We start from the raw sequence: 55,586 nt of genomic DNA, 5'->3' as shown, positions 1-55,586 counted from the left end.
CACTTTCCGCTTCCGCAAAGCTGATCTGCCGCTTCATCGTCGATCGTCCGTCCCGTGAATTTCTTCTACAACGCCCTCGACCACATCTGCGATGACGGTCGCACCAAATAAATCAGTGTTTCCTTAGGCCTCGACTGTCCAGGAACCGATGGGGTAAAACCTTCGTCAACTTCAGTCCAGCGATGAGTGCCAAGGCGGGGAAAGCAATTCGTCAAGAGGTCAGGAATTGGAATCTGCAAAATCGCAGTGACAAGTCCCTGTTCGACTTGGCGCATATGTTCAACGCCAAAATCAGAGGGTGGGTCAATTATTACGGTGCGTTCTACAAGTCCGAACTGTACCCCACGCTCAGGCAGATCGATCGCAAACTCGTGTTGTGGCTGACTCGCAAACATAAGCGTCTTCACGGGCATCGCCGACGAGCCAGTCACTGGCTCGCACGCGTTGCACGGAAGGAAACGCATCTGTTCGCGCATTGGTCGCTGTTATGGGGACAGGCTTCAATGGGAAGAGCCGGATGAGCGGAGACGTTCACGTCCGGTTCCGTGAGCGCCTCGGGGGGAAGTTCCCCGGGGCGACTCGACTTATTGTGACCGGTATGTCGAAAGAAGTGCTCGAATTCGAGGTGTTTCCGGCGCTCAGGCAGTTTATGGCCGCTCAAGATCTGGAGCGCTCGGAAGAGAAGACCCGGATCACGAACATTGCAGACGGTTTCGATTTTCTTGGCCAGAACGTGCGCAAGTACGACGGCTACTGGCCCAGCGCCTGCCCGCGTTGCCCGCTCAAGGAACGATGTCACCCAGCGACTACCGGCGCATTCGACGATGGGAACATGAGCATATAGTTGAGGCCATGCAGCGTCGGCTAGAGCGCAAGCCTGACGCGATGACCATCCGCAGAAGCACTGTCGAACATGTCTTCGGCACGCTGAAGCACCGGATTGGGGGCCACACTTCCTGACCCGAACGCTCGGACGGGTCAGCACCGAAATGAGTCTACAGGTGTTGGCCTACAACCTGAAGCGCGTCGTGAAGATACTTGGGGTTGCCAAAACAATAGAGGTAGTGAGGATGGCTGGCACCTAGAGCCCGGAGGGCTTTTTTTTTGCACTTGAAACGTTACGCTAACGCAGCCATGACTTACCAAACCAGATTAATCGGACCGATAGGCTCGGATGTGACGATCTGAAAACAGTTTCCATACGTCCTTGGCCAGTTCAAGACGGACATTTTGTCGCCCGACACGGAAGCGCTTCTTGTGCCAAATATCCCGCTGCGCCGGGCGGGCACGCCCGAAGCGGTCGCAAAGATAGATCATCTTCGTCCTATGCTCGGATGCGGCGAGTTATCTCACGGGCACCGAGGCAGCAATCAATGATGGACGACACCTGTAATCGGCTACACCCGGAGTAGACAAATCGCAGTTGATTTGAGCGACATCAATAGAACTCGCGTTCCTAACGGAATCCACGCAGCGAAATCGCAAAAGCAGAAAATAAGTACATCAAGGCACTACAGTTTCACCGTCCTTCCATGAAAGGGCATTATCTTTTGAAGTCAGCCCGTGAAATTGGGCGCTAGATCGAGGATAATATGCAACACAATGCCCGCAAATCCGAACAAGGTGACGGGGAGCACGGTCCCCACAACGGGGACGTCGTCATGCTGCATATCGCTTCCGTACGCGAAAGGCCTAGCTCAAAGTCCGAGACGGACCACGCGGTCCCTATCGTGCAGTGGCACGAGAGCGTGCTTACCGGCATCTTCGAAATATCGAAGGTACTGACCGCCCCCTACCGGCTCGAAGTCACGTTGGCCAACGTCATCGATCTCCTGCAATCGTTTGTTCAGATGCGGCTCGGTATCGTCTCTCTCTTCGACGATGATGGCGTACCGGACATTACCGTTGGCGCGGACTGGAGCGAAGGCAGCGATGAGCACTACCGGATGCGCCTGCCGCAGAAGGCAATTGACCAGATCATGGCGACGGACAGGCCGCTCGTCGCCGAGAACATAGCGGTGCATTCGGGCTTCAGTGCCGCCGACATGGGCGTGCTCGGTGCCTCCGACAACGCGCGAGTGTCGTTCATTGGCGTCCCTATTCGCATCGACGCGAAAGTCGTAGGCACGCTGACCATCGACCGCATCCTGGACTATGGGTCGAACTTCCGGCTCGATTACGACGTGCGGCTGCTTACCATGGTCGCCAACCTGGTGGGGCAGACGGTGAAGCTGCATCGCTTTTTCAAGAGCGACCGCGAGCGACTGATGGCGGGGAAGGACGGGCTGCAAAAGCCATTGTCCGAGCTCAAGCACCCTGCAGGTGAGCGTAAGAAGTTTCAGATCGAGGGGATCATTGGCGACAGCCCGGCGCTGCGCGGGCTGCTCGCGAAGATCGCGGTGGTAGCCGAATCGAACAGCACAGTTCTGTTGCGCGGCGAATCCGGTACCGGGAAGGAGCTGGTCGCCAAGGCCGTTCACGAGCTGTCGCCGCGCGCCAAGCGGCCCTTCATCAAGCTCAATTGCGCGGCGCTCCATGAGACGGTGCTGGAATCCGAATTGTTCGGTCATGAGAAGGGTGCCTTTACCAGCGCCTTCAATTCGCGCAAGGGGCGCTTCGAGCTCGCCGACAAGGGGACGCTGTTTCTGGACGAGATCGGCGAGATCTCGGCCTCGTTCCAGGCAAAGCTGCTGCGCGTCCTGCAGGAGCAAGAATTCGAGCGCGTCGGCAGCAACCAGACCATTAAGGTCGATGTTCGCGTGATTGCCGCCACGAATAAAAACCTGGAAGAGGCGGTGACAAGGAACGAGTTCCGCGCCGACCTTTATTATCGCCTCTGCGTGGTTCCCTTGCTGTTGCCGCCGTTGCGTGAAAGGCGCAGCGATATTCCGCTCCTCGCCGTTGAGTTTCTCGAGAATTTCAACAGCGAGAACGGCCGTACGCTGACCTTCGATGCGAGTGCGATTGAAGTATTGATGAACTGCGGTTTTCCCGGCAATGTCCGCGAGCTCGAGAATTGCGTGCAGCGGAGCGCGACCCTGGCGCCGGGACCAGCGATCGTGAGAAACGACTTTGCCTGCTGCCACGGCCAGTGCCTGTCCGCGATGCTGTGGAAGAGCCGATCGGACGAAATCGCGCCGCAGCCCGGGCGAATCGTACCAGTGCCCGTGAAGCCGGCTACGCCGCGGGCTGAGGCTGCTACGTCGGGCGCAGTTGCTGCGGTCCAGCCTGTCGGCAGCGAGCGGGCTCCGTTAGCGGCTGGCGGCGCAGTCCTCGGAAGTGATGCGAAGATGACCAACCGCGAGCGTCTCATCGCCGCCATGGAAAGATCCGGCTGGGTGCAGGCGAAGGCGGCGCGGCTGCTTGGACTGACGCCGCGCCAGATTGGCTACGCGCTGAGGAAATACGGTGTCGAGATCAAGCGTCTCTGAAAGGACTGTCGGACTTGCGGCGTGTCGGGGCCGCGACATCGCGACTGAGGCGAATGGCTCGGAGAAGTCAAATCTGGATTTGGCGCGGACCTTGGCACGATCACGATGGGAAGTGGCCCCCGTGTCGGTGCTATTTCGGTAAGCGTCGAGAACAGCACGTTCGACCTTAGGGGGCGGTCCGTATCTCGACTAAGGTGGTGCGAACGCGGCGCTGTCATCGCCGGTTCGTTGGCCATGTCGCGCTCAGCGCACGGTCGACTGCTGCCACGCCGCCGGCTGCCAGATTGTCGTCGGCCAACGATGCGATGGCGGGCTGTTTGGACATCGTGTGTCTCCTCAGACGGCCCGTTGCAGCAACGCTTCCACTACGGGCCGAGGCAGCCCGAATACGTGATCGCGACGGTATCGGGCGCCTGGCGTTTCTGCTGTTCCGCCCAGAAGGCCTTCAGCAGCGCGGTCGAGCCCTTGCCGCCCGGCGCCCCGCGGATGCGGCGGCGGCCGGTTCTCGGCGCAAGCAAACACATGTCGTTCTGGTCTGGCAATGACGATGTTCCTCAACCGAACTTGAACAGGATGCCGTGACCACCGCGCGGGTAGTCCCACTCGATATTCTGGTGGTCGGTACAGAGGATGCGGCAACTGCCGCATTCGAGGCAGCCGTCGGTGATCAGCGTCACCGCGCCGTTGCCTTCGGCCTTGTAGCACGAGGCCGGGCAGACGAAGGTGCAACTCTTCGCGCTGCATTCGCTCTGGCAGACGTCGGCATCCTTGATGTGGACGTGCGGCCGTCCCGCATCGACGCGATAACGGTTCTGGAACAGCTTTTCCTCTACGTTGACGGGTAGGGTGCTCATCGGAAGGCCCTCAGGAGTTTGTAGGCGTCGCCCACGATGCCGGAAAGCGAACGGGCTGTGCGGAAGCTCGAAAAAATCTCGCGCTCCTTGCTTTTCTTGTCCTTACCGTCGACCGTGATCATCGTGCGCGCGGCGCGCGCCATGAGGTCGGGGTAGGTCGTGAAGAACTGCGGATTCTGGTGCAGCACGGCCGGCATGTCGCGGTACTTGTGCAGGTCTTTCATCACGAAGCTCTGATCGAGCGCGGCCTTGTAGGCCTTGAGCGTGCCGGCGCGGTAGCCGTGGCCCGCGGCTTTCGCGTGGATCACCGTTTCGGCGGCGAGGCGTCCCGTGGTCATCGCAAGATTCGATCCTTCTCGGTGCGCGGCGTTCACGAAACCGCCTGAATCGCCAACGATCATCCAGCCGTTGCCGTAGACCTGCGGGATTGCGTGAAAACCGCCTTCGGGAATCAGATGCGCGCAATACTCCTTCATCTCGCCGCCCGCAATCAGCGGCGCGATCGACGGGTGCTGCTTCATCTTTTCGAGGAGCACGTAGGGGCTCGTGCGGTTGGGGTTTTTCTTGAAGTCGCTCAGCATGCAGCCCACGCCTATGGTGAGCGATTCCTTGTTGGTATAGAGGAAGCCAGTGCCCATCATGCCGTCGGTGATCCTGCCGACCATCTCGATCACGACGCCGTCGTCCTCGCCGACGTTGAAGCGCTGGCGGATCGTCTCCTCCGGCATGAAGAGAATCTCCTTGACGGCGAGCGCAACGTTGCCGGCCCCGATCTCTCCATGAAAGCCCGCCTTGCGCGCGAGCGTCGAATTCACGCCGTCGGCGAGCACCACCACGTCGGCATAGACATCGCCGTGCTCGCGGTCGCACTGCACGCCGACCACCACGTCGCCGTCCATGATCAGTTCCTTCACCGTGGTCTCGCAGAGCAGCAGTGCGCCGGCTTCGCGCACTTTCGATGAAAACCACTTGTCGAACTGCGCGCGGATGATCGTGTAGCGGTTATAGGGCGGCTTGTTGTAATCCTCGCTGCGCACATGTGTACCGACAAACGACGTATCGTCGAGCATCCACATCCGCTGCTCGATGATGTGGCGCTCCAGCGGCGCATCGTCGCGGAAGTCCGGGATGATCTCTTCGAGCGCCTTCGCGTACAGGATCGCACCCTGAACGTTTTTGCTGCCCGGATATTCGCCGCGCTCGATCTGCAGCACCTCCAGACCTGCCTTGGCCATCGTGTAAGCGGCAGCGTTGCCGGACGGACCGGCGCCGACCACAATCACATCGAACTGTGAAGGTTTTCTCATCGTGATTCTCCTCAGGCAGCCTGCTTGCGGCGCCGGGTCAAATGCTCCACAAAAGCCTGCTTCAGCGCGGGCAACACTTGCAACGCATTGCCGACAATCCCGTAGTGTGCGAAATCGAAGATGGGTGCGTTCGGGTCGGTGTTGATCGCCACGATCACGTCTGCGCTTTCCATGCCCACGCGGTGCTGGATCGCGCCGGATATGCCGGCGGCGATGTAGAGCTTGGGCCGCACCGTCTTGCCGGTCTGTCCCACCTGGCGCTCCCCCTCGACCCAGCCGGCCTGCACGCATGGCCGGGTCGCACCCACTTCGCCGCCGAGCACGTTCGCCAGATCGAACGCCAGCTGGAAGTTCTCCGGGCTCTTCAACCCCTTGCCGCCGCTCACAATCACATCGGCATAGGACAGGTTGATCCGGTTGCTGCTCGCATCCGGGATAAAGTCGAGCAGCCTCGTGACGATGTCCGTCTCGATCATCCCCAGCGTTCCATGGACGATGTTGCCGGTGCGTTCGGCGTCGCGCAGCGGCATCGGCATCGGCATCACGCGCGGGCGCACCGTCGCCATCTGCGGACGGTACGCGAGCGTCATGATCGTGCACAACAGCGAGCCGCCGAAGGTGGGGCGCGTCGCCGCCAGCGCACGCGACGCGGGATCGATGTTGAGTTCGGTGCAATCGGCGGTCAGCCCGGTCAGCAGGGTCGTCGCTACGGAGCCGGCGAGGTCGCGGCCCATCGACGTCGCGCCCAGCAGCAGGATCTCGGGCTGATGCCGGTTGACGAGGTCGGTCAGCCCTTTCGTGAACGGCTCGTTGCGATAGCCTTGCAAGACCGGGTCGTGGACGATGTACGCATCGTCCGCGCCGTAAGTGAAGGCTTCTGCGGCGAACTGTTCGAGCGGTTCATTTGCGCCACCGAGCACCGCGATGCCCACTCGGCTGCCGAGCGTGTCGGCCAATTTGCGCGCTTCACCGAGCAGTTCCCACGAGACGCTGTGCACGTGTCCACGGTCGTGCTCGATAAAGACCCAGACGCCTTTGTAGGCCTTCAGGTGTTTCGGCAGTTCGAGATTGCGTCCTGCGCGGCCGGCGGGTTTCTTCGCGGGGGCGGCGGGTGTGTTCATGAACCCTCCTTCATCAGCAGGTCAGCTTCCAGGGTAGGATGGCGCGCGAAGATCTTTTGCAGCAGGTTCACCGACACGTCGCAAAGACTCGATGCGTCGAGGTCGAGCATCTCCGCTTTCTCGCTGCGCGGCGTCGGTCCAAAGACTTTGCTGACCACTGTCGGCGAGCCCTTCAGGCCGATCTTGCTGAGATCTTCGATGCCGGCCTGTTCGCAGTTCCATTTGTGCACCGGATAGCCGGCCGCATGAATCATCGCGGGCAGCGTCGCAAAGCGCAGTTCGTTGGTGTTCTCCAGCATTGTGATCAGGCACGGCAGCGCAGTCCTGAGCACGTGCACGCCGCCCTCGGCGCGGCGCTCGACGGTGATCGTGCGCGCATCGAGAGCGGTCTCGACGATGCGCGACACGTAGGTCAGCAGTTGCAGCCCGAGGCGTTTGGCGATACCGGGGCCGACTTGCGCGGTGTCGCCGTCGATCGTCTGCTTGCCAGTGAACACGATGTCCACCGCCTGCTCCTTCGCGATCTGCTGGATACCCGCTGCCAGCGCGTACGACGTAGCGAGCGTATCCGCGCCGGCGAATGCACGGTCGGTGAGCAGCACGGCGTCGTCCGCGCCGAAGCTGATGCACTTGCGCAGCGCTTCCTCGGCCTGCGGCGGGCCCATGCAAAGCAACGTGACCTTGCCGCCGAAGCGGTCCTTCAGTCGCAGCGCCTCTTCGAGTGAAAACAGGTCATACGGGTTGACGATCGCCGGAACACCCTGGCGCATGATCGTGTTGGTGACCGGATGAACGCGGATCTGCGTCGAGTCCGGGACCTGCTTGATGCAGACGACAATGTGCATGGTCTTAACGATGTGCATGGTCTTGCTCCACCTGTCAGGCAAGGGTGCGCGCGGGCAGCGACGCGCGCAGACTGTCGAGTGAAACGTGCTGCCGCCCATTTGTGTCCCGGAACACCTTGAACACTTTTTCCTGCGCCGGCGTGGAGGTGACGAAGTCGCCGTAAGCCTTCAGCAGCAGCGCGTGATATGACGCGAACAGGGCGGGTTCGTCGCCTTCCGGCAGCGCGTCGTGTTGCTGGATGTACTGAAAGAAGCGCTTGAGGATGTGCAGTCGACTCACGTTGACGACCTTCTGGTCGAACGGAATGCCGAAGAACTGCAGGAAGTCCTCGGCTGAGGACAGCGCCTTGAGTTGCTGGACAAAGCTTTCCATCGCGTTTACTCCTTGCAAGCGGATGAGGATCGGTGTGGACAGAACGTCGGCTCGGCGAACTACTTGTCGCAGGCGCCGCTGGTGGCGCACGGCGCCGTCGTGCCCGACTGTTCGGGTTTCGCGACGCACCTCGTGAAGCCGACCACAACGCCGCTCATGACAATTCTCCGACGGTGTGGCGCAACTCGATCAGGAAGCGATACAGGTCGGCGGCGCTGGGCGTTTGCTTGTGCTGGGCGGCATGGTGGCGGATACGGGTCAGCAGCAGCACGAGCAGCTTTTCACTGACGGCCAGGCCGAGCGCGTCATAAGCCCGGCGCACGCTTTGCGAACCCGAATGCTTGCCGAGCACGACCGAGCGTTCGCGACCGAGTTCGGCGGGATCGAAGCTTTCGTAGGTCGATGCATTCTTCGCGAGCCCGTCTGTGTGGATGCCGGACTCGTGCGTGAATACGCTGGCGCCGACAATGCTTTTGTTAAGCGCGACCGGGCGTCCTGAAGCCCGTTCGACAAGCCGCGAGATGCTCAATAGCGCGGTCGTGTCGACGCCGGTGTTGCGACCCATGATATGGCGCACGCCCATCACGATCTCCTCCAGCGCGGCATTTCCGGCGCGTTCGCCGAGACCATTGACAGTGGTGTTGGCGTGGGTTGCGCCGGCGCGCAGTGCGGCAAGGGTGTTCGCGGTCGCGAGCCCGAGGTCGTTGTGCGCGTGGATTTCGATTTCCAGATCGACCGCGTCGTGCAATCGCGCAATCGCTTCATAGGTCGAAAAAGGATCGAGGACGCCGAGCGTGTCCGCAAAGCGGATGCGTTGCGCACCGCACTGTTGCGCGTGCCGCGCCACGTCGGCAAGGAACGAGGGGTCCGCGCGCGAGGCATCCTCCGCGCCCAGCGAAACCTTGCGGCCGCTTTTGACGGCGGCGCTGATCACGCGATTCACCTGCGCGAGCACCCACGAGCGCGGCTGGCGCAATTTGTGTTGAAGTTGGATATCGGACACGGGAATCGACAGGTGAATGATGTCGGGATTGCAGCACAAGGCCGACGCCAGGTCCGCGTCGGTGAGACGGCCCCAGACCATTAGATCGGCGTCGAGATTCAGCGCGACGATGGTCTGCATGCAATCGATTTCCTCGGCACCCATCGCGGGGATACCGATTTCCAGTTCGGGTACGCCGGCGCTTGAGAGCGCCTCGGCAATCGCGCATTTTTCGGCAACCGTGAATGCGACGCCAGCGGTCTGTTCGCCGTCGCGCAGTGTGGTGTCGTTGATGATCGGATTCGACACGGGAAGTTGTCCTTTAGGCATTTGAACATACGGTTTGCAAGTACTGCGCCATGCACGCTTAGTGCGAATAGCCGCTTGCCGCGGGGCTTTCCGGTGTTCGCTGGCGCTGTGATGAAGCGGTTCCAACGAAGACCTGTCGCGAATGTCCTGTTTCGAACAGCCAGGTGTAGCGATGAACACGGTGCTGCAGAAAGCGATGCGCGATGCGATGGGCGTGGTCAGCCAGGACGTGCGGACGCGGCGATGACCGCTATGGCGCTTGAAGAGGCCGCACAGCGCTAAGGACGCATGCCCTCAATGCTCACGCGCGAGCTCGCGCGTATGTGGCGGCAGTTCGATCGTCAGGTCGGCGTCGCGCAGCTTTACGCAGCACGCGAGACGCGATTGCACGTCAAGGCCCCACGCATTGTCGAACTGGTTGTTCTCCTCGTCTTCGGGAGGCGCCAGTCAGTGAGATTTTCCTGATTGCCTCACACGGAAAACGAACTGCCGCAGCCACAGGTGCTCTGCGAATTGGGGTTGTGAATGACGAAGCGCGAACCTTCCAGGCTGTCTTCGTAGTCGACGCGCGCGCCGGGCAGGTATTGCTGGCTCATCGAATCGACCAGCAGCGTGACGCCGTCCGTGACGGTCTGCATGTCGTCGTCCGCCACCTGGTCGTCGAACGCGAAGCCGTACTGCAAGCCCGAACAGCCGCCGCCGGACACGTACAGCCGCAGCTTCAGGTTGGGATTGCCTTCTTCCTCGATCAGCGAGGCCACTTTCGCAGCGGCCTGAGGCGTGAATTCGAGTAGGCCGGGCATGACGCCGGGTGTGGCGGAAGCCGGTTGGGTGAGCGTTTCCATGGAGGTTCCTCTCAGGCTTGAATGGACTCACTTCGGGTTAGACGAGCAGGTCGGTTGCTCGGCGAGTTACAGGTCGTCGGCTGCTGCGCCTCGAATCGTCTGGCGCGAGCGAAAGTCAGACACGACCGCCTTGATCGCGTCCTCGGCGCGAGAATCGAGCAGTGGATCTCGACCGGCGGCAATGGCAGTTCCTCGACGATCTGATGCGTGCACAACGTCCCCGAGCGCATGCCGCGCTCGTGGACGCCGCCGTGCATTTGGCGCGCGATCCGCATGCGCGGCCGGAGCTCCACGAGGTCCAGACAATCTCGTGCGGGTCCCCGTTGACGAGCGAGCTGACCTGCTCGCGGGCCAGTTCCACCGCTTCTTCGCCGACCCAGCCGTAGGCATGCGAACGGCTGGCGGGATTGCCGTACATCTCGGTCAGGTAAGGCAGCATGCGTCTGATCACGCGCGGATCGACCGGCGTGGTGGCGGCATGACCCACATGCACCGGGTTGGCGCCGCGCGGATGGAGGCCGGTACCGACGCGTTGGAAATCCGACATTGCAGGCTCCTGAAAGCGGGGTAATGCGACCTTCAGGGCAACTTCCATGCCAATGGATTTTCACGCTCTAGTGGCCTCTTTCATCTGGGCCCCTGTTGTTTCGCTGTTGTTTTTGTGTCGATGCGCCCGACGAGTGAGGATTGCCGCCGTTCTTTTTGTCGGATTTGTCGTTACGCGCGCTGGATTGACATGCGCGATGGCTGAATCGTCAGGCGTAGAAATGCGCTTACTTCAAACGCTGTGCTTTGGGTCGATCGTGCGCCTTGAGCTGGTACATCGAAAGCGCGCAGCGCACGAAGGGGAAGTCAACGGTGAACATTCAGGCAAGCGTTGGACGGCGTCTACGAGGTGAGCAAGACGCTGGTTTCGTCGCTCGATGTGGCGAAAGCCTTGCGCGAGTCCCTGAACTATCTTGTGCAGACGATGGAGTGGCGGCGCGCCTTTGTGGTGCTGGCCGAACCGGACGGGCAACTGCGCGGCCTGAGCGCTACGGGTCTTTCGCGTGACGAGCAGCAGCGGACGACCGCACGTTCGCGACATCGCAAGCCGGGGAAGCCGGAGGGTGAACGCGAACGATTGATCTGGTTTGTGCGGGTCCATCTCGCTGGTTCGGAACATGCTGTCCGGGTCGTGTGAGATTTGTCGCAACACCGACACGACGCAACGAAATTGTAGGGATACGTCGCGCGCCGGGATCAAACAGAACTGCGAAATATATCCTAACCCGTTGATTCCTGGCGTTCTTGTCGAGTGGCATGGATCTGGCTCTATGGCTTTCGCGCGGCCGCCGTTGGTTGCGAGGAGATATGCATGCAAGCGAGTTCAAATGCGAGCGACTTGCCCGCAGCGGCCTATATCAGCATCGGGCAGATTAAACCGCTCGGCGTGAAGATCGAAGACCCGTCCACCGGTGGCGGCTGCGGCACGCACGGTGGCGAGGGTAAGGCCAGCTGCGGAGCGTCGGGTAGTCTCGACGACATGCCGCCGGACATCTGGGAGAAGGTCAAGAATCACCCATGCTACTCGGAAGAAGCCCATCATCACTATGCGCGCATGCATGTGGCGGTGGCGCCGGCTTGCAACGTCCAGTGCAACTACTGCAACCGCAAATACGACTGCGCGAACGAGTCGCGTCCCGGCGTGGTCTCTCAGAAGCTAACGCCGCAACAGGCAGTGAAGAAGGTCGTGGCGGTCGCAAGCGAGATTCCCCAGATGACGGTGCTTGGCATCGCCGGTCCCGGTGATTCGCTGGCGAGCCCGAAGAAGACCTTCGAGACGTTCCGGATGCTGCAGGAACAGGCGCCGGACATCAAGCTGTGCCTGTCGACCAATGGCTTGGCGTTGCCCGACCTCGTGGACGAAATCTGCAAGTACAACATCGACCACGTGACAATCACCATCAACATGGTCGACCCGGCGGTGGGCGAGAAAATCTATCCGTGGATTTTCTGGAAGCACAAGCGCGTGACCGGTTACGAAGCAGCCCGCATCCTTCATGACCGGCAGATGCAGGGTCTCGAGATGCTCACCGCACGCGGCGTGCTGACCAAGATCAACTCGGTGCTGATTCCCGGCATCAACGAGGAGCACCTGATCGAGGTCAACCGCGACGTCAAGAAACGCGGCGCGTTCCTGCATAACATCATGCCGCTGATCTCGGAGCCCGAGCACGGCACTCACTTTGGCCTGAACGGCCAGCGCGGACCGACTGCGCAGGAACTCAAGGCCGTGCAGGACGCCTGCATGGGCGGCGCCAACCTGATGCGTCATTGCCGCCAGTGCCGCGCGGATGCGGTTGGCCTGCTGGGCGAGGACCGCAGCGAGGATTTCACGCTCGACAAGATCGAGCGGATGGAAGTGGTCTACGACCTCGACCGCCGCCGTGAATACCAGCAGCGCGTCGAAGCCGAGCGTCAGGCGCAGCACGACGCGAAGCAGGAAGCGCTGGCTGTCTCTCGCGAGATCGAGGTCGCCGACGACATGAAGGTGCTGGTCGCGGTCGCAACGAAGGGCGGCGGCCGGATCAACGAGCACTTCGGCCACGTCACGGAGTTTCAGATCTTCGATGTCTCGGCAGCCGAAGCGCTGTTCGTCGGCCATCGCCGGGTGGACCTGTATTGCCTGGGCGGTTACGGCGACGACGAGCAACTACCGTCGGTCGTGCGCGCGCTCGACGACTGCCACGCGGTGCTGGTCGCGAAGATCGGCGCCTGCCCGAAAGACGAACTGGCGCAAGCGGGCATCGAGCCGGTCGATCAGTACGTCGGCGAATTTATCGAAAAAGCGGTGCTTGCCTGGTTCAACGACTACCGCAGTCGCATCGCCAGCGGCGCCATCGTGCACCGGGACCGCGGCGATGCTTCGATCCGCCAGGGTGCTTACACCTCGTCAGCCTCAGCGGCGTGACACCCCACACCCTTCCAGACAGGACAACAGGAGAGCCTCCATGCCTCTGAAGATTATCGCGTCCACCTGTACGGGATGCTCGGCCTGCGAACCGGAATGCCCCAATGTCGCGATCAGCGACAAAGGCGGCGTGTTCGCGATCGACCCCAAGAAATGTACCGAATGCGAAGGCCACTTCGACGACCCGCAGTGCGTCGCCGTCTGTCCCGTGGACGGCTGCATCGTTCAGGTTTGAGTCTGGCTCGCGGCCGGGCCGGCCATTCATCCATCAGGAGACTACGCATCATGCTGTCCAACGTAACCGTTACGAGCGCCGCCGAGAAGTTCATGCGTCGTATCGTGCGCTTTTCGGGCCTGCCGGCTGGGGCCGGCTTTCGTCTGGTGGTGAGCGCCGGCGGCTGTTCCGGCTATACCGCGGAATTCACCGCCGAGCCGGCGCTGCAACCAGGCGAACAGGAACTCGACATCAACGGCCTGCGCGTATTCCTGCCGGCTGAGAGCCGGCTGATGCTCGAAGGCATAACGATCGATTTCGCCGACACGCCAACCCAGTCCGGCTTGACCTTCTTCAATCCGAACCAGGCCGCTTGTGGTTGCAGCAGCAGTGCGGAATCGGCGCCGCCGGGCGTGGCGACCATCGATATCAGCGCGATTGGCCGCGGGCGGCCGCCGCTGCCGCGTCAGATCTCCTGAAGAGGAGCGATGGCGATGGAGTCCGGCGACCGTGCCCTCGACGACGCAATGACCGCGTTTGCGCAGAGCGCGATTGGCGGCGGCTTGCCGTCGGGCGTCAATGCATTGATCGCCGAGGCGGGTCGGTTGCGCGAGCGCCCCGACGAGGCGCTCGCGCTGTTGCAACGCGCCCGCGCCGCCGCGCCGCGCCATCCGGTGCCGTTGATCGCGCTGTACCGCTTTTACTTCTACGGCCATCAATTGGCGCAGGCGCGTGCGATCGGCGAAGACGCGCTGGCGGTCGCCCGCACCGCGCTGGGCTCAGATCTCGGCGACGAACCGCTTGCGGCCGCGATCGTGACCACGCGTTATGACGCGGCCGCGCGTTTTTATCTGTTCACGCTGAAGGGCCTCGCGTACCTCAACATGCGTCTCGGCGACTTTGAAGAAGCGCGCATGCGACTGCGCGAATTGCGCCGGCTCGATCCCGAAGACCGGGTGGGAGGCGCGCTGCTTTCGCAGGTCTTGGATCGTCATGAGACTGGCGTCGGGTCCGACGATGCAATGGATGCGCTGAGTGCGTATCCGACGCGCGGCTGGACGGGGACGCAACCATGAGCGTACAAAACGTGCGCGTACCAGGCGGCGACATTGCATTGCGCCACTGCCAGGGCGGCCCGCTCGACTGCGCCGGCTGCGGCTACGTGCGGTTCCGCGAGTTGCCGGCGGAGCACGGTTGCGGGCCAGGTCACGCGTGCATGCAGGATGCGTGCGCGCGCCGCATCGAGCGCTTCTTTCACTGGCATCCTGAACTGGCCAACGAGCAGCTTGCGCATGTCTGCCCGCGACGCTGCTATCGCGCCTCGCGTTCGATCCCGATTGGCGAGTGCGCTGGCAAGTCGCGCGGCGCGCCGCTGGCGAAATCGTGGCGTCGCTGCTGGATGACGCGGACGAAGAGGTGCGCGCGCTCGCGCGGCAGCGCCGGGCAGTCGGGCGAGGTCGCTAACCTGATGACCACCGGACAGACGCAACGATCAGCAGGAGTGAAGCATGGCTGACATCAACCGCGACGACGACCTGCTCGAGGTCGCGTTTCCCCCGCGCTTCAACTACGGCGAGCGCGTGATCGCACGCGCGGTGATCCGCAACGACGGCACCTACAACGGCAAGGACATCGGCGAAGTGCTGGTGAACAAGGGCGAGGTTGGCTACGTCACCAGCATCGACACCTTCCTTCAGCAGTTCTATATCTACGCGGTGTATTTCGTCGAGAGCGGCCACCGTGTCGGCATGCGCGCGAAAGAGCTATGCACGCTCGACAACCTGCCGGACGACGTGCTGCAAGGCTTGGGCGAGCGGGCCGAAGCGCTGCACAAGATCGGCACGCGGGTCCAGCCGGAAACGTCGCAACCGCAGGAGCCGCCAGCATGAGTATCGAACCGGTTCAGCCTGCTTATCAGTGGGGCATGCGCGTGATCGCGCTGGATGACCTGTGCAACGACGGCAGCTTTCCGGAGCGCGGCCAGGACGATTGTCTGGCCGAGGCGGGTACGGTCGGCGAAATCGTCAACGTCGGGCAGGTGGTTGAGAGCGGCGAGCCGGTCTATCTGGTGGAGTTCGGCAACTGTGTCGTCGGATGCACGGAGAATGAAATTGCGCCCGCACCCGCCGGCCTGCTACCCGAAGAAGGAGCCAAGTCATGACGGTTCAGGCGAGCGCGCCAGAAGCGGCGCTGCCGCGCGACGGTTTGCGCGCGGGCCGCCCGTTCGACCTGACCCAGCGCCAGATCGAGCAAGCGTTGCGCGAGCGTACCCGCTACCGCTATGTGCTGCCGCGCGTGCTGCGCGATGGGCAGGGGTTCCGTGTCGAGAGCCCGTGCTGCTCCCGCAATGTCGACGCGAATGGCGGGCTGATCGACATAGCCTGGCTCACGCGCGATGAAGACGGTATGTGGCACCTGAGCGCGCGCGATCATGCGTCGCACCGATGGATGCCCCAGCATGAGAGCACCGACCTGGCCGAGCTGCTGGACACGCTGTGCATCGATCGCGAATGCGTGTTCTGGCCGTGAAGCAAACTAACGGAGCCGGGCGACGATCTATCCCGACCACAACGCGACCATGCCGCCAGCCTCCGCCGTGGCAGGCGATGCTGTCCATCCTGACGGATGTGTGGGGCAACGCGTCGTCGCAGCATGCCGTCGGGCAGCAGGCGAAGGGCACGCTCGCTGCGGCCCGCGCGACGATCGCGCGAGCGCTCGGTTGCAAGCCCGCAGAGTTGATCTTCGCCAGCGGCGCCACCGAAGCCAATCACCTGGCCGTGTGCGGGCTGCACGCGGCGGCGCCGGAGGGCCGGCACTGTGGCGTATTCAGCGCGATCGAACATGCGGCGCACCTGAAGCTGGCGCGTGCGCTGGCTGCACACTGCTGGAGGAAGCAGCGCATCCCGCTTGAACCTGGTTTGAACCTGTCATCGATCTCCGGAGTCCGCAACCATGAAAGTCATGATCCGCAAGGACAGCAAGGGCGCGCTGAGCGCCTACGTGCCAAAGAAGGACCTGGAAGAGCCCATTGTCGCGATCGCGCAGCCCGGGATGTGGGGCGGTCTCGTCACGCTCGCGAACGGCTGGCAACTCGAATTGCCCGCGATGGCCGACGATACGCCACTGCCCATCACGGTCGAAGCGCGGCGCATTGCTGGCGTGGAGGAGTGAGATGAGCCTGAACGCCGAGCAATTGGACTTCGCGGCGGACCTGCTCCGCACGGCACCGACGCTACGCGACGCTGCCGCGCAATGGCACGAACGTTATCCCGAGGTGCGCACAATGCATGTCAGCGCAACGGTGATGCGCGACGAGACAGCAGCGCTCCGGTTCGGTGTGCGCAGTATCTATTTCGCGATATCGGCCGGGTATTACAGGACCATCACGCAGCGGCCTGAAGAGGCCGATGCGTTGATCCTGACCGAGGACAAGGCGCATGGAAATCGATGAGATCGCGTTGAGCGAACCGGCTTGCGCGGCGCGCGAGATCGATCTCGTCAACGCGGTGCTGCAATCCTCGCGTTGGAGCGACGGGCCGATGCTTGATTCGTTCGAGCGCGCGTTTGCGGGCTGGGTTGGCCGGGAGTATGCGGTCGCGGTCGCGAGCGGCACGCTCGCCACCTGGATTGCGTTGCGCGCGACGGGGATCGGCGCGGGAGACGAGGTGGTCTGCGCGTCGCACACCTGGCATCAGGTGGCGCAGGCAATCACGCTGGCGGGAGCCGTGCCGGTGTTCGCCGACATCGACTACTGGAGCGGTTGTCTGAGCGCCGAAAAAGCCGCGCAGAAGATCGGCCCTCGCACGCGCGCGATCCTCGCCGGCAATACCAACGGCCACCCGGCCGCGTGGGCGCTGCTGCGCGAACTGGCCGACGCGCAGCGCTTGCGGCTGATCGAAGACAGTACTGAGGCGTTGGGCTCGCGCTACCGGGGCCGCAACGTCGGCTGTTTCGGCGACGTATCAGTGTTCGACTTCTCCAGCCCGTCCGCGCTGTGCACAGGAGCGGGCGGCATGCTCGTCACCGACGATGACGAACTCGTCCATGAACTGCGCTATCTGCGCGAGCGGCGCGTCACGGACCGCGCGTCCGTCTCGGTCGGCTCGCGGGTGCCGCTGCAGGCGGGCATCAGTGATCTGACCGCCGCGCTCGGTCTCGCGCAACTGGCCGAACTCGACACGCGCCTCGCGCAGCGAAAGCAGGTCGAGACCTGGTATCACGAAGAGATGCAAAGCTTCGAAGGGATCAAGCCGGCCTACGTGGCCGAGGACGTCGAAGAAGTGCACTGGATGCTCTATGTTGTGCATTTGGGCAAGCGTTTTACGCAGAGCGCGCGCGCCCAGATGATCGACGACATGAAATCTTGCGGCATTGAGACGGTGGCCTACAGCCATCCGCTGCATCAGCAGTTCCACTACATGAACGCGGGCGATGCGATCGGCCGCAAGAGCGGCCTGTTGCCCGACACCGAGCGCATCGGCGATCGCGCGCTGGCGCTGCCGCTGCACACGCTACTCGACACCGACCAGGTCAAGTACATCGTCAAGACGCTGAAAGACACCGCGACCAACGTGGGCGCCGGCGCTGCCATTTATCTGTGAGGCGCACTGCATGACCGTTTCAGTCCAGACCATCGCCGAACGCCTGTGTGCGGGCGGGGTCATTCCGTACCTGGGACCGGCGCTGCTCGCGCTGTGCCCCGATACGGCCGTCCCTGCCACGCCGCTCGCGCTCGCCGAAATCATCACGGCCAAGGTCAGCGTGCTGCACAAGATCCGCACCCGGCTGACCCAGGCGGCGCAGTTCATCGAAAACTTCAAGCATCGCAAGTCGCTGGTGAGCGTCATGAATGAGGCCTTCGCCGTGACGCCGACGCCGTCGGCACTGCATTGCGCGCTGGCGGGCGATCGGCGCCGGGCTGGTTGTCGACAGCTGGTCCGACGACACCTTCGCCTGCGCGCTGGCGCAGGCGCGGCCGCAGGGCGGCTGGGCGCAGTTGCAGGGGCTGTCGCAGGCCGAGCATTTCGGCCATTGGTTCGCGGCCTATAGCGCAGACGGCGCGTTGCTGGATCACGTGCCGGCCTCGGGCGCGCTGCTCTACAAGCCGGCAGGACGTTTCCGTCATGGTCATCGAAGCGCGCGAGCGCGAGGGCGGCCGTGCTGACGCAATGTTGCGAAGCCACGCGTCGAGATACGGGCAGATGCCCTTCGCGCGTTCCAGCAGGCTGTCGGCGGTGGCCCGATCCAGCGTGCCGGCCATGAAGACGGTGAGACTGAGTGCCATCCCGTAGGCGTCCTCGAGGTTCATCTACATCGACAGCGCGATTCCCCGTTGGGCTCAGCGCAGCAGCTTGCGGCGCTCGGCCGGCGAATAGTTGCTGAGGTGCCCTTCGCGCGCCGCCTGACGCCGCGCGCGGGAGATGATCGCGCGGCTCTTGCCGGGCGAGGCCGGCGCGCTGACCTGCTTGTCCAGCGCGGTGCCGCCGCATTGCGGGCAGACGGGCGTGTGGCCGGCGCGCACCAGCGTTTCGAATGCGTGGCCGCAGGCCGCGCAGCGGTAGTCGTACAGGGGCATAGTGACCAGATCTCCGTTTCAGGTGGATGGGGCGCAGCGGATCGCCCGTTGGTGCGAGCTGTGGTCTGTCATTGCGCGCTCGCTAGAACTTCATCCCGACGCCTATTCCCAGTACCAGTGGGTCGATGTCCAGCCGGCCCAACGAACTATCGGCGACCGAGGCGTCCGTGTGCATCCAGATCTTTTTGATATCCGCGTTGAGAAAGACGGTCTTCGTGATCTGCACGTCGACGCCAGCCTGCACCGCCGGACCGAAGCTGCTGCGTGACACCTGGATGCCTACGGGGCCCGCGCTCAGGCCGTCGTTGTAGAAGTACGTGTAGTTGACCCCCGCGCCGACATACGGTCGGATCATGCCAGCATGGTTGAAGTGATATTGCAGCAGCAGCGTCGGTGGCAGCACGTTCACGCCACCGAGATCGCCGAGGTCGGACGTCACGTGGTGCCGCGAGGTGGCGAGAATCAGCTCGATGCCGATCGCGTCGCGGATCATATAGGTCAGGTCCAACTCCGGCACGAGTGCGTTATTGACACCCACGCCGAGCGACGACAACGTGCCGCTGGTGTGTACTTCGGGCTGGATCGAGATGGCACGCAGACGCACGAGCACGTCACCGGCGTGGATCCCATCCGCCGGCACCTCGCCTGCCATCGTGCTTCCGTTCGCGCTTACGTCATCCGCGTATGCCAGCACTTCGAACAAACCGGTAGTGCACAGGCTTGCCACGATCATGACGGCCTTAATCATGTGCTTCATCGCTTTCCCCTTGTTGACGTATGCGGGGAATTGTCGACGCGCAAATCAGGGCTGCCCTTGCGCAGGATCAACCGGTCCCGACCCCGAAGTCAAGATGCGACACCGGGTCACGCGTAGGAATGTCGAGATAGCGGGAGCCTTGAGGCCGGACTATTGGCCTTCAACCGCATTGACTGGTACCCAAGATGTTTCTCGCACCCGGAGACACCGATTTCGCAGCCATTGCCGGACTGGCTGCAGCCGCCGAACGGCACGCAGATCACTCTGCTACTTCTGCGCATGCAACAAGGTCATTACGCAAGCTTCGGCGTACAGGACTTTGCTACCAACGTTCAGCAGGCTGTCAATCGCATCCAGCCACTCGATGTGGTGGAACGCGCACTCAGCGGCGCACTGCGTCAGTGCACCGCACCCCGCCGCTTTGTTCGTCCTTGATCGACATCAATCACAAAGCTGGCCGGTTGTCGGACCATGACACTGCGAGTGTGATGCCGCATGCGTCAAGCCAGCTTGAGGTCAAAAGTGCCACAACCCGGACTTAACCACTATGACAGACAGAAAAGCCTTAAGGAAACGGTCGATAGCCATCGTCACGACATTGAGCGCCTGTCTATCGGGATGTGGTCTGACTGTGCTTGATCCAAAAGGGAGCGTCGGCGCGGCCGAGAAGTCGCTGATCGCCACCGCCACGTGGGCGATGCTGATCGTCGTGATCCCGGTGATCCTGCTGACGCTGTTCTTCGCGTGGCGCTACCGTGCGTCGAACCGTCACGCGGTCTATGCACCCAAATGGGCGCACTCGACGGCGATCGAGATCGTCGTCTGGACGATCCCCGCCCTGATCATCCTGTACCTCGGTATCCTGACGTGGCGCACCACGCATGAGCTCGACCCGTACCGGCCGCTGCAGTCGAGCGTGAAGCCGATCGACGTCGAGGTGGTCGCGCTCGACTGGAAGTGGCTCTTCATCTACCCGGACCTCGGCATTGCGTCGGTGAACCAGCTCGCCGTGCCAGTCGATACGCCGGTGAATTTCCGGATCACGTCGGACTCGGTGATGAACTCATTCTTCATCCCGCAACTCGGCACCCAGGTGTATGCAATGGTCGGCATGCAGACCCGTCTGCACCTGATCGCGGATGCACCGGGAAATTTCGAAGGCATGTCCGCCAACTTCAGCGGCAAGGGATTCGCCGACATGAAGTTCCGCACGCTCGCGACGAGCGCCACCGACTTCGACGCATGGGTGCGGAAGGTCAAGGCTTCGCCGGACCGCCTGAGCATGGACGAATACGCCGAAGTCGCAAAGCCGAGCGAGAAGCAGTCGGTACGCTACTTCTCATCGATCGACCAGTACCTGTTCCGCAACATCGTTGCCCGATACAACAACGGCAACGTCACGGCCTTCCGCGACGCCGCCTGTCGCACGCAGACCACGGAGTAAGCCATGTTTGGAAAACTCACGCCCGGCGCGATTCCGTTCGATCAGCCGATCATCATGGGCGCGGCCGCGTTCATGGCGCTCATCGCGCTGGCGGTCATCGTCACGCTCACGAAGCTCGGCCGCTGGAAGTGGCTCTGGACCGAGTGGCTGACAAGCGTCGATCACAAGAAGATCGGCATCATGTACATCATCGTCGCGGTGCTGATGCTCGTGCGCGGTTTTGTCGACGCCGTAATGATGCGGCTTCAGCTCGCGGTCGCGTTTCACGGCCCCGGTTACCTGCCGCCGCACCACTACGACCAGATATTCACCGCGCACGGTGTCATCATGATCTTCTTCATGGCGATGGCGCTGATGGTCGGCCTCTTCAATCTTGTCGTGCCGCTGCAGATCGGCGCGCGCGACGTCGCCTTCCCGTTCCTGAATTCGCTGAGCTTCTGGATGACGGCGATCAGCGCGATCCTGATCAATCTGTCGCTCGTGATCGGCGAGTTCGCGCAGGTCGGCTGGCTCGCGTATCCACCGCTGTCGGAGCTGCAGTTCAGTCCCGGCGTCGGGGTCGACTACTACATCTGGAGTCTGCAGCTCTCCGGCGTCGGTACGCTGATTACCGCGATCAACTTCTTCGTGACGATCGTCAAGCTGCGCGCGCCCGGCATGACGCTGATGAAGATGCCGGTGTTCACGTGGACCGCGCTGTGCTCGAACGTGCTGATCATGGCAACGTTCCCGATCCTAACCGTGACGCTCGCACTGCTCGGCCTCGACCGCTACGCAGGCATGCACTTTTTCACCAATGAGCTCGGCGGCAACGCAATGCTGTACCTGAACCTGATCTGGGCGTGGGGCCACCCGGAGGTGTACATCCTCGTGCTGCCCGCGTTCGGCATCTACTCGGAAGTGATCGCGACCTTCGCGAAGAAACCGCTGTTTGGCTACAGAACGATGGTCTACGCGTCGTGCGCGATCACGGTGCTCGCATTCCTCGTGTGGGCGCACCACTTCTTCACGATGGGTTCCGGCGCGGACGTCAACGCGTTCTTCGGCATTATGACGATGGTCATCGCGATCCCCACGGGCGTGAAAATCTTCAACTGGCTGTTCACGATGTACCGCGGTCGCATCGAGTTCACCACACCCGTGCTGTGGACGATCGGCTTCATGGTCACGTTCACGATCGGCGGCATGACGGGCGTGATGATGGCGATCCCGGGCGTGGACTTCGTGTTGCACAACAGCCTGTTCCTGATCGCGCACTTTCACAACGCGATCATAGGCGGCGTCGTGTTCGGCTATCTCGCAGGCTTCCATTACTGGTTCCCGAAGGCGTTCGGCTTCAAGCTTGACGAGAAGCTCGGCAAGCGGGCGTTCTGGTGCTGGTTCGTCGGCTTCTACGTGTCGTTCGTGCCGCTCTACGTGCTCGGCTTCATGGGCATGACCCGGCGCCTGAATCACTACGACAACCCGACCTGGCATCCCTGGCTGTTCGTCGCCGCATGCGGCGTGGTGCTGATCGCACTCGGTGTCGTGCACCAGATCGCCCAGGTCGTCGTGAGCGTGATCCATCGCAACGAGCCGGAATACGGCGACCTGACGGGCGACCCGTGGAACGGCCGCACGCTCGAATGGGCCACCGCGTCGCCGCCCGCTGTCTACAACTTCGCGCGCATACCGGTCGTCCACCAGATCGACGCGTTCGCGCACATGAAGGAAAGCGGCGCAGCAAATGCCGCACTGGCGCATTACGAGGACATCCACCTACCGTCGAACACCGCGGACGGGTTCCTGATCGGCGCATTCAGCCTCGTGCTCGGCTTCGCCGGCGTCTGGCACATCACGTGGCTCGCCGTGCTGGCCTTCGTCGCGATCGTCGCCGCGCTGATCGCGCGTAGCTTCCGCGACGACCATGGCTACGTGATTCCGGCCTCGCGCGTGCGCGAAATCGAAGCACGTCGCGGCGGCGCACGCACCCCGGCCGCCCTTGAACTACCCGAATCCGCGGAGACCTGATCCATGTCGCAATCTGCATTACTCGTCCATCACGGCAGGTCGAGCGCTGACCACGGCCCAACGCCCACCGTATTCGGCTTCTGGCTGTACCTGATGACCGACTGCATGCTGTTCGCGTCGCTGTTCGCCGTGTTCGCCGTAATGGCGCACGAGTTCGCGGGCGGCGCGTCCGGACGGGACCTGTTCGACATCCCGGGTGTCGCACTTCAAACCGGCGTGCTGCTGCTGAGCAGCGCCACCTACGGCTTCGCGATGCTCGGCGCGCAGCGCCAGGGGCGTGGTGCCGTGATCGGCTGGCTCCTCGTGACGTTCGTGCTTGGCGCGCTGTTCCTCGCGTTAGAGCTGCGCGAGTTCTCGCACCTGGTCGCCAATGGTGCTGGGCCCAGTCGCAGCGCCTTCCTGTCGTCGTTCTTCACGCTGGTCGGCACCCACGGCCTGCACGTAACAGCCGGCCTCGTCTGGATGGCCGTGCTCGTCGTGCATGTCGTCCGCTCGCCTGAACTGTCCGGTCGCGACCTCACGAGTCTGACATGCCTGAGCCTCTTCTGGCACTTCCTCGACATCGTGTGGATCTGCGTGTTTTCGTTTGTCTATCTCGGGAGCATGCTCTAAATGGTCCATTCACACTCGACGTCCACGACCGCCTCGCGTGGTGACGTCGCCGGTTATATCACCGGTTTCGTGCTTGCCGTGGCGCTGACTGCTGGCTCATTCTCGATCGTCACGCAACGGTTGCTGCCGTCCGGCTCCGCGATTATGGCGCTCGCGTTGCTGGCGTTCGTGCAGATTGTCGTGCATCTGGTGACGTTCCTGCATCTCGACCTGTCGCGCGGCCAGCGCTGGAACGTGCTGGCGCTATGCTACACCGCGCTCGCCGCGCTGTTCCTGATCTTCGGCACGATCTGGGTAATGCACAATGTCAGCATGAACATGATGTCGCGCTGACTCGCCACCAGCGCGAAACTGTCTGGTCACATCATCGCGGACACGGCATGCAGCCGTCGGCCGCGTGCGTAGTGTTGTGCTGCACCGCTCTACCGGTCTTCTTCATGAACAGTCCGAATCACCCCGTTCCCGCCAATGAGCCATTGCCCCATCGCAAGGTCATCCGCTCGTGGCTGACACCGTTCGCCGAACGCCGCACCGCCTACGCGCTTCTGCTGCTCGTGTTCGACTACGTTTTGCTATTGTGTGCGCTCGCCGCGAGCGTGTTCGCGCACGGGTTCGTGCTGAAGACCGTATTCGGATGCATGGCGGGCTTTGTCATCGGACGGCTCTTCGTCATCGGTCACGACGCATGTCATGAGAGCCTGACCCGGCACCGCACGCTCAACCGCTGGCTGGGCCGGATCGCCTTCCTGCCGTCGCTCACGCCGTACAGCCTGTGGCAAGTGGGTCACAACGTGGTGCATCACGGCTACACGAACCTGAAAGGCGTCGATTTCGTGTGGGCACCGCTGACGATCCAGGAATATCGCGCCTTGAGTGGGCCACGGCGCGCACTGGAACGTATCTATCGCAGCGGCTGGGCGCCCGGTCTCTACTACATGATCGAAATTTGGTGGACGAAGATGCTTTTCCCGTCGCGGGCCGCAATGCCGACGCGGCGCCCCATGTTCTTCCGTGACTGCACGCTGATATCGGTGTTCGCACTGCTTTGGATCGGCGCGCTCGCGTGGATCGCTCGCGCGACGCAGCGGGGGGTGGTCCCGTCAATCGCATGCGGGTTCGCGGTGCCGTTCCTGTTCTGGTGCGCGATGGTGGGTTTCGTCGTGTACGCGCACCACACGCATCCGCAAATCCGCTGGTACGACGATCGCGCGAAATGGGGGCGTTCAGATCCGTTCGTATCCACGACGGTGCACTTGACCTTTCGCTGGCGTGTTGGCGCGCTGTTTCATCACATCATGGAGCACACCGCGCATCACGTCGACATGAGTCTGCCTCTATACGGGCTCGTCGGTGCTCAGCGAACCCTCGAAGCGATGCTTCCGGAACGGATCGTCGTGCAGCGGTTTTCGTGGCGTTGGTACTTCGACACCGCACGAGGCTGCAAACTATACGATTTTTCGGCTGATCAGTGGACCGACTTCGCTGGTCGCGCGACGCACGTCCCTCTTAGTAATTGAATCGGTCGTAAGAAAAAATGTCACACCGTACGGCAAAATTCGCCCTATTAGCCTTCTGGCTTTGCAGGGAATCAGTGCAAGCCGTAACGCATAAAAAAGCCTGCAGGCCAGCACTACCATAAGCCGGGAAGACGATTAATACGAACACTGCGGTTCGCTCGGGGGCCTTCATCTAATCCCGCAACTCGGGGTTCCGTGCTTTCGCTCGGCGTTCGTTACGTGCGGCCACTTCAGGTCGCGTTCAATGCAATTTGAATTCAATAACGAGGGTAAAAATGCCGGATATCAGCGGAAATGCGACAGCAATTGGCGAGGCAAACACTCAGCAAATGTGTGCTGCCCTGACCGTTCAAACCTATGTAAATAGCGTTCTCGAACAGCCCCAGGTGGATTTTTCTGGCATCGACGGTCTGTCGCAATACCAGACACAAATCAACGACGGGCTCACCACCGCGAGAGGCCATGCGATCTATTATCTGGACACGCTGCAGCCCAGCCTGATCGAAAACATGGCAAACATCGACAACTACTACCAGCTCAACAAAGCACTACCGGCGACGCTGCCGGCAAGCTCGACTGTTGCTGAGTGGACAGCCGCCCTCACGGCGGTGCAGCAGGAGTCGGTGAAATACCAAGGCGCCGCGAACCAGATTGTCACCAACCTCCAGACGCTTGGCGCGAATCTAACGACGGACTCAGCGGACTTCACAACCACCGTTACCAATATGAATAGTGCGGTTGGCGGAGCAGACGGGATTCTCGCCACCATCAAAGGGGAACTCAGCAAATTTCAGGCAGAAATCGACGGCGCAATCGCCGGAATCGTTCTGAGCGGGCTGGCTGTCGTAGGCGGCGTATTTGTCATCTGCGTAGGGGCGATCGCTGATTTTGTCACCGCTGGCGCGTCTACCGGTGCAGTCATCGGCGGCGTTGGCATTGTCTTGGTGGGAGTCACCGGCGAAGCCGGCTCGGCAGCCGGGCTCGTCGCAGCGAATAAGGCGAAGGCGTCGCTGCTCACCGAACAAGCGGACCTGAAGGAAGAGGTAAAGCTCGCTACGGCGATTAGTGGCGGCTACACATCACTTTCTACGTAGGTCAATGGTGCCATTACTGCAGCATCGGCGATGGCAGACGCGTGGGAAAGCATCACATCTGATCTGGGCGACATCATCGCCGATTTGAACAACGGGATTTCGAATGCGGACGAGATCCGCACCCTGTTCATAAACGCGGCAAACGGCGAAATCGGGACGCTCCTGGCGGACATCCAGACGGTCAAGGGCCAAATGGCTGGCGTAACCGTGCAATCGGCCGCCGCGCAACAGACCGTAAGCGATCTCATCGCGAAGGTCGCCAATCTGCCCGCCTAAGCAGAAGTGGCGTAACGCGATCCGCTAGCCCGTGCGGCCTCCGTCGGGATTGATTCCAACGGAGGCGGGCCCGTCATACCACAACGAAGGAAAGAGACAACATGGGTCCTTTTTCACAGACTTTGGCCGCCCTGAACAGTAGTGTCTCCAAATTGCGGTCCATCCAAGGATTGCCCGGCGACGCGGTGCCAATTCAGAACTCCGTCTGCAATTCTCTTATCGGCATTCTGAAGGACGCCGCTCCTTTTCAGACGGCCCTGCTCGGCTATACCGGTTCGGCAATCACCGCGCTGAATGGTGCGCTCGCTGACCTTAAAAAAGGTGCAAGTCCGGGCTCGATAGCCAAAACTGTCTCGGACGTCGCTGCCACCATCAGTACGTACCAACAAAGCGCGACATCACTACTCACCCAATCGAACGCTGCCGCGGCTCTCATGTCGTCGTCGTTTACGCAGCTAGCCCACGTCGAAGGCTCTATCCAGAGTCAGATGACGACTTTGCAGGCACAGGAAGGCGCGGCACGGGGCCAATTGGCTGCCGCACAAAAGCGTTACTACTATCTCCTTGCACTGGGGCCATTCGGTCTACCGGGCCTTGCGGCTGCGCTTGGTCTTTATCTCAAATGGAAAAGCGATGCTGCCGCGATTCAGAATCGCATCAACTCGCTATCGAGTCAGATCGGCGTGCTGCAGGGTTTGGTCACGGCGTGAAAGACATTGGCCACCGCCGAGGCCTCCAGCCTTAGCGACCTGACAAATCTGAAGACCGCGATCGATGACACTGCCGCAGACTTCACCGTGATTATTAACGATCTCAATCAGGACCCGTCTCCCTCCGTCGTTGAGCTTCGTTTAACCACTTGTATCGCAATGCTCGGCGTTCTACAGGCCGACGCTTCCTGATAGTTCGAAGCTTTCGCGCTGCTCAATCGGTGGCGGAAGCCACCGATGAGTGGCAACCAGCGTGCCATACTGAACGCATCTCAAGACGTGCCACCGGGGCTCGGGGTGAACATACCGTGTTTACGCCGACCGAAAATTCAGCCACATGTAGGGATCGCGCCGACTGAAAATTGAGCCGGGCAATCAACCTATCCTGCTAGTTTTTCTGGCAGGGTGTTTGGGGATGATCCCGATGACGATGATTGGCAAGGTGCGGCAGATGTTCCACCGCCAGAACAAGTCGGTACGCGAGATAGCACGTCTCACAAGCCTGTCGCGCAACACGATTAGTAAATATCTGAACATGGATGTTCAGGAGGAGCCGAAGTATCAGCGGCGCTCCCAGCCGACCCGGTTGACGCCGTTTCATGAGGTGGTGGTGCGGGCGCTCAGCGTCGACGCGCGGCGACCGAAGAAGGAGCGGCGCACCGCCTGGATGCTGTTTCAGGAGATCAAGGCGGGCGGCTACGACGGCTGTTACTCGCGGGTGACCGATTTCATCCGGGGCTGGCGGCAAGGCGAAGGCAAGGCGGTTTCGAAATCGGTGTTTGTGCCGTTGCGATTCGAGCTGGGCGAGGCATTCCAGTTTGACCGGTCCGAGGAAGGACTGGTTGTCGGCGGCATTTACCGCAAGCTGCAGGTGTCGCACATGAAGCTATGTGCGTCGCGGGCGTTCTGGCTGGTTGCCTATCCGAGCCAGGGGCACGAGATGCTGTTCGATGCCCATACGCGCTCGTTCGCGGCCTTCAGCGGGGTGGCCCGCCGGGGCATCTACGACAATATGAAAACGGCCGTAGACAAGGTTCACAAAGGCAAGGGTCGCACAGTAAATCCGCGTTTCGCAGTGATGTGTTCGCACTACCTGTTCGATCCGGACTTCTGCAACGTCGCCAGTGGCTGGGAGAAAGGCGTCGTCGAGAAGAACGTGCAGGACAGCCGTCTGCGCATCTGGATTGAGGCGCGTGCGCAACGCTTCGGCAGTTTCGCTGATCTGAATGCATGGCTGGCGACCCGGTGCCGGTCGTTGTGGGATCAGGTGAAGCATCCGGACTATCGTGACCTGAGCGTCGCCGACGTGTTCGAGCAGGAGCGCGCCCATCTGATGCCGATGCCGACACCGTTTGACGGTTACTGTAAGACTCGCTAACAAAGCCTGTCATCCGAAAGCAAGCAGCAGTTGCAGCCCGAGGTCGGCTGCCATGTCGAACGCGCTGCGGCCATCCGGTGCGCACAGTTCTGCGTTCGCCCCATGCGCAAGCAGCATCTGCAGGACGTCGAGGCGAGCGCTCGCGGCTGCCTGCATCAGGCATGTGATGTCGTCGTCGTTCACATGGTCGATCGGCGCGCCGGCGTCGATCAGCCGCAGGATGGTCGCGGGGCCGCCGTGCAGGCACGCGAACCAGAGCGCATGGTTGCCGTCGTCATCGAGCGCGTCGGCGCGTGCGCCGAGTGCGAGCAACGCTTCGACCACCGCGTCCTCGCCATGCTGCGCGGCGCGCATCAACGGCGTTTCGCCGTTCACGCAGCGCGAATGCGGAGCAGGGAAGCCGTGGTACGCCAGCCAGGTGGAAAGTGCGGCGGGCACGATCGTTTCGAGTTGTGCATCGGGGTTCCGGACAACGCGCGAGGCCAGGCGTTCGCGGACGACGAAAGCAGTGTCGGTGTGCATGATCATGGTCGCGTTCGGGTGCAAGGGAACATCGGTTGGCGCAGCCGCGCGGGCGGCGGCCGCAGGGACCCGAGCCTCAGACGGGCCGGTTCTCGTTGGGGTTGCGCACCGGCCCCATCAATTCAAGTCCTTCGCTGTAGGTGATCGTGTCGAAGGTCACGTCGAACTTGATGGCCGCGTCCGCTACCGCATCCAGCTTGCCGCCTGAGTCCTTTTTCTTCAATTCGTTCTTCTCGAGGTACAGCAGTTCGAGCATCTCGTTGTAGACGGTGGACTCGAGAATCGGCAGCACATAGAACCTCGCGCCCTTGTACGGCACCTGATATCGCTTGCTCAGGTCGATGTTGTCGCAAAACAGAAAATACTTGCCGTCCGCCGAGAGCGTGTCGCTGAGCACCTCGGCCACGTCCTTCAGATGCTCGAAGCTCAACAGATACCCGGCGAAGAACGGCAAGTGCTTATGGCCGATCGTCGCGCATGCCATCACCTGATCGCAGGTCAGCTCCGGCGGCCGCGCTTCGTCGGCGAGCTTTGGGGCAAACCGCAGCGCAAGTTCGCCGCGGAAGCCGACCCGGCCGAGCCTGTTCGTCAGTCCCTTGAGAACCGGGTTGAGCAGACGGCCTTCATGTTCGAGACGGGCGAACGCGGTGTCGTCGATCTCCTTGTGCGCGAGCGTTTCGGTCATCACAGATCCTTGGGTTAAACAGCGTTGAAGAGGGATTCACGTCTGCGTATTGCGCATCCGGTCGGCGATTTTGAAAAAGGCCTGCATCAGTTCATTGCGTAGCACCGGATCGACACCCGTCTCGTCGAACGCGGCGCGCATGCAAGCTAGCCACGCATCCCGTTCGGCGGTGCCGATCGCGAATGCGGCATGACGCGTGCGCAGCCGTGGTTGGCCGTGCTGTGCCGAGTACCGCTTGTCGGCGCCGAGCCATTCGCACAGATACAGCACCAGCACGGCCTTCGTCGAAGTCAGGTCCGGGCGATGCATCGCGCGAATGCGCTGCGCGTCGGCCCGCGTATCCATGTGTCGATAGAACGCATCGACCAGGCGGATGACGGCGGTCTCGCCGCCTAGACGGTCGAAGTGCGTCTCGCGCGGCACGGGTCGCGAAGCTTGGGTGACTGGTGTGTCCATGGCGCGATCAATGCAATAACCGAACCAGGCCGCAACCCGGCGATTGTCCGGCTGCACGCAGGCCAATGCGACAGAAATCGCACGACAAACGCGCCCGAATGGTTTCATTGGCGACGAAGTTCGCGTGGTTTGTCGCGAAATCGACAAGACAGAAGAGGAGTCCGCAAAAGTCCCGTACCAACCGCCGCAGCGCGGCGGGGCGGACGCGTCGCAGTACCGCTGGTGACGTGGCACAGAAGCTGCGTTTGGAGTCCAGCGCGGACACAGGTCCGGCCGATGCGTGACTCGATATAAGAAGACCCATACAGGCACGACAGGCTGACATGGTCGCGGTTACGCAACCCTGGTTTCAACCCTTCTTCCTGAATGGAGAAATGCAATGTCTAAACTTCGGCAAATCGCTTTCTACGGTAAAGGCGGTATCGGCAAGTCGACCACCTCGCAGAACACCCTGGCAGCCCTGACTGAACTCGGGCAGAAGATCCTGATCGTCGGCTGCGATCCCAAGGCGGACTCTACCCGCCTGATCCTGCATGCAAAGGCGCAGGACACCATCCTGTCGCTAGCGGCCGAAGCCGGCTCGGTGGAGGACCTCGAACTCGAGGACGTGATGAAGATCGGTTACCGCAACATCCGTTGCGTGGAGTCCGGCGGTCCGGAACCGGGCGTCGGCTGCGCGGGCCGTGGCGTCATCACGTCGATCAACTTCCTCGAAGAAAACGGCGCCTATGACGGCGTGGACTACGTGTCGTACGACGTGCTCGGCGACGTGGTGTGCGGCGGTTTCGCAATGCCGATTCGTGAGAACAAGGCGCAGGAAATCTACATTGTGATGTCCGGCGAAATGATGGCCATGTATGCGGCCAACAACATTTCAAAGGGCATTCTGAAGTACGCGAACAGCGGCGGTGTGCGGATCGGCGGGCTCGTGTGCAACGAGCGTCAGACCGACAAGGAACTCGAACTCGCCGAAGCGCTGGCGAAGATGCTCGGTTCGAAGCTGATCCACTTCGTGCCGCGCGATAACATCGTGCAGCACGCCGAGTTGCGCCGCATGACGGTGATCGAGTTCGCGCCCGAATCCAAACAGGCGGAAGAGTATCGCCAGCTCGCCACCAAGGTGCACAACAACGCGGGCAACGGCACGATCCCGACGCCGATCACGATGGATCAACTGGAAGACCTGTTAATGGAGCACGGAATCATGACGTCCATCGACGAATCGCAAGTCGGCAAGCCTGCAGCGGAACTGACCGCCTAAGCGAGCGGCGCTGCGCGCGGCCCGGTGTTCTTCTTCACGCGAAGAACCGGGCCATGCCGGCTAACCGCTGCCAGGCTTGATACTCACCCTATGGAGCATTCCCCCATGAGCGTCACTGTTGAAGAGCGCAAGGCCGCGAACAAGGCCCTGATCGATGAAGTGCTGAAGGCCTATCCGGAGAAGATGGCCAAACGGCGCGCCAAGCATTTGGGCACCTTCGAGGACGGCAAGCCCGACTGTGGCGTGAAATCAAACATCAAGTCATTGCCGGGCGTGATGACGATTCGCGGTTGCGCGTACGCCGGCTCGAAGGGCGTGGTCTGGGGGCCCATCAAGGACATGATCCACATCAGTCATGGTCCGGTCGGTTGCGGCCAGTACTCGTGGGCCGCGCGTCGCAACTACTACATCGGCACTACCGGTATCGACACCTTCGTGACGATGCAGTTCACGTCGGACTTCCAGGAAAAGGACATCGTCTTCGGCGGCGACAAGAAGCTCGACAAGATCATCGACGAGATTCAGGAACTGTTTCCGCTGAACAAGGGCATCTCGATCCAGAGTGAATGCCCGATCGGCCTGATCGGCGACGACATCGAGGCCGTCTCGAAGACGAAGAGTGCGCAGTATGAAGGGCACACCATTTTGCCGGTGCGCTGCGAAGGTTTTCGCGGCGTCAGCCAGTCGCTGGGCCACCATCTGGCTAACGATGCGATTCGAGACTGGATATTCGACAAGGCCGATCCGGACAAGCGGCCCGAATTTGTTTCGACGCCTTATGATGTTGCGATCATCGGCGATTACAACATCGCCGGCGATGCCTGGTCGAGCCGGATTCTGCTCGAAGAGATCGGCCTGCGCGTGATCGCGCAATGGTCGGGCGACGGCTCGATCGCCGAGCTCGAGAATACGCCCAAGGCCAAGCTCAATTTGCTGCATTGCTACCGCTCGATGAACTATATCAGCCGGCACATGGAGGAGAAGTACTGCATTCCGTGGGCGGAATACAACTTCTTCGGCCCGTCGATGATCGAGAAGAGCCTGCGCGAGATCGCCAGCCACTTCGACGACACCATCAAAGCCAACGCGGAGAGGGTGATCGCCAAGTATCGTCCCCTGGTCGATGCGGTGAACGCGAAGTTCAGAGCGCGCCTGCAGGATAAGACCGTGATGCTGTTCGTTGGCGGCCTGCGTCCGCGCCACGTGATCGGCGCCTACGAAGACCTCGGCATGAACGTGGTCGGCACCGGCTACGAATTCGGCCACAACGACGACTATCAGCGCACCACGCACTACGTGAAGGACGGCACGCTGATTTACGACGACGTGACCGGCTACGAGTTCGAGAGGTTCGTCGAACAGGTCCAGCCCGATCTGGTCGGCTCCGGCATCAAGGAAAAGTACGTGTTCCAGAAGATGGGCGTGCCGTTTCGCCAGATGCACAGCTGGGACTATTCCGGTCCATATCACGGCTATGACGGCTACGCCATTTTCGCACGCGACATGGACATGGCCATTTCCAGCCCGGTGTGGGGGCTCGCCAAGGCGCCCTGGAAGAAAAACCCCTAAGCGCCGGCCACCGCGCCGATCACCGGACTGACCACCGGCCGGCAGGCCATTGAATTGAATATCAGGAGCATCCCGTGCCCCAATCCGCAGACCAGATTCTCGACCAGGAATTCCTGTTCCGTGAGCCCGAGTACCAGAAAATTTTCCGCGCGAAAAAGGAAAACTTCGAGTTCAACCATTCAGACGAGCAGGTCAAGCAGATCGTCGAGTGGACCAAGAGCGAAGACTACCGGCAAAAGAACTTTGCACGCGACTCGCTCACCATCAACCCGGCCAAGGCCTGCCAGCCGCTCGGCGCAGTGTACGTGGCCAACGGCTTTCACAAGACGCTCAGTTTTGTGCATGGCTCGCAGGGCTGTGTAGCGTTTTACCGCTCGCACTTCTCGCGTCACTTCAAGGAGCCGACCTCGTGTGTCAGCTCGTCGATGACCGAGGACGCGGCGGTGTTCGGCGGCATGAACAACATGATCGACGGCCTCGCAAATGCGTACAACCTGTACAAGCCCGACATGATCGCAGTCTCCACGACCTGCATGGCGGAAGTGATCGGCGATGACCTCGACGCGCTCATCAAGAGCAGCAAGCAGAAGGGCAGCGTGCCGGAAGACTATGACGTGCCGTTCGCGCACACGCCGGCCTTCGTCGGCAGCCACGTGACCGGCTACGACAACGCGCTCCTCGGCATCCTCAGGCACTTCTGGGACGGCAAGGCCGGCACAGCGACGCCGCTTGAGCGCGTGCCCGACGACAGCGTCAACTTCATCGGCGGCTTCGACGGCTACGTGGTCGGCAACATGAAGGAAATTCGCCGCATCTTCGATCTGTTCGGCGTGACGGTGAACATCATCTGCGACCCATCCGAAACGTGGAATACGCCGACCGACGGCGAGTTCCGGATGTACGAAGGCGGCACGACCAAGGAGGAAGTCGAGCGCGCGTTGAACGCGAAGGCGACCTTCGTGTTCCAGGAATACTGCTGCGAGAAGACCAGCAAGCTCATTGGCGAGCATGGACAGGAAGTGGTGGTGCTGAACTCGCCGGTTGGCGTCGCGGGCACCGATCAGTTCCTGATGGAAATCTCGCGCGTGACCGGCAAGCCGATTCCGGCGCAACTGGAGAAGGAGCGAGGCCAGCTCGTCGATGCGATGGCCGACAGCCAGGCTCACCTGCACGGCAAGCGCTTTGCACTCTACGGCGACCCGGACCAGATGCTGGGCTACACGCAGTTCCTGCTGGAACTCGGCGCCGAGCCGGCTCACGTGCTGGCGACCAACGGCAACGAAACCTGGGCTGCGAAGGTGCAGGCGCTGCTCGACGCGTCGCCCTACGGCGCCGGCTGCAAGGTGTATCCGAAACGCGACCTGTGGCACATGCGTTCACTGCTGTTTACCGAGCCAGTGGATTTCCTGATCGGCAACACCTACGGCAAATATCTCGAGCGCGATACCAAAACGCCGCTGATACGCATGGTGTTCCCGATCTTCGATCGCCACCATTACCATCGCTTCCCGACCTGGGGCTATGAAGGTGCGTTGCGGGTGCTGGTCACGCTGCTGGACGAGTTCTTCGAAGCGCTCGACGCCAACACGATCGACGTGGCGAAGACCGACTACAGCTACGACATCATTCGCTGACGAGGAGAGCGCGGCCATGGCAGACACAGCAGATGCATCGGGCGCGGCAGATGCAGTTCTGGTCAAGATGACGCAGGACGGCCGTAACGTCGAGGTCATCAGCGGCTAGGTTTGCCTGGCCGGTGTGGGCGAGGCCGACCACCTCGTCCCGCTGCTCGAACACCCGAACCGGCAGATGATCGCCCAAGTGCTGCCCGGGGCCCCGCGCATGTGGCCGGCCGGTTGCCATTGACGCACGAGGAGATTGCGATTGCACAGGGTGCGATGTCGGCGGCTCGGTGGCAGTTCGACGCGAGCCCGGCGGGTATCGCGCCGCGGTTACCTCGCGCGGTGTGGGCGAAGATTGCGGCGGAGGATGTCGAGTAGCGGGGCACCGCTGAAAACGAAATTGCTGCGCTGTGTGTAGCTAGCCTGCGTGACGAACCTCAGCGAGGGAGCGGGGCATGATCTATGTAGTCGCGCAGTCTGACTCCGTGCCGCTGCGTGCCTGGTTCGCAACCAGTTGATGGTAGAGATCGCCAAACTGGCTGGCCGGATAGCGTGGATTTGCGACGACGTTGGAACGCCGTGGGATGTTCAGGATCGCAAGCAAGCTGTGACGAAACTGCTCAGTCTGAATATGGGCGGCGAGATCGGCAAGCAGAGTGGAAAGAGACATGGGGCCAACGAAGATCAAAAAGATCCTCATTGGCCGCAGCCCTGCTGGCGTCTAAAAAGACGCCAGCAGGGCTGCGGCCGCGCGAAGCTGGCTTCACGTCAAGTGTTTTTTTAACTTGATTGAGTTCCGGCGCGGCAGACGCGCTTAACTTGGGTGGATCGAGGTGCCGCCGGGTGCCGGATATCGATTGCGCGAAAACCATACCCGTTTTCCGGATCAGTGCCGCAGGCGTCAACGAAGTTGCGCGCGTACAGGCTCATCGGTCGTCAGATGGATCCCATATTCCAGGTTCCGTGTTGCGGGATTATATAAAAAGCATACGTAATTAAACTGCCAAGGTGAAACGCATGACCAGCAAATTAACCAGCCGTCAGCCTTATGCCAGCCCGTTGGAGCGAATACAGAAGCGCGTGAGGAACAAGCGCGCTTCTATTCCGCGGCGAAGCGCAACCTGTCTTGCGGCCCTTGCATATATCGCGGCCATTCCTTCATTGTCTTTCGCGAATTGCACGACATCGAATAACTCGACGACGTGCGACACGAGCGCCCCGTCGCCATGGTCAAGCACGATCGGAACCGGCCCGACCACCGCTTCAGGCTCTACTGTGACAGTAGGAGCAAACGCACAGATCGTGGTGGGCGATGCGACAGCGATCGCGCTTGCCGACAACGCCACCATCGTCGTTCAGTCAGGCGCGCAAGTAAAAAACAGCGCGCTGACGGGTAACGGCACGTACGGCACCGGGGCCGATACGATCGCCTTCCGGAACAACAGCACGCTGACAGTGGAACAGGGCGCGGCCGTCATCTCTGGCGGGACGGAAGGCAACGCCGAAGCCGTCAATCCGGTGGGTACAGGCAATACCATCATCAACAACGGGACGATCCAGGGCGTCCATAGCGCTGCGATCTGGTTCCAGAATACGTCCGGCTCGAATACCGTCATCAACAACGCGACCGGCGTGATCGAGGCGCCGGGAAGCGTGATGGGCGCGTCCGGCAACGGCGCGGTCGACTTCACCAACCGCGGACAGGTGATCGGTAATCTGGTCTTTGCCGGTGGCAACGATACGTTGCGCCTTTACACCGGTTCGTCGGTGAGCGGAACCATCAACGGAGGCGGCGGCAACAACCTGTTGACGCTGAACGGCACCGGAACGGACACGCTGCCGACCGGCATCACGAACTTCCAGACGCTGCAGAAGCAGGACACCGGTACCTGGACAGTCGCGAGCTCGATGGGCGCGATGGGGGTCACGTCGGCCGAGGTGCAGCAGGGAACGCTCGCGCTGACCGGCAACAACACGCAGTACACTGGCACGATGCTGGTCGATCAGGCGGGCATCCTTCAGGGATCGTCGCAGAGCCTGCCAGGCGCGATCACCGATAACGGTCTGGTGCAGTTCGCGCAGGCCGCCAACGGCACTTATGCGGGGCTCATCAGCGGTACCGGCTCGGCGGAGAAAGACGGTGCCGGCACGCTTACGCTTGCGCCCACCGCTGCGGGCGGCAATACGTATACCGGGGGTACCGTACTGAAGCAGGGCGTACTCTCGGTGTCCGCAGATAACGCACTCGGCGGCACGGCAGGCGGCGTGACGTTCGACGGGGGAACGCTGCAGCTCGGCAGCAGTTTCGACCTTGCCAGTACGCGCGCGTTATCGGTTGCCGCGGGCGGCGGCACCATCGATACACAGGGCTTCCAGTCGACGATCGCGCAAAACGTGACGGGTACGGGCTCGTTCTTCAAGACCGGCTCGGGCACGTTGACGATCGACGGCTCGCTCGTCGGCCCGATCGCCGCGGAGGTGCAAGAGGGCACGCTCGTGCTCAACGGCAGCGGCGCACAGCATACGGGCAGCGTGACGGTTGATCTGCCCGGCACGTTGCAGGCGAGCGCCCAAAGCCTGCCGTCGACCGTTACCAACAACGGTCTCGTGCAATTCGAACAGAACGTCGACGGGACATATGCCGGGTTGATCAGCGGGACCGGCGTCGTGGAGAAAGACGGACTTGGCACGTTGACGCTCGCGCCGGGCGCGGTGGGCGGCAATACGTATACCGGCGGCACGGTGCTGAAACAGGGTGCGCTGTCGGTGAGCGCCGACAGCGCGCTGGGCGGCGCGACCGGTGGCGTGGCCTTCGATGGCGGCACGCTGCAGTTCGGCAGCAGCTTCGACCCGGCCAGCACGCGTGCAATCTCGATTGCGGCAGGCGGCGGCACGATCGATACGCAGGCGTTTCAGTCGACCCTCACACAGAACATCACCGGCACCGGTGCCTTGACAAAGGTCGGTGCGGGGACGCTGGTGCTCGATGGGGCGAATACGTGGTCGGGCGGCACGACGGTAAGCGCCGGCACGCTCGCGGTCGGCGATGCGTCGACGTCCGCCGCGTCGATGACCGGCGCGACGAGCGTCGCTGCGGGAGCGACGCTCGGCGGCTACGGCACTGTCAACGGCGACGTGACCAACAACGGCACCGTCGCGGTGGCCAATGCGTTGGCGCAGTTTGCCGGCGGCGCACAGGGCAATTTCACGATCAACGGCAAGTTGACGAACGCGAATCTCGTGCAGATTGGCGGCGGCAAGAGCGCCGGCAATTCACTCGTCGTCAATAGCTACGTCGGAAACAATGGGGCCATTGCATTGAATACCGTTCTCGCGGGTGACAACGCGTCTTCGGACAAGCTCGTTGTGAACGGCGGCACGGCAACCGGTGCGACCACGCTGAAGGTGACGAACGTGGGCGGCCAGGGCGCGGCGATCACGTCGAACGGCATCCAGGTCGTCGCCGCGACGAACGGCGCCACGACTGATGCCGGTGCATTTTCGCTCGCAGGCGGAACGACGAAAGCCGGCGCATACGAGTACTACCTCGTCAAAGGCGGCGTGATGGCCGGCACGTCGCAGAGCTGGTACCTGCGCAACACCGTGCCCGCTGCGCAGAGTGCGCCGGCCGACACGAGCGGCAGCGGCACGACAGCCGTGACCAGCACCCCCGCGCCGGGCACACCCGCACTTCCCGCCGCGAGTGCTGATCCGATTACGCTTTACCGCCCTGAAGCGGCCCTTTACGCGGAGCTTCCTGCCGTTGCCCGGCAGCTCGGCATGATGCAGATCGACAACTTCCATCTGCGCCAGGGCGAGCAGTCGTTGCTGAGCGAGAACGGCAGCCTGCCAGCGGCGTGGGGACGTGTGTGGGGCGGACACAGCACGCTGTCGCAAAGCGGCGACGTCGCGCCCGGGTTTTCCGGCTCGATGACGGGAGCGCAGGTCGGTCAGGACCTGTACGCGAGTACGACGGCGAGCGGTCACCGCGACCACTACGGGTTCTTCCTCGGCTTTGGACGGGCCACGGGTGATGTCAGCGGCTTTGCAGTCGGCGTGCCGGATGCCGCGGCCGGCCATCTTGGAATTAGCGCATACAGCATCGGCGGCTACTGGACCCACATCGGACCGAGCGGGTGGTACACAGATGCGGTGGTTTCGGGCAGCTCACTGGTGATCGATTCGTCGTCGCGCGACGGGGTTAGCGCCACGACGCACGGAAATGCGGCGACCGGTTCGCTTGAAGGCGGTTTGCCGTTCGCGATCGGACACTCGCTCACGCTCGAACCGCAAGCCCAGCTGATCTGGCAACACCAGACGATCAAGGATCTGAACGACGGAATCTCGAACGTCACGTTCAGCAACGGTAATACGATGGTCGGCCGTCTTGGCGTGCGGCTCGCCGGCGTCTACGAGGCGGCACGCGTGACCTGGCAGCCTTATCTGCGGCTCAACCTGTTGCGTTCGTTCGGCAGCACGGACAAAGCGACGTTTGGCGGCGTGACGCCGATCAGCACGTCGGTTGGCCAGACCACCGGGCAGATCGACGCGGGGATGGTGGCGAAGCTGACGAAGCATGGAAGCGCGTTTGCGACTGTCAGCCTCGGCACGAACCTTGGGGGCGAACACCAACGCGTTGTCACTGGAAACGTCGGCGCGCGCTGGACCTGGTAGCACAATTTACCAGGTTCGAGCAATTTGTCTTGCCGCACCTTACGGCAGGAAGCCGGGGACCGGCATCCAAACTGACCGCGCACGCGATCTTCAACTACATCCTGAAACTGTTTTACCTCGGTTGCCAATGGAAGGCGCTGCCGATTGCAATGGATCGGCACGGCAAGCCGGAGATTCACTACACGAGCATCTATCGGGCCTTTCGGCGCTGGCAGGCATGCGAATGTTTCGACGCTGTCTTCCTCGCGTCAGTGGTGCGGCTTAGCCACGACCAGTTGTTGGACACCAGCGTCATCCATGGCGACGGCACCACGACGGCGGCGAAAAAAGGCGGCGACAATATTGGCTTCAGCGGCCACAAGCACATGAAGGGTGACAAGGTAGTGGCCTTCTGTGACCGGAACTGCAATGTGATCGCCCCGTTCGTGTCGGCGCCAGGCAATCGCAACGAATCGCCACTGCTGCGAGACGCGTTGCCGCAGGTGATGCGGATTGCCCGTGAAGCCAGGCTGGACCTGCGTGACACCGTGGTCAGCCTGGACGGCGTCTACGATTGTCGCGCCAACCGCAAGGCGATCTTCAACCGCGGGATGGTGCCCAACATCAATCCGAACCCGCGCGGCAGGAAACGCACAAAGCGAGGTCGCAAGGCGCTGTTCGATCTGGCCATTTTTAAAGAGCGATTCCGAACGATCGAGCGCGTGTTCGCATGGGAAGATAAGTTTCGTCGCCTGCTACTTCGCTTCGATCGTATCAGTCAGTTGCACTACGCATTCAAGATCATGGCCTACACGATGATCAATCTACGACACCATTGCGGTAGTTGATCTGACAGTTGAGGTCCATGCTTCATGTCCGGCGCAGCGCGCCGTGATCCCGTTCGTCCTCATCCTGCGGAAATACATCCATGACAACACAAAACTGCCTCGTCCCCCTCCTCGACGCGGCTGGTCTCGCCCGCTTGCCCATTCCGTTGACCGCCGCCAGATCGCTTCAACCGAAACTCGCAACCAGTTGGTCGAAACATTCGCATGCCTGCCAGCGCCGAAAGGCCCGATAGATGCTCGTGTAGTGAATCTCCGGCTTGCCGTGCCGATCCATTGCAATCGGCAGCGCCTTCCATTGGCAACCGAGGTAAAGCAGTTTCAGGATGTAGTTGAAGATCGCGTGCGCGGTCAGTTTGGATGCCGGTCCCCGGCTTCCTGCCGTAAGGTGCGGCAAGACAAATTGCTCGAACTGTTCGAGGCTTAATTCCGTTGGAATCCGTTGCCATTGCTGGCTTTGCGCCATTATCGACCGCCAAAGATCGGGAATTCTAACGAGGCTCCGCCTCAGACCGACGAGTGGTATTGGTGACTGCGTGGCGCGGGGGGTGTAGGGTGGCTCCGGTCGAGCCGGCTGGGACAAGCCCAGCGATGTACGAGCTCGAAGCTCAATGGGTCCGAAGACCCGTGGACGACCGGAGCCTGTCATGACGTTATCACAGAGTGTGTGCGAAGTTCTGCGCGCTCACGTCGTGCTCGAGAGCGAGTGCATCGACCGGATGTACCTGAACGTGTACGTGCCACAGTTGCAGCGCGTGGGCGGCGTGGTGTGGTACCTGCGCGGGCATCTAGGTCAGCGCTTCGCCTCGACCGCGACCGTGGCGCCCAAGACCGTGGCCTTCGTGGCAAGCATCGAGAAGTTTGTCGCCGAGCAGGGTGTGGATCTGGTGAGCTTCGGCAAGCACGAGCGCAAGGACGACATCACCCAGCAGTATCTGCAGCGGTTCGACGCTGACGAAGGGATTCTGTACGTCGGCCGCGCCCAGGAGAAGGCGCGCGTGGTGCGCACCGAGCGGCGCCGTTCTGCACGCACCGGCATGAGCTATCCGTGGGTGGTCGATGCCAGCGCGATGGTGAACCACTACTACTTCTACTGCGTGGACGACGACTTCGGCCCGTTCTTCCTGAAGTTCTGTTCCTACTTTCCGTACAACGCCAAGCTGTGTATCAACGGCAACGAGTACGCCAAGTGCCAGTTGCGCAAGCGCGGCATCGCCTTCGAGGCGCTGGACAACGGCATCCTCTCGTGCGAAGACCCCAAGGCGCTGCAGCGAATCTGCGATGGGCTCGACGAGCGCAAGATTGATCGGCTGCTGCGCAAGTGGATGGCACGGCTGCCGCATCCGTTCGAGCGTCATGATCGAGCCGCGGGCTACCGCTACGCGCTGTCGATCCTGCAGGCCGAGTTCGCGATGACCCAGGTGCTCGATCGACCGGTGACAGGCCGCATCCTCTTCGAGCAAATCATCCGCGAGAACCTGGACATCGGACGCCCGGGCCAGGTGCAACTGATCTTCGATCGCCGCGTTAATCGGCGCACCCCGGGGCGCTTTCGCACCCGGGTGATCACTGAAGGGGTCACCCCTTCGCTGCATGTGGACTACAAACGTTCACGCATCAAGCAGTACCACAAGGAGGGTCAGGCGCTGCGTACCGAGACCACCATCAACGACACCCGCGACTTCGGCGTGGGACGGCTGCTGTGCAACTTGCCCGAGCTACGCCGCATCGGCTTTGCAGCGAACCGGCGCATGCTCGAAATTGAGCAGATCAGCCACGACTGTGCATTGGGCGAAGACGCGTTTCAGGACCTGCAGCGTCCGCGCCATGTTCACGGGCAGCGCGCACCGGTGCTGCGCTTTGCCGACCCGAACGTCCAGGCGCTGCTGCATGCGCTGGTGATGTTCGTCTTCGTCGCACGCGGCTTTACCAATCAAGACCTGCGGCAAGCCTACGCCGTGCTGCTGGGCCTGCGTCCCGGCGAAATCGGCCCGGGGCGCATGAGCTACGAGCTGCGACGCCTGCGCTTGCATGGCCTGATCGAGCGAGTGCCCAGGACCCACCGCTATCGGCTCACAAACCTTGGGCTGCAAACGGCACTCTTCTACACACGTGTGTACTCGCGCATCTTGCGCCCGGGCCTTGCATTGGTTAGCCCTCAGGCGCCTGCGGAGTCGCCAGCGTCTTTGCAGCGCAGCTTCCGCACCGCCGAGCAGGCCGTCAACATCTGGTGCGATCAGGTCAAAATCGCCGCGTAGAAAACTTGACTCGACTGCTACAAGATCAATTCAGTCAAGGAATCTAGCGGATCCGGCGGAAATCGGCGAAAGTCATACCTTAGCAGCCTTGAGAAACCCGCAACCAGTTGTCGCCTACGACGACTTTGAGCGCGAGGTGGCGGCGTCCGACCCGTTGAGCCTCGCGGAGATCAATGACGAGGTAACGCCGCGCGAACTGCTCGCTCTGGTCGACGACGTTTCCGATGCGAACGGACGGGCAGAGTACCTGTCGATCTGTGCGGTGGGACTACGCGAAAGCTCCACGGATGCGCCACGCGCTGACTGCTTACCTGGCGGTTCGCGACCCCTTGGGGCCGGATGCGTTGCTGGAGGCGCGCGCGAATGCGATCGCACGGTTCCTGCTCCATACGGAACGGCAAGGCAGGCAGTGAACGTGTGTTGTGGTTCTCTGTGTCGCGAACCGTCTGTCGCAGACCGTTCAAACCCGCCATTGCGATGCGCGCGAGCGACTGCTTCAGCGCCAATTGGCACGTTTTCAAGGCGTTTCCCGGTGGTATGGAACTTGCCACTAGAGAAACGTCCATCCATCAGGAGCACGTCATGTCTGCTTCGCTCAATGCCCAAATCGCCGAAGTTTTCGACGAGCCGGGTTGCGACAGGAATCAAGGCAAGAGCGAGAAGGAGCGCAAAAGGGGCTGCACGAAGCAGCTTTCGCCGGGTTCGGCCGCAGGCGGGTGCGCGTTCGACGGCGCGAAGATCGCTTTGCAGCCGGTGGTGGACGTCGCACACCTCGTGCACGGGCCAATTGCCTGTGAAGGTAACTCGTGGGACAACCGGCACGCCGCTTCGTCCGGTTCGCAACTCTATCGCACCGGCTTCACCACCGATATCAACGAACTCGACGTGGTGTACGGCGGCGAGAAGCGCCTGTTCAGGAGCGTGCGCGAAATCATCGAGAAATACGATCCGCCCGCAGTGTTCGTCTACCAGACCTGCGTCACTGCGCTGATCGGCGACGACATCGAGGCAGTCTGCAAGCGCGCCACCGAACAATTTGGCAAGCCGGTGATTCCGGTCATTTCCCCCGGTTTCGCCGGGCCGAAGAATCTGGGCAACAAGCTTGGCGGCGAGGCGATCCTCAACCATGTGATCGGCACGCGCGAGCCCGAGTACACGACGCCGTACGACATCAACGTCATTGGCGAATACAACCTGTCGGGCGAACTCTGGCAGACCAAGCCGCTGCTCGACGCGCTAGGCATCCGTATCCTCTCGTGCATCTCCGGCGACGGGCGCTACAACGAGATCGCAAGTTCGCATCGCGCCAAGGTCAACATGATGGTCTGCTCGAAGTCGATGATCAACATCGCGACAAAGATGCAGCGGCGCTACGGCATCCCTTACTTCGAGGGCTCGTTCTATGGGATCGGCGACATGAGCGACACGCTGCGCCATATCGCCAGCCTGCTCGTGCAGCAGGGCGCGCCGGACGATCTGCTCGAGCGTACCGAGCGCCTGATCGCCGCCGAGGAAGCGCGCGCGTGGGAGCGCATCGCGCACTACAGGGCGCGCCTTACCGGCAAGCGGGTGTTGCTCATCACAGGTGGCGTGAAGTCTTGGTCGGTGGTTTCCGCGCTGCAGGAAGCAGGGCTCGAAATCGTCGGCACCAGCGTCAAGAAGAGCACTAAGGAAGACAAGGACAAGATCAGGGAGATCATGGGCGACGACGCCCACATGATCGACGGCATGACGCCGCGCGAGATGTACGCGATGCTCAGGGACGCGCGGGCCGACATCATGCTGTCGGGTGGCCGCTCACAGTTCGTCGCATTGAAGGCCCGCATACCGTGGCTCGACATCAATCAGGAACGCCACCACCCTTATGGCGGCTACGAGGGGATCGTCGAGCTGGTGCATGAGATCGACCGCGCGATCTACAACCCGGTGTGGCAACAGGTGCGGATCCCTGCTCCGTGGGGCGACGACGGGGGAGCGCTCGGTGTGGTCCAGGCGCAAGCCGCGCGCCCGCTGTCGAGCGCCGCGGGGTGGGGGCGATGAGCCTCGAACCCGGTATACCGACCTGACGCCCCCGAACTCGAGAACATGCCATGGCCGATGTCGTCGAATCTATGAAAGCCTGTGCGGTCAATCCGCTCAAGATGAGCCAGCCGCTGGGCGCGAGCCTCGCGTTCCTTGGGCTCGATGCCTGCATGCCCGTGATGCACGGCTCGCAGGGCTGCACGTCGTTCGGCCTCGTGCTGCTGGTGCGCCACTTCAGGGAGGCGATCCCGCTGCAGACGACAGCCATGGACGAAGTCACCGCGGTGCTCGGCGGCTACGAGAACATCGAGGCCGCGCTGCTCAACATCCGCAAGCGCGCTGCGCCGAAGGTCATCGCGATCTGTTCAACAGGTCTCACCGAGACCGAGGGCGACGACGTGGACGGCTATCTCGTTACCGTGCGCAAGCGCAAGCCCGAACTCAACGACACCGAGATCGTCTATGTGTCGACCCCCGACTATGTCGGCGCATTCGAAGACGGCTACCGGCATGCGATTACCGGCATCGTCAACGCGCTGGTCAAGGCCTTGCCAACGGTGGCCAATCAGGTGACGCTGCTGCCCGGCAGCCATCTGTCGCCTGGCGACATCGACGAACTGCGCGAGATCATCGAAGCGTTCGGCTTCGATGTCATCGTGCTGCCCGACATTTCCGGCTCGCTCGACGGCCATATCGCGCCGGACTGGCGCGGCACCACACTGGGCGGTACCACGCTCGCGGAGATCCGGGCCGCGGGTGCATCGGCATTTACGATCGGCGTGGGCGAGCAGACGCGCGACGGCGCCGAGGCATTGCATGCTATCGCCGGCACACCGTTCGAAGTGTTCGGGCGGCTCACCGGACTGGAACCCAACGATCGTCTGCTGCAATTGCTCGCGCAGCGCTCCGGACGACCCGTTCCCGCGAAATACCGGCGTCAGCGCAGCCAATTGCTCGATGCGATGCTAGACGGCCATTTCTACACCGGAGGCATCAAGGTCGCGATCGGCGCAGAGCCCGATCTGCTGTTCGCGCTCGGCAGCATGCTGCACGAGATGGGCGCGCAGTTGCGCTGCTGCATCAGCACGACGCGATCGCGCGCGCACGCGTTGCTGCCCGCTGATCAGGTCGTGATCGGCGATCTCGAAGACATGGAGCGCGCCGCGGTGGACTGCGACCTGCTGATCACCCATTCGCACGGCAGGCAGATGGCCGAGCACCTGCAAAAGCCGCTCTTCCGGATCGGTTTTCCGGTCTTCGACCGGGTTGGAAACGCACATCGACGCTACGTCGGCTACCGCGGCACGATGAACCTGATCTTTGAGATCGCCAACCTGATGATCGAGCAGATTCCGCATCACGATCCGGGCGACTGGCCGCTGCCGCAGGCCGCTATCGATCTGGCCGCGCGCGATCCGGCGTGCGAAGCGAACATTCCTGTCGTCGCGGCCGGTGCTTGACCCACCTAAAGGAGCACACAGCATGAAGATCGCGTTCGCTACCCAGGACAGGCAGTTCGTCGATGCGCATTTTGGCTGGGCGAGGAGCATCGTCACCTACGACGTCACACCGGACGGCTACCAGTTCGTCGAGGCGTTCGACTTTGGTGACAAGCTCGAAGAGGACGGCGACGAGGACAAGCTCGCGCCCAAGCTCGAAGCCATCAAGGATTGCGCGATCCTGTACGTCGCCGCAATCGGCGGCTCGGCCGCGGCTCGAGTGGTTGCGCTGAAGATTCATCCGATCAAGGTGCCGCGGCCCGAGTCCATCGAGGAGACTCTCGGCAAGTTGCAACAGGTGCTGAAGGGCACGCCGCCGCCGTGGCTGCGCAAGGCGCTGGCGAAGGATGGCGAACGTGTATACGACTTTGAAGACGATGAGGTATCCCATGGCTGAAACATCCGCAATTCCGTCCAAGGCCAGCGACGAAATGCTGCTGGTCGCACCGTTCGTGCAGCAGCTCGTCAGGCAGTTGCGCGCGCAGGACACCCACGGCGTGTGGGACGGAAAGACCGACCTGCAACTGCTCAAGCCGTACATCCACACGCCGGAGGAACGCCGCGCGATTCCGATCATGGGCGACCCCGACCCCGAAACGCTGTGGCGGCTCGAGCTTTTCTATAGCGCGATTGCGGTGGCGATCGAGCGTGAGACCGGCCAAATGGTTTCGCCGATGATGAAGATGAGCCACGAGGGCTTCGGCCGCATGGTGTTGATCGCGGGGCGGCTCGTTGTCGTCAACAAGCAGTTGCGCGACGTACACCGGTTCGGCTTCGCTTCGCTGGAGACGCTCGCCGAGGCGGGCGCAAAGCTTCTCGACGAAGCGGTCGAGGTGATCCGGATGTACCCCGCCGTCGCACAGTACGGCGCCTGAAGGAATCGTGAGGGGACCGAGACGATGAGCACCGATGCCGATGAACTCAAGGCGCACCTGAAGAAACTCAACGCGCAAGCGACCCGGGCGAAGTTGGACCTGCACGACCTCTCAGAGGAACTCCCGACCAACTGGGAGAACATTCTCGCTGTCGCCCAGCGCTGCCATGACGCCCACGCCGCGCTGATGGCAGCCCGCAAGGCTGCCGCTGCGGCAGCGGCCTGAACCAGCGAAGCCATGGAGCCACATCATGAGCGATACCTTCAGCGTTACGCTGCCAAGCGGCGCCACCTGGACGCCGACGTTCGTCAACAGGCTCGACGAAGAAAAATGCATTGGTTGCGGACGTTGTTTCCGTGTCTGTCCGCGTGGCGTGCTGCAACTCGTCGGGCTTAACGAGGACGGCGCGCACGTCGCACTGGACGGCGACGACGAAGACGAAGACGACGACGAGTACGAGAAGAAGGTGATGATTATCGTGCATCGGGAACTGTGCGTCGGCTGCACCGCGTGCGCGAAGATCTGCCCGAAAAAGTGCTACACGCACGCGGCGGCCGTTCTCTGAGCGATGCCGCGATGGACGCCTATGCAACCCTGATGGCGTGTGCGGTGGATGCGGGCGATCCCACCGTGCTGGCACTGGCCGGCGTGCTGTCGAGCGGGTTCGAGCACCACGGCGTCGATGTGCTGCCGATGCCCGGACTGGACGCCGACCAGACGCGCCGGATGCTCGCGCGCTGGTTCCCGGGTGCCGGCTCGGCGCTCGGTCTTACGTGCGTCTTGTCGCCCGCCACGATGCCGCGTGGCGACGAACTGGAAGACCTGGTGGCGTTGCTCAATCACCATGCCGATCCCCGCGCCGGCCCGGCAGACGAGGCGAACTGCGTGGCCCATGCATTGGCCTGCGCGAGCCTCGGGCAAAACCACCTTTGGCAAGACCTGCTTCTGCCGTCGCGGCGCGAGTTGTCCGCATTGATCAGCCACTGGTTTCCGCGGCTGGCCGCGAAGAATACGCATGACATGAAGTGGAAGAAGTTCTTCTACAAGCAACTGTGCGAGCGCGAGGGCCTGTTCATCTGCAAGGCGCCGAGTTGTGGCGTCTGTTCGGACCATGCGCTTTGCTTTAGAGCGGAGTAGGCAGCACGCGTCGGTCACCGCTTCGATTGTGTCGCGTCGCGGGTGGCCGACTTCGTGGTCGAGTCCTGCGGCGGGCTGCTGTATTACGGCGAGCGGCATGCGCATCTGCAGGCGGGCTTTCGGGCCGCCGTTGCTGTTTGACGAAGAGGGCCGCGAACCTTGGCTGATTCAACTTTGGCACGCGTTCGACGACGTCGGTTTCCCGCCCGCGCTGCGCGCCGACTTCTGGGGCAGGGCGAAGTCGCTGTCCGAGCATCGGCTGACGCCGCACGCGCGTCATGCCGGCCGGACGCGCTACACGTACGACACGGTGCGTAGCTGGTTTCTCACTCCGGCAGCGGGCGAACGGCTTGCGGGCCATGCCACGAGGCGCTCGCCATGAGACCCATCCCGCCTGCCGTTGCCGTAACGGTGCGATCCGAAGCGCAGCCCGTCATGAATCAGAACCGCGGCACATGCCTTCCCGACAGCAGTGCGAGCCTGTCGCTGGAGCGCGCGCGGGCGCATGTCGCGAGCCTGCAGCACGAGTTGTTCGCGGTTGAGCAGGCGCTGCTCGACGAGCGCGCATTGACGCGCGCATTGAGCGGGCGTCGATGGGTTTATGTGGGCGGGCGGCCAAGCATCAACGCCGTGCTGCGTGCGCTGGTGGAGGCGGCCGGAGGCGAGTTCGTTCATCACACCGGGACCATCGACGACGATAGCCGTGCCGAAGGCTTCGAGGCTTTGCTGTCAGGCGCCTACCGGGTGCTGTGCCCATTGGATCTGATCGACCCGGACTCGCTGGTCGCGCTGCGGCGATTGTGCGCGCGTCACCGCGCGCCGTGGTCCGCTTTGCGTTCGTCGAGCGTGACGAGCTTCATCGCGGGCGTGTTGCGGGCTCGGCCTGCCCAGCCGCACGGCGTGGTCGCAGCGTCGCGCTTCTGCCTGAGGCATGGCTGACGTCGTCATGACTTTACGTACCGCGAGATGTGGGCGCAAAACTTGCCTTTGACGTGGTCTTTCCACGAGAGGGCCTGCCATGTCGGATTCCGCACAACGCTACGGCCTTTTCCTCAACGTCGAGAACCCCGACGGCGACGCGCGCGATGCGCTGACGCAAACCGTGCGTAATGCGCCGGCCATAGCTGGCATTAAGACATGAGGCGTCGACGTAACAGCGCCACCGACAGAAAGAACGGCAACACCGTGCAAATGCAGAGAGCGCCAATATGCAAGGCAACACTGCCCACCGGGCGTCCGAGCATCGCGGGACGGATCAGGTCGACGGAATGTGCGAGCGGCAAGAAGCGCGCTACGTCGCAAAAAACGGCAGGTAGCTTACTGATCGGGAAGATCACGCCGCTCAGGAGCACCATGGGCGTGAGAACGAGCGTTTGATAGAACACGAAGTAATCGTGACTGGGTGCAAGCGCCGTGAGGATCATCGCCAGACTCGCGAAGGCGAGGCCAGTCAGGGCGATGGCAGGCAATGCATAGAGAATGGATGACCACGCTGCATAACCCAGCACGGTGGCTACCACCATGACGGCGATGCCGGCAAAAAAGGCCCTGGTGGCGGCCCATGCCAGTTCACCGAGAACGATATCGCCGAGCGTGAGCCGTGTGCACAGGATCGCTTCCCACATGCGCTGAACATGCATGCGAGAGAAAGCTGCGTAAATCGTTTCGAAGGTCGCGGAGGTCATCGCGCTCGTGGCGACCATACCCGCCGCGAGAAACGCGATATAAGATGCGCCATCGACGCGACCTACCATTATCCCGAAACCAAAGCCGAGGCCGAACAGATAAATCATAGGATCGGCAAGGTTACCGAGAATCGAGGCAAACGCGACTTTTTTCCATGCCAGATAGTTGTGGCGCCACACTGCAACCCAGTTCCACACGTTCGCGGGCAGGGCCGCTGCATAAAACTCTCTCATCGTTCACTCCTTCATCCCGCGTCCGGTTAACTGCAAAAAGACATCCTCGAGATTTGCTGGACGCTGTAAAAGGCGCAGCGCCGCGCGCCCGCGCAACTGTACACACACCCGTTCCGGATCGGACACATAGCAGAAGAGGGTCCCACCACTGACCTCGATACGCTGCGCGTGCGGCGCGATCAACGTGCGCAGCTCATGCGGATTGCCGCCGCGGATCTCGACCACGTGGCTCCCGATCTGTTCTGCGATCAGCGCGCGAGGCCCGCCTTCGGCGATCTTTCGCCCCTCCTCCAGCACACACAGTCGGTCGCACAACCGCTCGGCCTCTTCCATGAAATGGGTGGTCAAGAGGATCGTCTTGCCGCGCGCCAACAATGAACGCAGGCTTTCCCAGATCAGGTGGCGCGCATGCGGGTCGAGACCCGTTGTAGGCTCGTCCATGACCAACAACTGTGGATCGTTGATTAGCGCGCGTGCCAGCATCAGCCGCCGCTTCATGCCGCCGGATAGTTCGGTGACGCGCGCATCGACCTTGCTTTCGAGGCAAGCGAATTCGAGCAGCGACGGCACGACCGCTTCAATTTCACGTGTGCTCATGCCGAAGTAGCGCCCAAACACCAGAAGGTTCTCGCGCACGGTGAACCCGGGCTCGAGGTTGTCGAATTGCGGCACCACGCCAATGCTCATACGTGCCGAGCGAGCGCGCGCCGGCACTGGCTCCCCGAGCACGATGATCTTGCCTGCGTCGGGCGGCGCCATGCCGAGAACCATACGCACCGTCGTGCTCTTGCCCGCGCCATTTGGCCCTAGCAGACCGAAGCACTCTCCAGGCGCGACGCTGAACGACAATCCGTCGACTACGATCTTGTCGCCATATGACTTCCTTACGCCGGTGAAGCTGATTGCTGCTTTGGACATGGAGATAAGAAGGAAAATTACGCACTCGTCTTAGAGAAAAAGAAGCCGTTCTGCTGCCGCGGCCCGATTGAAAACGCCCTGGTCGATAGAAGATCCTTGCCTGCCAAGCGCGAGAGTTACTGACAATGGAGTACCAGGATTTCGGTGAATGCACTGGCGTTGGGAAGACGACAATCGAGCCTTTGCGTGAGACGATCGCACTCAAGCGGACCAGTGCCGATGGTGGGCGGTTCTGGGTTGGCGCAATACTCGAGATCTATATGTACGATTAACTAATCGCCATCGAATGCTTCGTCAGACGTCGCTAATGTTGAAGACTCGCACGCGTGATCCTGCCGACGGTGTGGAGTCGCAGATCTTGACGCTGAAGTGGCGTTCGGCTTTGTAACCGGATTCGGAGTATCGACCTGTTTTTCACGAACGTTCGATACGTTCCCTGCAGAGCCACGGGACAGCCAATCGCTATTGCTCAATGTACACAGCGCATAGGCTTTCAGGGGGAGCAAGAGAAAGAGGTTAATGGGTGTGTGAAGAGAAAAGCCAAGAAATCGAACCTGGCGAGCGCGAACCGATGCCACGCTACAGCGGATCATGGTCGATGATGCGATTATCAGGGCAGTCCACCACGGCACTGTCGCTGTCAATGCGAGCTGCGCGAGACCCGCTAGTAGCGATAAGCCGAGAAATAGCGAGCCCAGATTGTGTCCGATCACGTCCAGCGTAAGGTAACGATCGAGACGGGGCAGCAGGCGCAGCGAAAGCAACGTGTCCCGATACGTACTGCGCGCCCAGCGCAGTTGTTGGCGCAGATACGCCCCCAGTCTGTCTGGAACGACTGTCGCCGCAATGGCGTCGTGAACGTACACGGTCCGATAACCTGCCGTCAGCATGAGAATCGTCAGATGACGGTCCTCGCCGAAGTCGCTGGGCTTCCCGCGAAAAAATTGCGTCTCGTACTGATCTAGCAGCAAAAGGAGCGCGGACCGGCGGTACATGGCACATGGACCGCAGCAACACATAACAGCGCCGAAGCGAGCCTGTGCGGCGCGTTCTTCATTGCAAGCCAACCAGTACTCCATATCGATCAGACGGGTCAACCAGGTGTCGCTGCGGTTGCTGGCCGTCAACTGCCCCATGGCGGCGCCTATCGTCGCGTCTCGCATTGTCAATACGAGCTTCTTGACGACATCGGGCGCCAGCGTCGTGTCCGAGTCGACGTTGAGTACCAGTTCCCCGGATGAAGAGCGTATCGCGGCGATCTGTGCCTTGCGCTTTCCCATATTTTGGGGAAGCGTAATGAAGTTGAATCTGGGGTCGCGCGAGTACTCATCGTATACCGGCCTCACGGCGTCGAGATTCGCAGAACCATCATCGACCACATAGACGCGCAGTTTTGCGGCGTAGTCCTGGTTTGCGATGGACTCCAGGCATGCCGAGAGCGTGCGCGGGTCCTCATTGAAGCAGGGAACGATGACATCCACGCCCGGCAGAGTGTCGGAGTCGATCAGACCGTCCGACAGCGATGACACGTTTGTCGGCTGAGCATAAAGCGTCTGGGTGCTTTTATAGACAGTCGAGAGCAGCGCATAAAACGAGACAGCGACAGTGCTAGTTGCGGCAAGCATGTTCATAGGGTATCTGGTTCGTCCGGTGAGGTTGAGGAAGCGATCGGATTGCAAACCCCCGGTCATGCAATGCAGGAATCTTGAGGGAAAGCGCCGTGAGGGTCTGCTCGCGCCGACCAGCGTGATTACATCGTCCCAACTCATCGGGAGGGCATCCGCCGTGCAAGAGCACAATTGCACCCGGCCCGACAGAGGCCAGCACTGCGCTGACAATCGCGTCCATGCCGGGACGAGACCAGTCTCGCGGGTCTACCGACCAGTGGAGGGGCGCCAGACCAGCGCTCGCTGACGTAGTGAGCACTGCTTCGGTCCACATGCCATACGGGGCACGCATGTACGGCCCGAGTAAATCGAGCAAATTCGGTATGAAAAAGGAATTGGTACTGTCGTCAAAGGTTAAGTAGACGTCGCGACATCCGGCGCGATTGTGGCACTCGTCGCGCGCCGCGGATACGCAATTGAGGACCTTCACAGCTCTGGACCGTTTCGTTCAATTATCGAGCCAGTAGGTCGATCCACGGTCGATAGTCCCAACCGAAAGGCTGCGACGGGCACGGTTCCGGTAAGCTTAGGTGGCGCGTCGAGAGATACATCTAAAAGTATGATCATCATGAAGACACGTCTAAACATTGTCGTACTACTTATAAATTTGAAGTATTCGATCAATCAACTTCGATTCCGATTTCCGCAACGAGAGGCTTCACTGTGCAACACAAAAATTGATTTGTAAAATCGATTGCGTTGATGCCTTGCATCTATAGCGTGGATATGTTGAGAAATGGGTTTTAAGGGTTTCGATCTAAATCTGCTCGTTGCGCTCGAGCGTATAGACCAATCCGCTGGCGTTAAGGTAGCTCCGTTTTTGGAGCGACCGACGATGCCGGCTCATCGCACAACCATGCGCAAAATCAAGGAAGTACTCCGCCTGAAGTGGGCATGCCATCTCACGCACCGCCAGCGTGCAGGGCGCCCTCAGCGTCGGTCTGGGGATGATCAAGCAGTATCTTCAGCCTGCCACAGCGGCAGGACTGGGCTGGGCGTCGGTCGAACATCTGGAAGAAGACGAGCTTGAGCGGCGCGTCCTGTCGCTCGCGTCGTCACCTTTGCGGTACTCGACTGCGAAAGTCATATCAGTATCTGGTCGTGGTCATGCGCAGATTGCTCTGTCACAAAGGATCATTTAGGCGCGACACGACAGGTAGAGCACACTTGCAATAATTATGACCGTTCCGAGTGCTACCTGTAGAGAAATGACCTCCCCCCAAATCAAATAGTCGAAAATGATTGCCCATACAATGCTGAGGTAACCAAATGAGGCGACGATTGGGGTGGCGACAGTCGCGACTGCGATCGTTAGCATAAGTTGCGCTACACCTGCAGTCAGTCCAAATAGAACCATGTACCCGAAATCCCTTAGATCTGGCGTTACCCAAGCGACGGGAAGTGACACTCCGCTAACAATCGTCGCTATGATTGTGTAATAGAAGACGATTGTCGCTGGCTCGTCAGTTCGCGAGAGTCTCTTGACCTGGATGACTGAACCGGCGCTAAACATAGCACTCAGCAGAATTAGAATCATTGCGCGCAGCGACGCACCATTGGCGCTAAATGGTGAGGAAGCCACCGCGACTCCCGCGAATCCGGACATCGACGCTATCGCCGTAGGTAGACGAAAACGCTCACGCAAGAACACGATGCCGAAAAAGCAGACAAAGATTGCTTCTGTCTCCTTCAGCGTTACAGCGGTTGATAAAGGCAGATATGGCACGCCGGCAATGAAAAATCCCACTGCGGCAAGCCCTGTGACGGCTCTGATGAAATGACCGCCTAAGCGATAAATCGTCAGTTCCTTCCATTGAATGCGACAAGTCGCGAACACGAACGCGGCGGGAATTAAGCCGGATAGCATCCGAAAGAACATCATCTCGTTCGCCGGATACCTTGCCGGAATGAGCCTCGCAACCGCATTGCTTATTGCGAAGAGAAGAATCGCGTAGAACATGAACGCAATCCCGCGCAGCTTTCTAAATCGTGTGCGAAAAAGCCGATTTTCGGTTGCCAACTTGTAGCTAGACTGCTCCGATGTCTCAAAAGAATCGTGACTTATATGAGGATTCCCTAACGTAACACAATTCAAACCGACATACCGCAGAAGGCAGAATTTCGTTGTGCGCGTCATCACGAAAAGTTTTCTCATGTTGCGAAGGTCCCGCGAAAAAGGAGTGCCTGCTCGATCGCGTGTGGTAACGAAGCCCACACGGCGCATACCGGCTAACTGTCGGGGCCATTTCAGCGTGGACGGAATTGAGCCGCGTTACGGGACGTCGCGGTTTGTCGAAATATCCCAGGTCGGATAGCTGTCTGCATGCAGCTTTCGCACCATGTCGGCCTGAAAGCTCGAAATCCCCGGTGAACGAACTTTTGGCGCATTTCGCGAAATTGCCTCGGCTGACATTGCCGACGTCGGATTCCCGACAAACGGCGCGCGGTTTGTCGCAAGCGGTGCCTTCGTGTCCCGTCCTGGCGCGCGATTGGGTCTGTCACACTTCACGACGGATGACCCAGTCGCGCAGCGTCGGCTACTACGCGACGACAAATGGAATGAACGCCCCTACGTACAGATTGGGAGGCTCTATTGGAGGTGTTCGCGGGCCTACGGCACCAGGGTGCCAAACTGAAGATACATTGAGATGTATCCGTCAGCGGAACCCGTGTTGTAAGAAGCTCGCACCAACATACCTACGCGATCCGGGTGCCAAAACACCGTTTTGGCCTTATAACCTTTCCGCACAGGTGATTGTTCAGCGGTGGTTAATACGCATTGCCTTACAAACACGTCGAGATTCGGACAGATCTAACTCAAGATGCTGGATTTGTAACGTTCGCGACATGATCTGCACTGGACGAGGAATCGCATCTTGTTCTCCTCACCACATTAACCGGTATATGAGCCGTTTAAAGCATCGTCTTATACACAAGTCTGCCCTCCGCAACCGTAGGCCGGAACAAACCGTCGTCGAGCAATGAGATCGACCGGGGCTTGTAAACTTTCGGCGCGTCGCGTTTACTCTTGCTTTTTGCGTGAACGCCTTGGCCCTGGAAGCACCGTGCTG

Annotated in this window: 59 protein-coding genes and 7 pseudogenes; 46 read left to right on the top strand and 20 right to left on the bottom strand. The window is 61.4% G+C overall.

Annotation, left to right across the window (positions count from 1 at the left end; genetic code table 11):
* The first annotated feature begins 182 nt into the window (after positions 1–182).
* The 3 genes and pseudogenes from F6X37_RS29520 to nifA all read left to right on the top strand — a co-directional run bounded on the left by F6X37_RS29520 (position 183) and on the right by nifA (position 3,431).
* A complete protein-coding gene (locus tag F6X37_RS29520) occupies positions 183–521 on the top strand; it encodes a group II intron maturase-specific domain-containing protein (protein ID WP_222944974.1) in 339 nt (112 codons plus the stop codon).
* Positions 522–751: 230 nt separating this feature from the next.
* A pseudogene (locus F6X37_RS38060) lies at positions 752–1,085 on the top strand (transposase); the annotation flags it as partial.
* Between the two features lie 507 nt (positions 1,086–1,592).
* Positions 1,593–3,431 (top strand): nif-specific transcriptional activator NifA, encoded by a 1,839-nt coding sequence (nifA, locus tag F6X37_RS29505; protein WP_187613739.1) that lies wholly within the window; start codon positions 1,593–1,595, stop codon positions 3,429–3,431.
* 365 nt (positions 3,432–3,796) lie between these two features.
* On the opposite strand, the gene F6X37_RS29500 is transcribed toward nifA, so the two are convergent.
* From F6X37_RS29500 to F6X37_RS29460, 10 genes and pseudogenes are all read right to left on the bottom strand, one after another.
* Positions 3,797–3,973, bottom strand: a complete 177-nt coding sequence (locus F6X37_RS29500) for a hypothetical protein (RefSeq protein WP_262420069.1) — start codon at positions 3,971–3,973, stop codon at positions 3,797–3,799.
* A gap of 12 nt (positions 3,974–3,985) precedes the next feature.
* Positions 3,986–4,285, bottom strand: a complete 300-nt coding sequence (locus tag F6X37_RS29495) for a ferredoxin family protein (protein WP_018423212.1) — start codon at positions 4,283–4,285, stop codon at positions 3,986–3,988.
* Complete coding sequence (locus F6X37_RS29490; RefSeq protein WP_184062997.1) at positions 4,282–5,592, bottom strand: FAD-dependent oxidoreductase; 1,311 nt, start codon at positions 5,590–5,592, stop codon at positions 4,282–4,284. Before F6X37_RS29490 ends, F6X37_RS29495 begins: the two co-directional genes overlap by 4 nt.
* A gap of 11 nt (positions 5,593–5,603) precedes the next feature.
* Positions 5,604–6,713 (bottom strand): electron transfer flavoprotein subunit alpha/FixB family protein, encoded by a 1,110-nt coding sequence (locus F6X37_RS29485; protein WP_187613738.1) that lies wholly within the window; start codon positions 6,711–6,713, stop codon positions 5,604–5,606.
* Complete coding sequence (locus F6X37_RS29480; protein ID WP_090811342.1) at positions 6,710–7,558, bottom strand: electron transfer flavoprotein subunit beta/FixA family protein; 849 nt, start codon at positions 7,556–7,558, stop codon at positions 6,710–6,712. The genes F6X37_RS29485 and F6X37_RS29480 overlap by 4 nt, the downstream gene beginning before the upstream one ends.
* A 34-nt stretch (positions 7,559–7,592) precedes the next feature.
* The gene (gene nifW, locus F6X37_RS29475; protein WP_187613737.1) at positions 7,593–7,931 is read right to left on the bottom strand and encodes a nitrogenase stabilizing/protective protein NifW; all 339 of its coding nucleotides are present in this window, start codon (positions 7,929–7,931) and stop codon (positions 7,593–7,595) included.
* 154 nt (positions 7,932–8,085) lie between these two features.
* Positions 8,086–9,222 (bottom strand): homocitrate synthase, encoded by a 1,137-nt coding sequence (nifV, locus tag F6X37_RS29470; RefSeq protein WP_187613736.1) that lies wholly within the window; start codon positions 9,220–9,222, stop codon positions 8,086–8,088.
* A gap of 294 nt (positions 9,223–9,516) precedes the next feature.
* Positions 9,517–9,669: pseudogene (locus F6X37_RS37240) on the bottom strand (2Fe-2S ferredoxin); the annotation flags it as partial.
* A gap of 23 nt (positions 9,670–9,692) precedes the next feature.
* The gene (gene erpA, locus F6X37_RS29465) at positions 9,693–10,067 is read right to left on the bottom strand and encodes an iron-sulfur cluster insertion protein ErpA (RefSeq protein ID WP_187613735.1); all 375 of its coding nucleotides are present in this window, start codon (positions 10,065–10,067) and stop codon (positions 9,693–9,695) included.
* A 292-nt stretch (positions 10,068–10,359) separates the two neighbouring features.
* A pseudogene (locus tag F6X37_RS29460) lies at positions 10,360–10,614 on the bottom strand (aminotransferase class V-fold PLP-dependent enzyme); the annotation flags it as partial.
* 348 nt (positions 10,615–10,962) lie between these two features.
* On the opposite strand from F6X37_RS29460, the gene F6X37_RS37705 reads away from it, so the two are divergent.
* From F6X37_RS37705 to F6X37_RS29390, 14 genes and pseudogenes are all read left to right on the top strand, one after another.
* Positions 10,963–11,250, top strand: a complete 288-nt coding sequence (locus F6X37_RS37705) for a hypothetical protein (protein ID WP_316252008.1) — start codon at positions 10,963–10,965, stop codon at positions 11,248–11,250.
* Positions 11,251–11,424: 174 nt separating this feature from the next.
* Positions 11,425–13,020, top strand: a complete 1,596-nt coding sequence (nifB, locus tag F6X37_RS29450; RefSeq protein ID WP_187613734.1) for a nitrogenase cofactor biosynthesis protein NifB — start codon at positions 11,425–11,427, stop codon at positions 13,018–13,020.
* Between the two features lie 40 nt (positions 13,021–13,060).
* On the top strand, positions 13,061–13,255 hold the full coding sequence (locus tag F6X37_RS29445; RefSeq protein WP_090811334.1) for a 4Fe-4S binding protein: 195 nt from the start codon (positions 13,061–13,063) through the stop codon (positions 13,253–13,255).
* 50 nt (positions 13,256–13,305) lie between these two features.
* Entirely contained in the window at positions 13,306–13,713 is a 408-nt protein-coding gene (locus F6X37_RS29440; RefSeq protein ID WP_187613733.1) for a HesB/IscA family protein, read from the top strand.
* Between the two features lie 15 nt (positions 13,714–13,728).
* A complete protein-coding gene (locus F6X37_RS29435) occupies positions 13,729–14,310 on the top strand; it encodes a hypothetical protein (protein WP_187613732.1) in 582 nt (193 codons plus the stop codon).
* On the top strand, positions 14,307–14,750 hold the full coding sequence (locus F6X37_RS29430) for a 4Fe4S-binding leucine-rich repeat protein (protein ID WP_262420068.1): 444 nt from the start codon (positions 14,307–14,309) through the stop codon (positions 14,748–14,750). Before F6X37_RS29435 ends, F6X37_RS29430 begins: the two co-directional genes overlap by 4 nt.
* Entirely contained in the window at positions 14,743–15,123 is a 381-nt protein-coding gene (locus F6X37_RS29425; protein ID WP_187613731.1) for a nitrogen fixation protein NifZ, read from the top strand. The genes F6X37_RS29430 and F6X37_RS29425 overlap by 8 nt, the downstream gene beginning before the upstream one ends.
* Entirely contained in the window at positions 15,120–15,395 is a 276-nt protein-coding gene (locus F6X37_RS29420; RefSeq protein WP_184038081.1) for a nitrogen fixation protein NifZ, read from the top strand. Before F6X37_RS29425 ends, F6X37_RS29420 begins: the two co-directional genes overlap by 4 nt.
* Positions 15,392–15,763, top strand: coding sequence for a hypothetical protein (locus F6X37_RS29415; RefSeq protein ID WP_187613730.1), 372 nt, complete (start codon positions 15,392–15,394; stop codon positions 15,761–15,763). The genes F6X37_RS29420 and F6X37_RS29415 overlap by 4 nt, the downstream gene beginning before the upstream one ends.
* Positions 15,745–16,053 (top strand): annotated as a pseudogene (locus F6X37_RS29410) (aminotransferase class V-fold PLP-dependent enzyme); the annotation flags it as partial. The gene F6X37_RS29415 and the pseudogene F6X37_RS29410, both read left to right, overlap by 19 nt.
* Positions 16,054–16,186: 133 nt before the next feature.
* Positions 16,187–16,405: a putative nitrogen fixation protein NifT gene (gene nifT, locus F6X37_RS29405; RefSeq protein ID WP_187613729.1), complete on the top strand. Its 219-nt coding sequence runs from the start codon at positions 16,187–16,189 to the stop codon at positions 16,403–16,405.
* Between the two features lies 1 nt (position 16,406).
* Complete coding sequence (locus F6X37_RS29400) at positions 16,407–16,685, top strand: hypothetical protein (RefSeq protein WP_187613728.1); 279 nt, start codon at positions 16,407–16,409, stop codon at positions 16,683–16,685.
* Positions 16,672–17,835, top strand: coding sequence for a DegT/DnrJ/EryC1/StrS family aminotransferase (locus tag F6X37_RS29395; protein WP_187613727.1), 1,164 nt, complete (start codon positions 16,672–16,674; stop codon positions 17,833–17,835). The genes F6X37_RS29400 and F6X37_RS29395 overlap by 14 nt, the downstream gene beginning before the upstream one ends.
* 10 nt (positions 17,836–17,845) lie before the next feature.
* Positions 17,846–18,374, top strand: a pseudogene (locus F6X37_RS29390) (SIR2 family protein); the annotation flags it as partial.
* Positions 18,375–18,572: 198 nt separating this feature from the next.
* Here the strand turns inward: F6X37_RS29390 and F6X37_RS29385 are convergent.
* Together F6X37_RS29385 and F6X37_RS29380 are read right to left on the bottom strand one after the other, a co-directional pair.
* A complete protein-coding gene (locus tag F6X37_RS29385; protein WP_090811320.1) occupies positions 18,573–18,809 on the bottom strand; it encodes an FmdB family zinc ribbon protein in 237 nt (78 codons plus the stop codon).
* 82 nt (positions 18,810–18,891) lie between these two features.
* A complete protein-coding gene (locus tag F6X37_RS29380; RefSeq protein WP_187613726.1) occupies positions 18,892–19,566 on the bottom strand; it encodes an OmpW/AlkL family protein in 675 nt (224 codons plus the stop codon).
* 153 nt (positions 19,567–19,719) lie between these two features.
* Between F6X37_RS29380 and F6X37_RS29375 the strand changes: the two genes are divergently transcribed.
* The 11 genes and pseudogenes from F6X37_RS29375 to istA all read left to right on the top strand — a co-directional run.
* Positions 19,720–20,001, top strand: a complete 282-nt coding sequence (locus F6X37_RS29375; RefSeq protein ID WP_187613745.1) for a hypothetical protein — start codon at positions 19,720–19,722, stop codon at positions 19,999–20,001.
* A gap of 112 nt (positions 20,002–20,113) precedes the next feature.
* On the top strand, positions 20,114–21,010 hold the full coding sequence (gene cyoA, locus F6X37_RS29370; protein WP_262420067.1) for a ubiquinol oxidase subunit II: 897 nt from the start codon (positions 20,114–20,116) through the stop codon (positions 21,008–21,010).
* A 3-nt stretch (positions 21,011–21,013) separates the two neighbouring features.
* Positions 21,014–23,020, top strand: coding sequence for a cytochrome o ubiquinol oxidase subunit I (gene cyoB / locus F6X37_RS29365; RefSeq protein ID WP_187613725.1), 2,007 nt, complete (start codon positions 21,014–21,016; stop codon positions 23,018–23,020).
* A 3-nt stretch (positions 23,021–23,023) separates the two neighbouring features.
* The gene (cyoC, locus tag F6X37_RS29360; RefSeq protein WP_187613724.1) at positions 23,024–23,632 is read left to right on the top strand and encodes a cytochrome o ubiquinol oxidase subunit III; all 609 of its coding nucleotides are present in this window, start codon (positions 23,024–23,026) and stop codon (positions 23,630–23,632) included.
* On the top strand, positions 23,633–23,965 hold the full coding sequence (cyoD, locus tag F6X37_RS29355) for a cytochrome o ubiquinol oxidase subunit IV (protein ID WP_090811308.1): 333 nt from the start codon (positions 23,633–23,635) through the stop codon (positions 23,963–23,965). It abuts the gene before it with no gap.
* 104 nt (positions 23,966–24,069) lie between these two features.
* Positions 24,070–25,149 carry a fatty acid desaturase gene (locus F6X37_RS29350; RefSeq protein WP_262420066.1) on the top strand — a complete coding sequence of 360 codons (1,080 nt, stop codon included), beginning with the start codon at positions 24,070–24,072 and terminating at the stop codon, positions 25,147–25,149.
* 275 nt (positions 25,150–25,424) lie between these two features.
* On the top strand, positions 25,425–26,243 hold the full coding sequence (locus F6X37_RS29345; protein WP_187613723.1) for an HBL/NHE enterotoxin family protein: 819 nt from the start codon (positions 25,425–25,427) through the stop codon (positions 26,241–26,243).
* 30 nt (positions 26,244–26,273) lie between these two features.
* Complete coding sequence (locus F6X37_RS29340; protein WP_187613722.1) at positions 26,274–26,519, top strand: hypothetical protein; 246 nt, start codon at positions 26,274–26,276, stop codon at positions 26,517–26,519.
* A gap of 101 nt (positions 26,520–26,620) precedes the next feature.
* Positions 26,621–27,229: a hypothetical protein gene (locus F6X37_RS29335; RefSeq protein WP_187613721.1), complete on the top strand. Its 609-nt coding sequence runs from the start codon at positions 26,621–26,623 to the stop codon at positions 27,227–27,229.
* Positions 27,230–27,235: 6 nt separating this feature from the next.
* Entirely contained in the window at positions 27,236–27,421 is a 186-nt protein-coding gene (locus F6X37_RS29330; RefSeq protein WP_187613720.1) for a hypothetical protein, read from the top strand.
* 232 nt (positions 27,422–27,653) lie between these two features.
* Positions 27,654–28,592, top strand: a pseudogene (gene istA, locus F6X37_RS29325) (IS21 family transposase); the annotation flags it as partial.
* A gap of 24 nt (positions 28,593–28,616) precedes the next feature.
* On the opposite strand, the gene F6X37_RS29320 reads toward istA, so the two are convergent.
* The 3 genes from F6X37_RS29320 to F6X37_RS29310 all read right to left on the bottom strand — a co-directional run bounded on the left by F6X37_RS29320 (position 28,617) and on the right by F6X37_RS29310 (position 30,270).
* Positions 28,617–29,135, bottom strand: coding sequence for an ankyrin repeat domain-containing protein (locus F6X37_RS29320; protein WP_187613719.1), 519 nt, complete (start codon positions 29,133–29,135; stop codon positions 28,617–28,619).
* Between the two features lie 70 nt (positions 29,136–29,205).
* Positions 29,206–29,814, bottom strand: coding sequence for a hypothetical protein (locus tag F6X37_RS29315; RefSeq protein ID WP_187613718.1), 609 nt, complete (start codon positions 29,812–29,814; stop codon positions 29,206–29,208).
* A 36-nt stretch (positions 29,815–29,850) separates the two neighbouring features.
* Entirely contained in the window at positions 29,851–30,270 is a 420-nt protein-coding gene (locus F6X37_RS29310; protein ID WP_187613717.1) for a group II truncated hemoglobin, read from the bottom strand.
* A gap of 379 nt (positions 30,271–30,649) precedes the next feature.
* Here F6X37_RS29310 and nifH point away from each other — a divergent pair, with 379 nt between their 5' ends.
* From nifH to F6X37_RS37235, 7 genes and pseudogenes are all read left to right on the top strand, one after another.
* Positions 30,650–31,531, top strand: a complete 882-nt coding sequence (nifH, locus tag F6X37_RS29305; protein WP_018423167.1) for a nitrogenase iron protein — start codon at positions 30,650–30,652, stop codon at positions 31,529–31,531.
* A gap of 105 nt (positions 31,532–31,636) precedes the next feature.
* Positions 31,637–33,100, top strand: coding sequence for a nitrogenase molybdenum-iron protein alpha chain (gene nifD, locus F6X37_RS29300; protein ID WP_133667172.1), 1,464 nt, complete (start codon positions 31,637–31,639; stop codon positions 33,098–33,100).
* A gap of 74 nt (positions 33,101–33,174) precedes the next feature.
* Positions 33,175–34,734 carry a nitrogenase molybdenum-iron protein subunit beta gene (gene nifK / locus F6X37_RS29295; protein ID WP_187613716.1) on the top strand — a complete coding sequence of 520 codons (1,560 nt, stop codon included), beginning with the start codon at positions 33,175–33,177 and terminating at the stop codon, positions 34,732–34,734.
* Positions 34,735–34,750: 16 nt separating this feature from the next.
* Positions 34,751–35,100, top strand: a pseudogene (locus F6X37_RS29290) (hypothetical protein).
* Between the two features lie 139 nt (positions 35,101–35,239).
* Positions 35,240–35,506 carry a hypothetical protein gene (locus F6X37_RS29285; protein ID WP_143037302.1) on the top strand — a complete coding sequence of 89 codons (267 nt, stop codon included), beginning with the start codon at positions 35,240–35,242 and terminating at the stop codon, positions 35,504–35,506.
* A gap of 491 nt (positions 35,507–35,997) precedes the next feature.
* On the top strand, positions 35,998–39,396 hold the full coding sequence (locus F6X37_RS29280) for an autotransporter outer membrane beta-barrel domain-containing protein (RefSeq protein ID WP_316252007.1): 3,399 nt from the start codon (positions 35,998–36,000) through the stop codon (positions 39,394–39,396).
* A gap of 29 nt (positions 39,397–39,425) precedes the next feature.
* Entirely contained in the window at positions 39,426–40,223 is a 798-nt protein-coding gene (locus tag F6X37_RS37235; RefSeq protein WP_262420065.1) for a transposase, read from the top strand.
* 166 nt (positions 40,224–40,389) lie between these two features.
* Here F6X37_RS37235 and F6X37_RS29270 read toward each other — a convergent pair whose 3' ends face one another.
* Positions 40,390–40,686, bottom strand: a complete 297-nt coding sequence (locus F6X37_RS29270) for a transposase (protein WP_187613714.1) — start codon at positions 40,684–40,686, stop codon at positions 40,390–40,392.
* Between the two features lie 181 nt (positions 40,687–40,867).
* Here F6X37_RS29270 and F6X37_RS29265 point away from each other — a divergent pair, with 181 nt between their 5' ends.
* The 11 genes from F6X37_RS29265 to F6X37_RS37230 all read left to right on the top strand — a co-directional run bounded on the left by F6X37_RS29265 (position 40,868) and on the right by F6X37_RS37230 (position 49,152).
* Positions 40,868–42,478 (top strand): hypothetical protein, encoded by a 1,611-nt coding sequence (locus F6X37_RS29265; protein WP_187613713.1) that lies wholly within the window; start codon positions 40,868–40,870, stop codon positions 42,476–42,478.
* 582 nt (positions 42,479–43,060) lie between these two features.
* The gene (nifE, locus tag F6X37_RS29260; RefSeq protein ID WP_187613712.1) at positions 43,061–44,518 is read left to right on the top strand and encodes a nitrogenase iron-molybdenum cofactor biosynthesis protein NifE; all 1,458 of its coding nucleotides are present in this window, start codon (positions 43,061–43,063) and stop codon (positions 44,516–44,518) included.
* A 50-nt stretch (positions 44,519–44,568) separates the two neighbouring features.
* Positions 44,569–45,960 (top strand): nitrogenase iron-molybdenum cofactor biosynthesis protein NifN, encoded by a 1,392-nt coding sequence (gene nifN, locus F6X37_RS29255; protein WP_187613711.1) that lies wholly within the window; start codon positions 44,569–44,571, stop codon positions 45,958–45,960.
* A gap of 22 nt (positions 45,961–45,982) precedes the next feature.
* Positions 45,983–46,396, top strand: a complete 414-nt coding sequence (gene nifX, locus F6X37_RS29250) for a nitrogen fixation protein NifX (RefSeq protein WP_187613710.1) — start codon at positions 45,983–45,985, stop codon at positions 46,394–46,396.
* Positions 46,389–46,874, top strand: coding sequence for a NifX-associated nitrogen fixation protein (locus tag F6X37_RS29245; RefSeq protein WP_187613709.1), 486 nt, complete (start codon positions 46,389–46,391; stop codon positions 46,872–46,874). The genes nifX and F6X37_RS29245 overlap by 8 nt, the downstream gene beginning before the upstream one ends.
* A 24-nt stretch (positions 46,875–46,898) precedes the next feature.
* Entirely contained in the window at positions 46,899–47,099 is a 201-nt protein-coding gene (locus tag F6X37_RS29240) for a CCE_0567 family metalloprotein (RefSeq protein WP_105512102.1), read from the top strand.
* 25 nt (positions 47,100–47,124) lie between these two features.
* The gene (fdxB, locus tag F6X37_RS29235) at positions 47,125–47,439 is read left to right on the top strand and encodes a ferredoxin III, nif-specific (protein WP_184038030.1); all 315 of its coding nucleotides are present in this window, start codon (positions 47,125–47,127) and stop codon (positions 47,437–47,439) included.
* Positions 47,440–47,450: 11 nt separating this feature from the next.
* On the top strand, positions 47,451–48,011 hold the full coding sequence (locus tag F6X37_RS29230; RefSeq protein ID WP_184038027.1) for a nitrogen fixation protein NifQ: 561 nt from the start codon (positions 47,451–47,453) through the stop codon (positions 48,009–48,011).
* A gap of 97 nt (positions 48,012–48,108) precedes the next feature.
* Positions 48,109–48,393 (top strand): hypothetical protein, encoded by a 285-nt coding sequence (locus F6X37_RS29225; RefSeq protein WP_410451438.1) that lies wholly within the window; start codon positions 48,109–48,111, stop codon positions 48,391–48,393.
* A 53-nt stretch (positions 48,394–48,446) separates the two neighbouring features.
* Positions 48,447–48,950, top strand: coding sequence for a DUF2325 domain-containing protein (locus F6X37_RS29220; RefSeq protein WP_262420064.1), 504 nt, complete (start codon positions 48,447–48,449; stop codon positions 48,948–48,950).
* 79 nt (positions 48,951–49,029) lie between these two features.
* Complete coding sequence (locus F6X37_RS37230; protein ID WP_262420063.1) at positions 49,030–49,152, top strand: hypothetical protein; 123 nt, start codon at positions 49,030–49,032, stop codon at positions 49,150–49,152.
* On the opposite strand, the gene F6X37_RS29215 is transcribed toward F6X37_RS37230, so the two are convergent.
* The 4 genes from F6X37_RS29215 to F6X37_RS29200 form a co-directional block, all read right to left on the bottom strand.
* A complete protein-coding gene (locus F6X37_RS29215) occupies positions 49,142–49,930 on the bottom strand; it encodes an ABC transporter permease (RefSeq protein ID WP_090811273.1) in 789 nt (262 codons plus the stop codon). The genes F6X37_RS37230 and F6X37_RS29215 overlap by 11 nt on opposite strands.
* 3 nt (positions 49,931–49,933) lie before the next feature.
* The gene (gene nodI, locus F6X37_RS29210; protein WP_187613708.1) at positions 49,934–50,848 is read right to left on the bottom strand and encodes a nodulation factor ABC transporter ATP-binding protein NodI; all 915 of its coding nucleotides are present in this window, start codon (positions 50,846–50,848) and stop codon (positions 49,934–49,936) included.
* A gap of 272 nt (positions 50,849–51,120) precedes the next feature.
* Positions 51,121–52,479, bottom strand: coding sequence for a chitooligosaccharide synthase NodC (gene nodC / locus F6X37_RS29205; protein WP_187613707.1), 1,359 nt, complete (start codon positions 52,477–52,479; stop codon positions 51,121–51,123).
* 1,174 nt (positions 52,480–53,653) lie between these two features.
* A complete protein-coding gene (locus F6X37_RS29200) occupies positions 53,654–54,535 on the bottom strand; it encodes a DMT family transporter (RefSeq protein ID WP_262420070.1) in 882 nt (293 codons plus the stop codon).
* Between the last annotated feature and the right edge of the window lie 1,051 nt (positions 54,536–55,586).

The organism is Paraburkholderia sp. 31.1 (assembly GCF_014397645.1).
Lineage (GTDB): Bacteria > Pseudomonadota > Gammaproteobacteria > Burkholderiales > Burkholderiaceae > Paraburkholderia > Paraburkholderia tuberum.
The sequence above is the reverse complement of the archived record's forward strand: the minus strand, read 5'-3'. Positions and strand labels throughout refer to the sequence as shown.

Bases quoted from the DNA above. Each gene is read 5' to 3' on its own strand.
- F6X37_RS29520 (WP_222944974.1), top strand. From the start codon at position 183: ATGAGTGCCAAGGCGGGGAAAGCAATTCGTCAAGAGGTCAGGAATTGG.
- nifA (WP_187613739.1), top strand. From the start codon at position 1,593: ATGCAACACAATGCCCGCAAATCCGAACAAGGTGACGGGGAGCACGGT.
- F6X37_RS29495 (WP_018423212.1), bottom strand. From the start codon at position 4,285: ATGAGCACCCTACCCGTCAACGTAGAGGAAAAGCTGTTCCAGAACCGT.
- F6X37_RS29490 (WP_184062997.1), bottom strand. From the start codon at position 5,592: ATGAGAAAACCTTCACAGTTCGATGTGATTGTGGTCGGCGCCGGTCCG.
- F6X37_RS29485 (WP_187613738.1), bottom strand. From the start codon at position 6,713: ATGAACACACCCGCCGCCCCCGCGAAGAAACCCGCCGGCCGCGCAGGA.
- F6X37_RS29480 (WP_090811342.1), bottom strand. From the start codon at position 7,558: ATGCACATTGTCGTCTGCATCAAGCAGGTCCCGGACTCGACGCAGATC.
- nifW (WP_187613737.1), bottom strand. From the start codon at position 7,931: ATGGAAAGCTTTGTCCAGCAACTCAAGGCGCTGTCCTCAGCCGAGGAC.
- erpA (WP_187613735.1), bottom strand. From the start codon at position 10,067: ATGGAAACGCTCACCCAACCGGCTTCCGCCACACCCGGCGTCATGCCC.
- nifB (WP_187613734.1), top strand. From the start codon at position 11,425: ATGCAAGCGAGTTCAAATGCGAGCGACTTGCCCGCAGCGGCCTATATC.
- F6X37_RS29445 (WP_090811334.1), top strand. From the start codon at position 13,061: ATGCCTCTGAAGATTATCGCGTCCACCTGTACGGGATGCTCGGCCTGC.
- F6X37_RS29440 (WP_187613733.1), top strand. From the start codon at position 13,306: ATGCTGTCCAACGTAACCGTTACGAGCGCCGCCGAGAAGTTCATGCGT.
- F6X37_RS29435 (WP_187613732.1), top strand. From the start codon at position 13,729: ATGGAGTCCGGCGACCGTGCCCTCGACGACGCAATGACCGCGTTTGCG.
- F6X37_RS29430 (WP_262420068.1), top strand. From the start codon at position 14,307: ATGAGCGTACAAAACGTGCGCGTACCAGGCGGCGACATTGCATTGCGC.
- F6X37_RS29425 (WP_187613731.1), top strand. From the start codon at position 14,743: ATGGCTGACATCAACCGCGACGACGACCTGCTCGAGGTCGCGTTTCCC.
- F6X37_RS29420 (WP_184038081.1), top strand. From the start codon at position 15,120: ATGAGTATCGAACCGGTTCAGCCTGCTTATCAGTGGGGCATGCGCGTG.
- F6X37_RS29415 (WP_187613730.1), top strand. From the start codon at position 15,392: ATGACGGTTCAGGCGAGCGCGCCAGAAGCGGCGCTGCCGCGCGACGGT.
- nifT (WP_187613729.1), top strand. From the start codon at position 16,187: ATGAAAGTCATGATCCGCAAGGACAGCAAGGGCGCGCTGAGCGCCTAC.
- F6X37_RS29400 (WP_187613728.1), top strand. From the start codon at position 16,407: ATGAGCCTGAACGCCGAGCAATTGGACTTCGCGGCGGACCTGCTCCGC.
- F6X37_RS29395 (WP_187613727.1), top strand. From the start codon at position 16,672: ATGGAAATCGATGAGATCGCGTTGAGCGAACCGGCTTGCGCGGCGCGC.
- F6X37_RS29385 (WP_090811320.1), bottom strand. From the start codon at position 18,809: ATGCCCCTGTACGACTACCGCTGCGCGGCCTGCGGCCACGCATTCGAA.
- F6X37_RS29380 (WP_187613726.1), bottom strand. From the start codon at position 19,566: ATGAAGCACATGATTAAGGCCGTCATGATCGTGGCAAGCCTGTGCACT.
- cyoA (WP_262420067.1), top strand. From the start codon at position 20,114: ATGACAGACAGAAAAGCCTTAAGGAAACGGTCGATAGCCATCGTCACG.
- cyoB (WP_187613725.1), top strand. From the start codon at position 21,014: ATGTTTGGAAAACTCACGCCCGGCGCGATTCCGTTCGATCAGCCGATC.
- cyoC (WP_187613724.1), top strand. From the start codon at position 23,024: ATGTCGCAATCTGCATTACTCGTCCATCACGGCAGGTCGAGCGCTGAC.
- cyoD (WP_090811308.1), top strand. From the start codon at position 23,633: ATGGTCCATTCACACTCGACGTCCACGACCGCCTCGCGTGGTGACGTC.
- F6X37_RS29350 (WP_262420066.1), top strand. From the start codon at position 24,070: ATGAACAGTCCGAATCACCCCGTTCCCGCCAATGAGCCATTGCCCCAT.
- F6X37_RS29345 (WP_187613723.1), top strand. From the start codon at position 25,425: ATGCCGGATATCAGCGGAAATGCGACAGCAATTGGCGAGGCAAACACT.
- F6X37_RS29340 (WP_187613722.1), top strand. From the start codon at position 26,274: ATGGCAGACGCGTGGGAAAGCATCACATCTGATCTGGGCGACATCATC.
- F6X37_RS29335 (WP_187613721.1), top strand. From the start codon at position 26,621: ATGGGTCCTTTTTCACAGACTTTGGCCGCCCTGAACAGTAGTGTCTCC.
- F6X37_RS29320 (WP_187613719.1), bottom strand. From the start codon at position 29,135: ATGATCATGCACACCGACACTGCTTTCGTCGTCCGCGAACGCCTGGCC.
- F6X37_RS29315 (WP_187613718.1), bottom strand. From the start codon at position 29,814: ATGACCGAAACGCTCGCGCACAAGGAGATCGACGACACCGCGTTCGCC.
- F6X37_RS29310 (WP_187613717.1), bottom strand. From the start codon at position 30,270: ATGGACACACCAGTCACCCAAGCTTCGCGACCCGTGCCGCGCGAGACG.
- nifH (WP_018423167.1), top strand. From the start codon at position 30,650: ATGTCTAAACTTCGGCAAATCGCTTTCTACGGTAAAGGCGGTATCGGC.
- nifD (WP_133667172.1), top strand. From the start codon at position 31,637: ATGAGCGTCACTGTTGAAGAGCGCAAGGCCGCGAACAAGGCCCTGATC.
- F6X37_RS29285 (WP_143037302.1), top strand. From the start codon at position 35,240: ATGGTAGAGATCGCCAAACTGGCTGGCCGGATAGCGTGGATTTGCGAC.
- F6X37_RS29270 (WP_187613714.1), bottom strand. From the start codon at position 40,686: ATGGCGCAAAGCCAGCAATGGCAACGGATTCCAACGGAATTAAGCCTC.
- F6X37_RS29265 (WP_187613713.1), top strand. From the start codon at position 40,868: ATGACGTTATCACAGAGTGTGTGCGAAGTTCTGCGCGCTCACGTCGTG.
- nifE (WP_187613712.1), top strand. From the start codon at position 43,061: ATGTCTGCTTCGCTCAATGCCCAAATCGCCGAAGTTTTCGACGAGCCG.
- nifN (WP_187613711.1), top strand. From the start codon at position 44,569: ATGGCCGATGTCGTCGAATCTATGAAAGCCTGTGCGGTCAATCCGCTC.
- nifX (WP_187613710.1), top strand. From the start codon at position 45,983: ATGAAGATCGCGTTCGCTACCCAGGACAGGCAGTTCGTCGATGCGCAT.
- F6X37_RS29245 (WP_187613709.1), top strand. From the start codon at position 46,389: ATGGCTGAAACATCCGCAATTCCGTCCAAGGCCAGCGACGAAATGCTG.
- F6X37_RS29240 (WP_105512102.1), top strand. From the start codon at position 46,899: ATGAGCACCGATGCCGATGAACTCAAGGCGCACCTGAAGAAACTCAAC.
- fdxB (WP_184038030.1), top strand. From the start codon at position 47,125: ATGAGCGATACCTTCAGCGTTACGCTGCCAAGCGGCGCCACCTGGACG.
- F6X37_RS29230 (WP_184038027.1), top strand. From the start codon at position 47,451: ATGGACGCCTATGCAACCCTGATGGCGTGTGCGGTGGATGCGGGCGAT.
- F6X37_RS29225 (WP_410451438.1), top strand. From the start codon at position 48,109: ATGCGCATCTGCAGGCGGGCTTTCGGGCCGCCGTTGCTGTTTGACGAA.
- F6X37_RS29220 (WP_262420064.1), top strand. From the start codon at position 48,447: ATGAATCAGAACCGCGGCACATGCCTTCCCGACAGCAGTGCGAGCCTG.
- F6X37_RS37230 (WP_262420063.1), top strand. From the start codon at position 49,030: ATGTCGGATTCCGCACAACGCTACGGCCTTTTCCTCAACGTCGAGAAC.
- F6X37_RS29215 (WP_090811273.1), bottom strand. From the start codon at position 49,930: ATGAGAGAGTTTTATGCAGCGGCCCTGCCCGCGAACGTGTGGAACTGG.
- nodI (WP_187613708.1), bottom strand. From the start codon at position 50,848: ATGTCCAAAGCAGCAATCAGCTTCACCGGCGTAAGGAAGTCATATGGC.
- nodC (WP_187613707.1), bottom strand. From the start codon at position 52,479: ATGAACATGCTTGCCGCAACTAGCACTGTCGCTGTCTCGTTTTATGCG.